At 57.2% G+C, this 56,183-nt stretch carries 56 protein-coding genes, 2 pseudogenes and 1 other annotated feature; of the genes and pseudogenes, 36 read left to right on the forward strand and 22 right to left on the reverse strand.

The window, feature by feature from the left end:
* The coding region (locus tag INF68_RS14850; RefSeq protein ID WP_227412870.1) for a hypothetical protein at positions 1-184 on the forward strand (184 nt) is incomplete at its 5' end.
* A 65-nt stretch (positions 185-249) separates the two neighbouring features.
* On the opposite strand, the pseudogene INF68_RS14855 reads toward INF68_RS14850, so the two are convergent.
* The 6 genes and pseudogenes from INF68_RS14855 to rpmH all read right to left on the reverse strand — a co-directional run.
* A pseudogene (locus tag INF68_RS14855) lies at positions 250-1,333 on the reverse strand (tyrosine-type recombinase/integrase); the annotation flags it as partial.
* 142 nt (positions 1,334-1,475) lie between these two features.
* On the reverse strand, positions 1,476-2,840 hold the full coding sequence (mnmE, locus tag INF68_RS14860; RefSeq protein WP_126786536.1) for a tRNA uridine-5-carboxymethylaminomethyl(34) synthesis GTPase MnmE: 1,365 nt from the start codon (positions 2,838-2,840) through the stop codon (positions 1,476-1,478).
* 72 nt (positions 2,841-2,912) lie between these two features.
* Positions 2,913-4,556 carry a membrane protein insertase YidC gene (gene yidC, locus INF68_RS14865; RefSeq protein ID WP_126786535.1) on the reverse strand — a complete coding sequence of 548 codons (1,644 nt, stop codon included), beginning with the start codon at positions 4,554-4,556 and terminating at the stop codon, positions 2,913-2,915.
* A gap of 2 nt (positions 4,557-4,558) precedes the next feature.
* On the reverse strand, positions 4,559-4,816 hold the full coding sequence (gene yidD / locus INF68_RS14870) for a membrane protein insertion efficiency factor YidD (protein WP_001307474.1): 258 nt from the start codon (positions 4,814-4,816) through the stop codon (positions 4,559-4,561).
* On the reverse strand, positions 4,780-5,139 hold the full coding sequence (gene rnpA, locus INF68_RS14875; RefSeq protein ID WP_032640303.1) for a ribonuclease P protein component: 360 nt from the start codon (positions 5,137-5,139) through the stop codon (positions 4,780-4,782). Before rnpA ends, yidD begins: the two co-directional genes overlap by 37 nt.
* A gap of 16 nt (positions 5,140-5,155) precedes the next feature.
* Complete coding sequence (gene rpmH, locus INF68_RS14880) at positions 5,156-5,296, reverse strand: 50S ribosomal protein L34 (RefSeq protein WP_000831330.1); 141 nt, start codon at positions 5,294-5,296, stop codon at positions 5,156-5,158.
* A gap of 599 nt (positions 5,297-5,895) precedes the next feature.
* Between rpmH and dnaA the strand changes: the two genes are divergently transcribed.
* The 6 genes and pseudogenes from dnaA to INF68_RS14910 all read left to right on the forward strand — a co-directional run bounded on the left by dnaA (position 5,896) and on the right by INF68_RS14910 (position 13,239).
* A complete protein-coding gene (gene dnaA / locus INF68_RS14885; protein ID WP_010426558.1) occupies positions 5,896-7,290 on the forward strand; it encodes a chromosomal replication initiator protein DnaA in 1,395 nt (464 codons plus the stop codon).
* A gap of 4 nt (positions 7,291-7,294) precedes the next feature.
* The gene (gene dnaN, locus INF68_RS14890) at positions 7,295-8,395 is read left to right on the forward strand and encodes a DNA polymerase III subunit beta (protein ID WP_023309804.1); all 1,101 of its coding nucleotides are present in this window, start codon (positions 7,295-7,297) and stop codon (positions 8,393-8,395) included.
* Positions 8,395-9,468 carry a DNA replication/repair protein RecF gene (recF, locus tag INF68_RS14895; protein WP_109846542.1) on the forward strand — a complete coding sequence of 358 codons (1,074 nt, stop codon included), beginning with the start codon at positions 8,395-8,397 and terminating at the stop codon, positions 9,466-9,468. Before dnaN ends, recF begins: the two co-directional genes overlap by 1 nt.
* A 28-nt stretch (positions 9,469-9,496) precedes the next feature.
* Positions 9,497-11,908, forward strand: coding sequence for a DNA topoisomerase (ATP-hydrolyzing) subunit B (gene gyrB, locus INF68_RS14900; protein ID WP_109846543.1), 2,412 nt, complete (start codon positions 9,497-9,499; stop codon positions 11,906-11,908).
* Positions 11,909-12,183: 275 nt separating this feature from the next.
* Positions 12,184-12,835, forward strand: a pseudogene (locus INF68_RS14905) (hypothetical protein).
* 2 nt (positions 12,836-12,837) lie between these two features.
* Positions 12,838-13,239: a hypothetical protein gene (locus tag INF68_RS14910; RefSeq protein WP_126786534.1), complete on the forward strand. Its 402-nt coding sequence runs from the start codon at positions 12,838-12,840 to the stop codon at positions 13,237-13,239.
* A 9-nt stretch (positions 13,240-13,248) separates the two neighbouring features.
* Here the strand turns inward: INF68_RS14910 and INF68_RS14915 are convergent, their stop codons facing one another.
* Positions 13,249-14,184 (reverse strand): LysR family transcriptional regulator, encoded by a 936-nt coding sequence (locus tag INF68_RS14915; protein ID WP_126786533.1) that lies wholly within the window; start codon positions 14,182-14,184, stop codon positions 13,249-13,251.
* Positions 14,185-14,294: 110 nt separating this feature from the next.
* Between INF68_RS14915 and INF68_RS14920 the strand changes: the two genes are divergently transcribed.
* From INF68_RS14920 to INF68_RS14955, 8 genes are all read left to right on the forward strand, one after another.
* Positions 14,295-15,320 (forward strand): NAD(P)-dependent alcohol dehydrogenase, encoded by a 1,026-nt coding sequence (locus INF68_RS14920; RefSeq protein WP_047743282.1) that lies wholly within the window; start codon positions 14,295-14,297, stop codon positions 15,318-15,320.
* A gap of 115 nt (positions 15,321-15,435) precedes the next feature.
* Positions 15,436-16,248: a sugar-phosphatase gene (gene yidA / locus INF68_RS14925; RefSeq protein WP_023309809.1), complete on the forward strand. Its 813-nt coding sequence runs from the start codon at positions 15,436-15,438 to the stop codon at positions 16,246-16,248.
* Between the two features lie 225 nt (positions 16,249-16,473).
* Positions 16,474-17,163, forward strand: a complete 690-nt coding sequence (dgoR, locus tag INF68_RS14930; protein WP_003861109.1) for a D-galactonate utilization transcriptional regulator DgoR — start codon at positions 16,474-16,476, stop codon at positions 17,161-17,163.
* Complete coding sequence (locus INF68_RS14935; protein WP_126786532.1) at positions 17,160-18,038, forward strand: 2-dehydro-3-deoxygalactonokinase; 879 nt, start codon at positions 17,160-17,162, stop codon at positions 18,036-18,038. The genes dgoR and INF68_RS14935 overlap by 4 nt, the downstream gene beginning before the upstream one ends.
* Positions 18,022-18,639 (forward strand): 2-dehydro-3-deoxy-6-phosphogalactonate aldolase, encoded by a 618-nt coding sequence (locus INF68_RS14940; protein WP_109845944.1) that lies wholly within the window; start codon positions 18,022-18,024, stop codon positions 18,637-18,639. The genes INF68_RS14935 and INF68_RS14940 overlap by 17 nt, the downstream gene beginning before the upstream one ends.
* A complete protein-coding gene (gene dgoD / locus INF68_RS14945) occupies positions 18,636-19,784 on the forward strand; it encodes a galactonate dehydratase (RefSeq protein WP_059347377.1) in 1,149 nt (382 codons plus the stop codon). The genes INF68_RS14940 and dgoD overlap by 4 nt, the downstream gene beginning before the upstream one ends.
* Positions 19,785-19,964: 180 nt before the next feature.
* Positions 19,965-21,302, forward strand: a complete 1,338-nt coding sequence (locus tag INF68_RS14950) for an MFS transporter (protein WP_109845943.1) — start codon at positions 19,965-19,967, stop codon at positions 21,300-21,302.
* Positions 21,303-21,353: 51 nt separating this feature from the next.
* Entirely contained in the window at positions 21,354-22,583 is a 1,230-nt protein-coding gene (locus INF68_RS14955) for a DUF3748 domain-containing protein (protein WP_181367029.1), read from the forward strand.
* Here INF68_RS14955 and INF68_RS14960 read toward each other — a convergent pair.
* Positions 22,580-22,912 carry a YceK/YidQ family lipoprotein gene (locus tag INF68_RS14960; protein ID WP_109845941.1) on the reverse strand — a complete coding sequence of 111 codons (333 nt, stop codon included), beginning with the start codon at positions 22,910-22,912 and terminating at the stop codon, positions 22,580-22,582. The two genes, INF68_RS14955 and INF68_RS14960, sit on opposite strands and share 4 nt — an antisense overlap.
* 248 nt (positions 22,913-23,160) lie before the next feature.
* Positions 23,161-23,232 (forward strand) — a sequence feature (ROSE (Repression Of Heat Shock gene Expression) occurs in the 5'-region of heat shock genes and acts as an RNA thermometer to modulate expression.).
* Between INF68_RS14960 and ibpA the strand changes: the two genes are divergently transcribed.
* From ibpA to INF68_RS14975, 3 genes are all read left to right on the forward strand, one after another.
* Complete coding sequence (gene ibpA, locus INF68_RS14965; protein WP_193525338.1) at positions 23,226-23,636, forward strand: small heat shock chaperone IbpA; 411 nt, start codon at positions 23,226-23,228, stop codon at positions 23,634-23,636. It overlaps the preceding feature by 7 nt.
* A 136-nt stretch (positions 23,637-23,772) precedes the next feature.
* Positions 23,773-24,201 carry a small heat shock chaperone IbpB gene (gene ibpB, locus INF68_RS14970; RefSeq protein ID WP_023309816.1) on the forward strand — a complete coding sequence of 143 codons (429 nt, stop codon included), beginning with the start codon at positions 23,773-23,775 and terminating at the stop codon, positions 24,199-24,201.
* A 165-nt stretch (positions 24,202-24,366) separates the two neighbouring features.
* Positions 24,367-26,028 (forward strand): putative transporter, encoded by a 1,662-nt coding sequence (locus INF68_RS14975; protein ID WP_032662051.1) that lies wholly within the window; start codon positions 24,367-24,369, stop codon positions 26,026-26,028.
* Here the strand turns inward: INF68_RS14975 and INF68_RS14980 are convergent.
* The gene (locus INF68_RS14980; protein ID WP_063440101.1) at positions 25,996-26,742 is read right to left on the reverse strand and encodes a GntR family transcriptional regulator; all 747 of its coding nucleotides are present in this window, start codon (positions 26,740-26,742) and stop codon (positions 25,996-25,998) included. The genes INF68_RS14975 and INF68_RS14980 overlap by 33 nt on opposite strands.
* 221 nt (positions 26,743-26,963) lie before the next feature.
* On the opposite strand from INF68_RS14980, the gene INF68_RS14985 reads away from it, so the two are divergent.
* The 4 genes from INF68_RS14985 to INF68_RS15000 all read left to right on the forward strand — a co-directional run bounded on the left by INF68_RS14985 (position 26,964) and on the right by INF68_RS15000 (position 30,682).
* Positions 26,964-28,586 (forward strand): alpha-glucoside-specific PTS transporter subunit IIBC, encoded by a 1,623-nt coding sequence (locus INF68_RS14985; RefSeq protein ID WP_126786531.1) that lies wholly within the window; start codon positions 26,964-26,966, stop codon positions 28,584-28,586.
* Positions 28,583-29,905 (forward strand): 6-phospho-alpha-glucosidase, encoded by a 1,323-nt coding sequence (locus INF68_RS14990; protein WP_045620539.1) that lies wholly within the window; start codon positions 28,583-28,585, stop codon positions 29,903-29,905. The genes INF68_RS14985 and INF68_RS14990 overlap by 4 nt, the downstream gene beginning before the upstream one ends.
* A gap of 92 nt (positions 29,906-29,997) precedes the next feature.
* Positions 29,998-30,345, forward strand: coding sequence for a YidH family protein (locus tag INF68_RS14995; protein ID WP_023309821.1), 348 nt, complete (start codon positions 29,998-30,000; stop codon positions 30,343-30,345).
* Complete coding sequence (locus INF68_RS15000) at positions 30,335-30,682, forward strand: DUF202 domain-containing protein (protein ID WP_109845937.1); 348 nt, start codon at positions 30,335-30,337, stop codon at positions 30,680-30,682. Before INF68_RS14995 ends, INF68_RS15000 begins: the two co-directional genes overlap by 11 nt.
* Before the next feature lie 34 nt (positions 30,683-30,716).
* Here INF68_RS15000 and dsdA read toward each other — a convergent pair whose 3' ends face one another.
* Positions 30,717-32,003 carry a D-serine ammonia-lyase gene (dsdA, locus tag INF68_RS15005; protein WP_126786530.1) on the reverse strand — a complete coding sequence of 429 codons (1,287 nt, stop codon included), beginning with the start codon at positions 32,001-32,003 and terminating at the stop codon, positions 30,717-30,719.
* A 17-nt stretch (positions 32,004-32,020) separates the two neighbouring features.
* A complete protein-coding gene (dsdX, locus tag INF68_RS15010) occupies positions 32,021-33,358 on the reverse strand; it encodes a D-serine transporter DsdX (RefSeq protein ID WP_126786529.1) in 1,338 nt (445 codons plus the stop codon).
* A 204-nt stretch (positions 33,359-33,562) separates the two neighbouring features.
* Here dsdX and dsdC point away from each other — a divergent pair, with 204 nt between their 5' ends.
* Both dsdC and INF68_RS15020 read left to right on the forward strand, forming a co-directional pair.
* The gene (dsdC, locus tag INF68_RS15015) at positions 33,563-34,489 is read left to right on the forward strand and encodes a DNA-binding transcriptional regulator DsdC (RefSeq protein ID WP_126786528.1); all 927 of its coding nucleotides are present in this window, start codon (positions 33,563-33,565) and stop codon (positions 34,487-34,489) included.
* 84 nt (positions 34,490-34,573) lie between these two features.
* Positions 34,574-35,662 (forward strand): cellulase family glycosylhydrolase, encoded by a 1,089-nt coding sequence (locus tag INF68_RS15020; protein WP_023309826.1) that lies wholly within the window; start codon positions 34,574-34,576, stop codon positions 35,660-35,662.
* Here the strand turns inward: INF68_RS15020 and emrD are convergent.
* The 4 genes from emrD to tisB form a co-directional block, all read right to left on the reverse strand.
* Positions 35,565-36,749: a multidrug efflux MFS transporter EmrD gene (gene emrD / locus INF68_RS15025; protein ID WP_029741426.1), complete on the reverse strand. Its 1,185-nt coding sequence runs from the start codon at positions 36,747-36,749 to the stop codon at positions 35,565-35,567. The genes INF68_RS15020 and emrD overlap by 98 nt on opposite strands.
* Positions 36,750-36,924: 175 nt before the next feature.
* Positions 36,925-37,758, reverse strand: a complete 834-nt coding sequence (locus tag INF68_RS15030) for an EamA family transporter (protein ID WP_109845933.1) — start codon at positions 37,756-37,758, stop codon at positions 36,925-36,927.
* Positions 37,759-37,820: 62 nt separating this feature from the next.
* Positions 37,821-38,267, reverse strand: a complete 447-nt coding sequence (locus INF68_RS15035) for a GNAT family N-acetyltransferase (RefSeq protein WP_126786527.1) — start codon at positions 38,265-38,267, stop codon at positions 37,821-37,823.
* A 64-nt stretch (positions 38,268-38,331) separates the two neighbouring features.
* Positions 38,332-38,421, reverse strand: coding sequence for a type I toxin-antitoxin system toxin TisB (gene tisB, locus INF68_RS23515; RefSeq protein ID WP_008500146.1), 90 nt, complete (start codon positions 38,419-38,421; stop codon positions 38,332-38,334).
* A gap of 523 nt (positions 38,422-38,944) precedes the next feature.
* Between tisB and ivbL the strand changes: the two genes are divergently transcribed.
* From ivbL to INF68_RS15095, 11 genes are all read left to right on the forward strand, one after another.
* Positions 38,945-39,043, forward strand: a complete 99-nt coding sequence (ivbL, locus tag INF68_RS15045; RefSeq protein ID WP_057979964.1) for an ilvB operon leader peptide IvbL — start codon at positions 38,945-38,947, stop codon at positions 39,041-39,043.
* Positions 39,044-39,149: 106 nt separating this feature from the next.
* Positions 39,150-40,838, forward strand: coding sequence for an acetolactate synthase large subunit (ilvB, locus tag INF68_RS15050; protein ID WP_109845931.1), 1,689 nt, complete (start codon positions 39,150-39,152; stop codon positions 40,836-40,838).
* Positions 40,839-40,841: 3 nt separating this feature from the next.
* Positions 40,842-41,129, forward strand: coding sequence for an acetolactate synthase small subunit (ilvN, locus tag INF68_RS15055; RefSeq protein WP_006808802.1), 288 nt, complete (start codon positions 40,842-40,844; stop codon positions 41,127-41,129).
* 77 nt (positions 41,130-41,206) lie between these two features.
* A complete protein-coding gene (uhpA, locus tag INF68_RS15060) occupies positions 41,207-41,800 on the forward strand; it encodes a transcriptional regulator UhpA (protein WP_119936437.1) in 594 nt (197 codons plus the stop codon).
* The gene (gene uhpB, locus INF68_RS15065; RefSeq protein ID WP_126786526.1) at positions 41,797-43,302 is read left to right on the forward strand and encodes a signal transduction histidine-protein kinase/phosphatase UhpB; all 1,506 of its coding nucleotides are present in this window, start codon (positions 41,797-41,799) and stop codon (positions 43,300-43,302) included. The genes uhpA and uhpB overlap by 4 nt, the downstream gene beginning before the upstream one ends.
* Positions 43,295-44,614: an MFS transporter gene (locus tag INF68_RS15070; protein WP_126786525.1), complete on the forward strand. Its 1,320-nt coding sequence runs from the start codon at positions 43,295-43,297 to the stop codon at positions 44,612-44,614. The genes uhpB and INF68_RS15070 overlap by 8 nt, the downstream gene beginning before the upstream one ends.
* 132 nt (positions 44,615-44,746) lie before the next feature.
* Positions 44,747-46,138 carry a hexose-6-phosphate:phosphate antiporter gene (gene uhpT / locus INF68_RS15075; RefSeq protein WP_023309834.1) on the forward strand — a complete coding sequence of 464 codons (1,392 nt, stop codon included), beginning with the start codon at positions 44,747-44,749 and terminating at the stop codon, positions 46,136-46,138.
* Between the two features lie 178 nt (positions 46,139-46,316).
* Positions 46,317-46,769 (forward strand): DUF1198 domain-containing protein, encoded by a 453-nt coding sequence (locus tag INF68_RS15080; RefSeq protein ID WP_126786524.1) that lies wholly within the window; start codon positions 46,317-46,319, stop codon positions 46,767-46,769.
* Between the two features lie 102 nt (positions 46,770-46,871).
* Positions 46,872-48,062, forward strand: coding sequence for a purine ribonucleoside efflux pump NepI (gene nepI, locus INF68_RS15085; RefSeq protein WP_109845929.1), 1,191 nt, complete (start codon positions 46,872-46,874; stop codon positions 48,060-48,062).
* A 56-nt stretch (positions 48,063-48,118) separates the two neighbouring features.
* Positions 48,119-48,391 carry a type II toxin-antitoxin system Phd/YefM family antitoxin gene (locus INF68_RS15090; protein WP_126786523.1) on the forward strand — a complete coding sequence of 91 codons (273 nt, stop codon included), beginning with the start codon at positions 48,119-48,121 and terminating at the stop codon, positions 48,389-48,391.
* Entirely contained in the window at positions 48,366-48,632 is a 267-nt protein-coding gene (locus INF68_RS15095) for a Txe/YoeB family addiction module toxin (protein WP_041911701.1), read from the forward strand. Before INF68_RS15090 ends, INF68_RS15095 begins: the two co-directional genes overlap by 26 nt.
* 1 nt (position 48,633) lies before the next feature.
* Here the strand turns inward: INF68_RS15095 and INF68_RS15100 are convergent, their stop codons facing one another.
* The 6 genes from INF68_RS15100 to INF68_RS15125 form a co-directional block, all read right to left on the reverse strand.
* Positions 48,634-49,539 (reverse strand): DMT family transporter, encoded by a 906-nt coding sequence (locus INF68_RS15100; protein ID WP_126786522.1) that lies wholly within the window; start codon positions 49,537-49,539, stop codon positions 48,634-48,636.
* Positions 49,540-49,687: 148 nt separating this feature from the next.
* The gene (locus INF68_RS15105; RefSeq protein WP_023309838.1) at positions 49,688-51,067 is read right to left on the reverse strand and encodes a carbohydrate porin; all 1,380 of its coding nucleotides are present in this window, start codon (positions 51,065-51,067) and stop codon (positions 49,688-49,690) included.
* Between the two features lie 136 nt (positions 51,068-51,203).
* Entirely contained in the window at positions 51,204-51,506 is a 303-nt protein-coding gene (locus INF68_RS15110) for a PTS lactose/cellobiose transporter subunit IIA (RefSeq protein WP_029741865.1), read from the reverse strand.
* Positions 51,507-51,511: 5 nt separating this feature from the next.
* Positions 51,512-52,888 carry a glycoside hydrolase family 1 protein gene (locus INF68_RS15115; RefSeq protein WP_126786521.1) on the reverse strand — a complete coding sequence of 459 codons (1,377 nt, stop codon included), beginning with the start codon at positions 52,886-52,888 and terminating at the stop codon, positions 51,512-51,514.
* Between the two features lie 17 nt (positions 52,889-52,905).
* The gene (locus INF68_RS15120; protein WP_126786520.1) at positions 52,906-54,231 is read right to left on the reverse strand and encodes a PTS sugar transporter subunit IIC; all 1,326 of its coding nucleotides are present in this window, start codon (positions 54,229-54,231) and stop codon (positions 52,906-52,908) included.
* 11 nt (positions 54,232-54,242) lie between these two features.
* Positions 54,243-54,557, reverse strand: a complete 315-nt coding sequence (locus INF68_RS15125) for a PTS sugar transporter subunit IIB (RefSeq protein WP_126786519.1) — start codon at positions 54,555-54,557, stop codon at positions 54,243-54,245.
* Positions 54,558-54,850: 293 nt separating this feature from the next.
* Here INF68_RS15125 and INF68_RS15130 point away from each other — a divergent pair, with 293 nt between their 5' ends.
* Positions 54,851-55,801 (forward strand): LacI family DNA-binding transcriptional regulator, encoded by a 951-nt coding sequence (locus INF68_RS15130; RefSeq protein ID WP_047646737.1) that lies wholly within the window; start codon positions 54,851-54,853, stop codon positions 55,799-55,801.
* 45 nt (positions 55,802-55,846) lie between these two features.
* Here INF68_RS15130 and INF68_RS15135 read toward each other — a convergent pair whose 3' ends face one another.
* On the reverse strand, positions 55,847-56,143 hold the full coding sequence (locus INF68_RS15135) for a YicS family protein (protein ID WP_126786518.1): 297 nt from the start codon (positions 56,141-56,143) through the stop codon (positions 55,847-55,849).
* Positions 56,144-56,183: the final 40 nt, after the last annotated feature.

The raw sequence follows: 56,183 nt of genomic DNA on the forward strand, positions 1-56,183 counted from the left end.
AGAAAAAATGGTTGCAGAAGGTAAGTTGATTTATAAGTCTGGATGGTATGAGCCTATAGATGAGGAGACATATTTATTAATTGGCAAATATATCAAAGGCATTAGAGTGAATAAAAATGGTAAAATGCAAGTAAAAATATGTAAAAGAAGCAAAAAGCTTGAACGCATGGTTAATGGCATTTAATTATAAATGGGAGTTATAATTGCAAATCTACTTGGATAAAAATAGCTCCCATCCTTATACTTTAATTAATTATTTATCTCATCAGCCTTCCCAAACTTCCCGATGACCACCTTCCTCCCCTCCTCAATCTGCGCATCAACAAAGTCAGCCCATGACTGAAGCATCTCCCAGCGCTGATTCAGGTACTCTGCACGGTTGTAGACACCGCGAACGCCACCGATCTTATGCGCCAGGCATTTCTCTACCCAGTCGGAGTTGTAGCCTTGCTCATGTAACAATGTGCTGGCAGTACGCCGGAAGCCATGAATAACAAAATCCCTGACGTTCAGATCCAGCGTACGCACCGCGCAGTTAAGCGTTGTTTTGGAGATCGGACGTCGGTAGTCGTTTCGGCTGGGGAAGACGTATGGAGAATCTCCGGCCAGAAATTTTAGCTCTTCGAACATCGCCAGCGCCTGCTTTGACAGCGGAACAATATGCGGGTTATCCATCTTCATTCTTTCGCCGGGTATACGCCATTCCAGCGCATTGAAGTTAACTTCACTCCACGTCGCTTCAATCATCTCCGATTTACGCACCATGCAGATGATCAGTAAGTGCAGGGCGAGCTTGTGGCGTCGGTTCATGTTAGAGGTGTAGATCCCCCGTAACAGGATGCCGATCTCTTCTGCGGTTAGCGCCACGTCGCGGCTTGTTGCTTGTGCGATATAACGGACCTCGATAGCGGCTGCCGGGTTGTTGAAGATGATTCCCCTGGAAATCGCATAGGCCAGCATGCGTTTAAGCACGTTTCGCGTCAGTAGCGCGACGTGATCCGAACCTCGTTGTTTGATGCGGTCGAGCACGACCTGAATATGGGCAGTTGTGAGTTCTTAGAGTTCCAGCTTCCCGATGATGGGAATGATGTTCTTCTCGATAACGCGAGGGATGTTGCTCGGATCGCGGTTACTTTTTTCAACGATATCGGTCAGCCAGCGTTTGGCGAATTTTTGACTGTCGTTGGGTCTTTCTGTTTAAGCTTTTCTTCCTGCTTTTTCTGAGCGGGATTGATGTCATGGACAACCAGTGAGAGGCACTCTGCAAGCCGAAGAATGCTTCTGCAAATGAGAAAGCGGGGTATTAGCCAAGCGTGATATTATTCTGTTTGTTAATTATGAGATGGGCACAATTCAGGACACAAAAATCGCGGATGAACCCGCACGACTATGGACGAGTATGGAAAGTAAAAACCCGCATTAACAGATAGTTAATGCGGGTTAGTGAACGTTCACGGACGAAGATGGACTAAAACTTACTTACCAATACAGAAGCTCGAGAAGATCCGTCCCAGCAGATCGTCCGGGGTAAACTCCCCGGTGATCTCGCTCAGATTCTGCTGTGCCAGGCGCAGCTCTTCCGCCAGCAGTTCGCCCGCCCACGCGCCGATCAGCTGCGCTTTACCCTGAACAAGGTGGTTTGCCGCCTCTTCCAGTGCCTGCAGGTGACGACGACGCGCCAGGAAGCCGCCTTCCATGCTGGTATCAAAGCCCATGCTCTGCTTGAGATGGTTACGCAGGTCGTCAACGCCTTCACCGGTACGCGCCGACAGGCGAATCAGTGAGTGACCATTCACATCGCTGATACCGAGCGTTTCGCCGGTCACGTCCGCTTTGTTACGCACCACGGTGATCGGCAGCTTAGCCGGCAGGCGGGCGATAAAGTCCGGCCAGATCTCCGCCGGGTCAACGGCGTCGGTCGTGGTGCCGTCCACCATAAACAGCACGCGGTCGGCCTGCTCGATCTCCTGCCAGGCGCGTTCGATACCGATGCGCTCAACCTCGTCGCTGGCATCGCGCAGACCGGCGGTATCGATGATGTGCAGCGGCATGCCGTCGATGTGGATGTGCTCGCGCAGCACGTCGCGAGTGGTACCGGCAATGTCGGTCACGATTGCCGCTTCACGGCCCGCCAGGGCGTTCAGCAGGCTTGATTTCCCGGCGTTAGGGCGTCCGGCAATCACCACCTTCATCCCTTCGCGCAGCAGGCTTCCCTGACGCGCTTCGGCGCGAACGGCGTCGAGATCGGCCATCACCTGGTTGAGCTGGGCTTCAATTTTACCGTCAGAGAGAAAATCGATCTCCTCATCCGGGAAGTCGATAGCCGCTTCCACGTAGATGCGCAGGTGAGTAAGTGCTTCCACAAGGTGATTCACACGCGCGGAGAATGCCCCCTGCAGCGAATTCAGGGCGGAGCGGGCCGCCTGCTCGGAGCTGGCGTCGATCAGGTCAGCAATGGCCTCCGCCTGCGCCAGGTCGAGCTTGTCGTTGAGGAAGGCACGTTCGGAGAACTCGCCCGGCTTCGCAATGCGCAGGCCCGGCAGGGTCAGGATCCGTTTTAACAGCAGGTCGAGGATAACCGGGCCGCCGTGACCCTGCAGCTCCAGCACGTCTTCGCCGGTGAAAGAGTTCGGGCCGGGGAACCACAGCGCAATGCCCTGGTCCAGCGGCGTGCCGTCGGTATCTTTAAACGGCAGGTAATCAGCGTAGCGCGGCTTTGGCAGTTTACCCAGCACCGCTTCGGCCACCTCGCGCGCCTTCAGGCCGGAGATGCGCAGAATGCCTACACCACCGCGTCCCGGTGGGGTTGCCTGGGCGACGATAGTGTCGTTATGGCTCATGGTTGGTCTCGTTCAATACAAATAAAAAAGGCGGTCAATCGACCGCCCTTATTTTAGCGTTAACTTACCGAATCAGGACTTTTTCTTTTCGCGGCTATGCAGGCCACGTTTTTCCAGACCACGGTAAATCAGCTGCTGCTGGATAATGGTCACCAGGTTGCTGACGATATAGTACAGCACCAGACCTGACGGGAACCACAGGAAGAACACGGTGAAGATGACCGGCATAAAGGTCATAATCTTCTGCTGCATCGGGTCGGTCACGGTGGTCGGCGACATCTTCTGGATGAAGAACATCGTCACGCCCATCAGGATCGGCAGGATGTAGTACGGGTCCTGTGCGGACAGGTCATGGATCCACAGTGCGAACGGCGCGTGGCGCAGCTCAACGGAACCCATCAGCATGTAGTACAGCGCAAGGAAGATTGGCATCTGAATCAGCAGCGGGAAGCAACCACCCAGTGGGTTCACTTTCTCTGCTTTATACAGGGCCATCATCTCCTGGCTCTGACGCTGTTTGTCATCGCCCAGACGCTCACGCATTGCCTGAATCTTCGGCTGCAGCATGCGCATCTTCGCCATGGAGGTGTACTGCGCTTTAGTCAGCGGGTACATGATGCCACGAACGATGAAGGTGATAACGATGATGGAGAAGCCCCAGTTACCCAGGAAGCTGTGGATGAACTTCAGCAGCTTAAACAGCGGCTGAGAGATGAACCACAACCAGCCGTAATCCACGGTCAGATCCAGGTGCGGCGCAACAGCGGCCATTTTGTCCTGAATTTCCGGGCCGACCCACAGGGTGCTTGCCATCTTACCGGTTTGACCCGGCTGGACCAGAACCGGCTGAGATTTGTAGCCGATGGCGGCAATACCGTTGCCCAGGTTCGCGGTGTAGAAGTTATTCGTACCGTCGTTATTCGGGATCCACGCGGTCGCGAAATACTGCTGCAGCATGGCCACCCAACCGCCTTTGGAGCTGACGTTCAGGTTTTCGTTATCGGCAATGGTGTCGAATTTGTATTTCTCGTACTTCGCATCAGGCGTGGAGTACGCCGCACCGCGGAAGGTATGCAGCGCAAAGTTGCTGCTTCCGGTATCACGGTGGGACGGCAGATTGATGGACTGCTTCAACTGACCAAAGGTCGAGATTTCCAGCGGTTTCTCACCGGCGTTCTGTACGCTGTAGCCCACGTTCACCGCATATTCACCGCGCTTCAGGGTGAAGGTTTTGGTGAAGGTGTTGCCTGCGGCGTCGGTGTAAGTCATCGGAATAACGAGTTCGTTCTGACCATCAGCCAGCACAAAGGTGTCATTCTCGACGGTATACAGTGGACGCGCACCGTTAGCCGGGTTATCCGGGCCATCACGACCGGTCAGGCCGCTTTGCGCCTGGTAGATAAACTCTGGCGTGGTTTCCAGTAACTGGAACGGTTCGGAAGACTTCAGCTCTTTCGGGTAGGTCAACAGCAGCGCCTGCTCAACATCACCACCACGGGTGTTGATTGTCAGCTCAAGCACATCGGTCTTAACCGTAATCTGTTTCCCCTGGCCACTGGCCGGTACGCCCTGGTCGGCGGCGCTACCCGCTGCGGTGGTCGTAGTCTGCGTGGTCTGCTGCTGGGGTTGAGGATTTTTATCCTGCTCCCATGCCTGCCAGATCATGAAAGACACGAACAACAAAGCGATGATAAGAAGATTGCGTTGCGAATCCATCGTTAGTGTTCTCTGGTATCAAAGGGTCCTGGGGGGACGGGGTCGTCTCCACCGGGGTGTAAAGGGTGGCATTTTAATACGCGTTTCACCGTCAACCAACTGCCTTTTATCACTCCAAACCTGCGCAATGCCTCAATTCCGTAGCTTGAGCATGTTGGTGTGAAACGGCAGTGCGGCCCGAGTAGCGGACTAATCAGGCGTTGATAGACCCGAATGAGGGCTATCAGGACCCGTGAGCCAGGCGACAGTGGCGGCGCCATAATTTTTCCAACGCTTCCGAGAGAGCACGGTTATCGAGGTCGGCAACCCCTTTTTTAGCCACCACCACGAAATCCATTGAAGGCAGTTCGTGCTGACGTAAACGGAAGCTTTCACGCGTCAGACGTTTAATCCGATTGCGTTCATGCGCACGCTTAACATTTTTCTTGGCGACTGTGAGACCGATGCGGGGATGCCCCAGCGAATTTTGGCGGCCGAGGATGGTGATTTGCGGCGTGCCAGCCCGTAGTGGCTGCTGGAAGACGAAAGTGAAATGAGCGGGAGTTAACAAACGTAACTCCCTGGGAAATGCTAGCTTAACCACTCAGGGGTTAGCTTTATTACTTGGAAACGGTCAGACGAGCGCGGCCTTTAGCACGACGACGTGCCAGAACCTGACGACCATTTTTAGTAGCCATACGAGCACGGAAGCCGTGAGAACGGTTGCGCTTCAGTACAGACGGTTGAAAAGTGCGTTTCATGGCGATTTCTACCTAAACTTGAATAAATTCACTGACTTTTGCGTATACCCGAACGAGTTTCGAACGACTAACGCCTCAGCGTGGGTGATTAAAGAGGCCGGATTGTAATAATTGTACACTCCGGAGTCAATTCTCTTTCCTTATTTCCCGCGTATTTCCGCACGTTTTCGCGTGGAAAATGAGCAACGGACGACGCAGGAAGATGAGCATCACGCGCCGGGTCGAGGATTATACGGCCTCGCCAACAAAGCGCAAGGATCGTCCCGGATCTTCGTTAGATCATTTAAGCAATAAATTGTCTGTGCTCATTAATTTTTCCAATATGCGGACTAAATCGTGGGGTACTGGCGCCAGGATCGTTTACACTTATCCGGTTCCGGATCTTCCTGTGGATAAATCGGGAAGAATCTGTGAGAAACAGAAGATCTCTGGCTCAGTTTAGGCTATGATCCGCGGTCCCGATCGGGATCCCAGGATCCTGGTCAGGATAAATTGCAGATAGCAATTCGCACGTCCCCCTTTACACAGGGTCATGTCGATGTGCGCCAACAATCATGAATATTCAATAGTTTTCTTTTATTGTTCGAGTGGAGTCCGCCGTGTCACTTTCGCTTTGGCAGCAGTGTCTTGCCCGATTGCAGGATGAGTTACCAGCCACAGAATTCAGTATGTGGATCCGCCCGTTGCAGGCGGAACTGAGCGATAACACGCTGGCTTTGTATGCGCCAAACCGTTTTGTGCTCGATTGGGTAAGGGACAAGTACCTTAATAACATCAATGGACTGCTGAACGATTTCTGCGGGTCTGATGCCCCGCAGCTGCGCTTTGAAGTGGGCACAAAGCCGGTCACCCAAACCGTTCGTGAAACCGTGAACGTAGCAGCACCTGCTCAGGCCGCGCCTGCTCCGGCCCCTCGCGTCGCACCCGCTCGTCAGGGCTGGGATAATGTCCCCGCACCGGCTGAGCCAACCTACCGCTCTAACGTTAACGTGAAACACACGTTCGATAACTTCGTTGAAGGTAAGTCGAACCAGCTGGCGCGCGCGGCGGCTCGTCAGGTTGCTGATAACCCTGGTGGGGCCTACAACCCGCTGTTCCTTTATGGCGGTACGGGTCTGGGTAAAACGCACCTGCTGCATGCGGTGGGTAACGGCATTATGGCGCGCAAGCCCAATGCCAAAGTGGTGTATATGCACTCCGAACGCTTCGTTCAGGACATGGTAAAAGCCCTGCAAAACAATGCGATCGAAGAGTTTAAACGCTACTATCGTTCTGTTGACGCGCTGCTCATCGATGACATCCAGTTCTTTGCCAATAAAGAACGATCGCAGGAAGAGTTTTTCCACACCTTTAATGCCCTGCTGGAAGGCAATCAGCAGATCATTTTGACCTCGGATCGTTACCCAAAAGAGATCAACGGCGTTGAAGATCGTCTGAAATCCCGCTTCGGCTGGGGCCTGACGGTGGCGATCGAGCCACCGGAGCTGGAAACCCGCGTTGCGATCCTGATGAAGAAAGCCGATGAAAACGACATTCGCCTGCCGGGCGAAGTGGCGTTCTTCATTGCCAAGCGTCTGCGCTCCAACGTGCGTGAGCTGGAAGGAGCGCTGAACCGCGTTATCGCCAATGCCAACTTCACCGGTCGTGCGATCACCATCGATTTTGTGCGTGAAGCGCTGCGAGATTTGCTGGCATTGCAGGAAAAACTGGTCACTATCGACAATATTCAAAAGACGGTGGCTGAGTACTACAAGATCAAAGTGGCAGATTTACTGTCTAAACGTCGTTCCCGCTCGGTGGCGCGTCCGCGTCAGATGGCGATGGCGCTGGCAAAGGAGTTAACCAACCACAGTCTGCCGGAAATCGGGGATGCGTTTGGTGGCCGTGACCATACGACCGTGCTGCACGCTTGTCGCAAGATTGAGCAGTTACGCGAAGAAAGCCACGACATAAAAGAAGATTTTTCCAATCTAATCAGAACATTATCATCGTGACGCTATGAAATTTACCGTTGAACGTGAACATTTATTAAAACCGCTGCAACAGGTGAGTGGCCCATTAGGTGGCCGCCCAACGCTGCCTATTCTCGGAAACCTGCTGCTTCAGGTCGCGGACGGTACGCTGTCGCTGACCGGTACAGATCTGGAAATGGAAATGATCGCGCGCGTTACGCTGACGCAGCCGCACGACGCAGGCGCGACCACGGTTCCGGCACGTAAATTCTTTGACATCTGCCGCGGGCTGCCGGAAGGCGCTGAAATCGCCGTGCAGCTGGAAGGCGACCGTATGCTGGTGCGCTCTGGCCGCAGCCGTTTCTCGCTCTCCACGCTGCCTGCTGCGGACTTCCCGAACCTGGACGACTGGCAGAGCGAAGTTGAATTCACCCTGCCGCAGGCGACGATGAAGCGTCTGATTGAAGCCACGCAGTTCTCCATGGCGCATCAGGACGTCCGTTACTACTTAAACGGCATGCTGTTCGAAACCGAAGGTGAAGAGCTGCGTACCGTAGCCACTGACGGCCACCGTCTGGCGGTCTGTTCTATGCCGATTGGCGACGCGCTGCCAAACCATTCGGTGATCGTGCCGCGTAAAGGGGTGATTGAGCTGATGCGTATGCTCGACGGCGGCGACACGCCGCTGCGCGTGCAGATCGGCAGCAACAATATCCGCGCACACGTGGGCGATTTTGTCTTCACGTCTAAGCTGGTTGACGGTCGTTTCCCGGATTATCGCCGCGTATTGCCGAAGAATCCGGACAAAACGCTGGAAGCGGGCTGCGATAGCCTCAAGCAGGCCTTTGCCCGTGCGGCCATTCTCTCCAACGAGAAATTCCGCGGCGTGCGCCTGTACGTGAGTGAAAACCAGATCAAAATCACCGCCAATAACCCGGAGCAGGAAGAGGCAGAAGAAATTCTGGACGTCACCTACGCCGGAACCGAGATGGAAATCGGCTTTAACGTCAGTTACGTGTTGGATGTGCTGAATGCGCTGAAGTGCGAGAACGTGCGCATTCTGCTGACCGACTCCGTTTCAAGCGTACAGATTGAAGATGCCGCATCACAGTCGGCTGCTTATGTTGTCATGCCAATGAGACTGTAATGTCGCTCACCCGTCTGTTGATCCGCGACTTTCGCAATATCGAAAGCGCGGATCTCGCTTTATCCCCTGGCTTTAACTTCCTGGTTGGCGCAAACGGCAGCGGCAAAACCAGCGTGCTTGAGGCCATCTATACGCTCGGCCACGGTCGGGCGTTTCGCAGTTTGCAGATTGGTCGCGTCATTCGCCACGAGCAGGAAGCTTTTGTTCTGCACGGGCGTTTGCAGGGCGATGAGCGTGAGACCGCCATCGGCCTGACCAAAGACAAGCAGGGCGACAGCAAGGTGCGCATCGACGGCACCGACGGCCATAAAGTGGCGGAGCTGGCGCTGCTGATGCCGATGCAGCTGATAACGCCGGAGGGGTTTACTTTACTCAACGGCGGCCCCAAATACAGAAGAGCGTTCCTCGACTGGGGATGCTTTCACAACGAAGCCGGATTCTTTAACGCCTGGAGCAACCTGAAGCGTCTGCTCAAGCAGCGTAACGCCGCGCTGCGCCAGGTTACCCGTTACGCCCAGCTGCGTCCGTGGGACATGGAGTTAATCCCTCTCGCGGAACAAATCAGCAACTGGCGTGCCGAATACAGCGCAGGTATCGCCGAAGATATGGCCGACACCTGCAAACAGTTTTTACCCGAGTTCTCTCTCACCTTCTCCTTCCAGCGCGGCTGGGAGAAAGAGACGGATTATGCCGAGGTGTTAGAGAGAAGCTTCGAGCGCGACCGCATGTTGACCTACACCGCACACGGCCCGCACAAGGCGGATTTCCGCATTCGTGCCGACGGTGCACCGGTGGAAGACACGCTTTCGCGCGGGCAGCTCAAGCTCCTGATGTGTGCGCTGCGCCTGGCACAGGGAGAGTTTCTCACCCGCGAGAGCGGAAGACGCTGCCTGTACCTGATAGATGATTTTGCCTCGGAACTTGACGACGCGCGGCGCGGGCTGCTTGCCAGCCGCTTAAAAGCCACGCAGTCGCAGGTTTTCGTCAGCGCCATTAGCGCTGAACACGTTATAGACATGTCGGACGAAAATTCGAAGATGTTTACCGTGGAAAAGGGTAAAATAACGGATTAACCCAAGTTGAAATGAGCGAGAAACGTTGATGTCGAATTCTTATGACTCCTCCAGTATCAAAGTCCTGAAAGGGCTGGATGCGGTGCGTAAGCGCCCGGGTATGTATATCGGCGACACGGATGACGGCACCGGTCTGCACCACATGGTATTCGAGGTGGTAGATAACGCTATCGACGAAGCGCTCGCGGGTCACTGTAAAGACATCGTGGTCACCATCCATGCGGATAACTCCGTCTCCGTCACCGATGACGGTCGTGGCATCCCAACCGGTATTCACCCGGAAGAGGGCGTCTCTGCGGCGGAAGTGATCATGACCGTCCTGCACGCAGGCGGTAAGTTCGACGATAACTCCTATAAAGTTTCCGGCGGCCTGCACGGCGTAGGTGTTTCGGTAGTAAACGCCCTGTCGCAGAAGCTGGAGCTGGTTATCCAGCGCGAAGGCAAAATCCACCGTCAGCTCTATACGCACGGCGTGCCGCAGGCACCGCTGGCCGTCACGGGCGACACCGACAAAACCGGTACCATGGTGCGTTTCTGGCCGAGCCTCGAAACCTTCACCAACGTCACCGAGTTTGAGTACGACATCCTGGCGAAACGCCTGCGTGAACTGTCGTTCCTGAACTCTGGCGTCTCGATTCGCCTGCGCGACAAGCGTGACAACAAAGAAGACCACTTCCACTACGAAGGCGGTATCAAGGCGTTTGTTGAGTATCTGAACAAGAACAAAACGCCAATTCACCCGAATATCTTCTACTTCTCCACCGAAAAAGACGGTATCGGCGTGGAAGTGGCGCTGCAGTGGAACGACGGTTTCCAGGAAAACATTTACTGCTTCACCAACAACATTCCACAGCGTGACGGCGGTACGCACCTTGCAGGCTTCCGTGCGGCGATGACCCGTACCCTGAACGCCTACATGGACAAAGAAGGCTACAGCAAAAAAGCAAAAGTCAGTGCCACCGGTGATGACGCCCGTGAAGGCCTGATTGCCGTTGTCTCCGTGAAGGTGCCGGATCCGAAGTTCTCCTCACAGACCAAAGACAAGCTGGTCTCTTCCGAGGTGAAATCGGCGGTTGAACAGCAGATGAACGAACTGCTGAGCGAATACCTGCTGGAAAACCCGTCCGACGCGAAAATCGTGGTGGGTAAAATTATTGATGCGGCGCGTGCCCGTGAAGCGGCGCGTAAAGCCCGTGAAATGACCCGTCGTAAAGGCGCGCTGGACTTAGCAGGCCTGCCGGGCAAACTGGCTGACTGCCAGGAACGCGACCCGGCGCTGTCCGAACTGTACCTCGTGGAAGGGGACTCCGCGGGCGGTTCTGCGAAGCAGGGCCGTAACCGTAAGAACCAGGCTATCCTGCCGCTGAAGGGTAAAATCCTTAACGTTGAGAAGGCGCGCTTCGACAAGATGCTCTCTTCTCAGGAAGTGGCGACGCTCATTACCGCGCTGGGCTGCGGCATCGGCCGTGATGAGTACAACCCGGACAAACTGCGCTACCACAGCATCATCATCATGACCGATGCGGACGTCGACGGCTCGCACATTCGTACGCTGCTGTTGACCTTCTTCTATCGTCAGATGCCTGAAATCGTCGAGCGTGGCCACGTCTACATTGCACAGCCGCCGCTGTACAAGGTGAAGAAAGGCAAGCAGGAACAGTACATTAAAGACGACGAAGCGATGGATCAGTATCAAATCGCAATCGCCCTTGATGGCGCAACCCTGCATGCGAACTCGCACGCCCCTGCACTGGCCGGCGAGCCGCTGGAGCGTCTGGTGTCCGAGTTCAACGCGACGCAGAAAATGATCACGCGTATGGAACGCCGCTATCCGAAAACGCTGCTGAAGGAGCTGGTTTATCAGCCAACCCTGACCGAAGCCGATCTGAGCGACGAGCAGACCGTGACCCGCTGGGTGAACGCCCTGGTGACCGATCTCAACGAGAAAGAGCAGCACGGCAGCATGTGGAAATGCGATATCCAGCAGAACGCCGATAAGCAGTTCGAGCCTATTATTCGCGTGCGTACCCACGGCGTTGATACCGACTACCCGCTGGAACACGAGTTTGTGACCGGTCCGGAATACCGCCGTATCTGCACGCTCGGCGAGACGCTGCGTGGCCTGATCGAAGACGATGCGTTCATCGAACGTGGCGAACGTCGTCAGCCTGTAGCCAGCTTCGAGCAGGCGCTGGACTGGCTGGTGAAAGAGTCTCGTCGTGGTCTTGCGATCCAGCGTTATAAAGGTCTGGGTGAAATGAACCCGGAGCAGCTGTGGGAAACTACCATGGATCCGGAAAGCCGCCGCATGTTGCGCGTCACCGTTAAAGACGCGATTGCTGCGGACCAGCTGTTCACGACCCTGATGGGCGATGCGGTTGAACCACGTCGTGCCTTCATCGAAGAGAACGCCCTGAAAGCGGCAAATATCGATATTTAACGGTTGTTATTGTGGGGTCTCATTTCAAATGAAATGACATCTCATAAAGAATGCAGTCGGCTAAGAACAAAAAGAGAGGGGCACGATGTCCCTCTCTTTTTTTGCTTAAATTGGTGTATCAATAGAACAAAGTCGATCTCATTGGCATAACCCTCTACCAGGAGAATATATCCCGAACATACCCTGACGAAGAGTATGGTGGTCTGTTAGAGTTGAAATCGTTACGGAAAAAGGAATACACCGAATGAGCAGCAGGAGCGATATTATCGGGGCCGATGAATGGCCTCATCTACAGTGAGGTCCTCGGTTGGATTGACCTGGGGCATGCCAGGGGCGAAGATATTTCCCTGCTTCTGGCTGATTTCAGCAGCGGCGAAGCCAGTGGCAGACCTTATTACACGATTGCATACAATCAGAGAATGAATATCGGGAAAGGACTTGCCGGAACGGGTAAGTTTGTTCGCTGGGAAATAAAACGTGGGCGCTCGATGTCAGAAATTAACAGCATTGCCCTGGCCATGATGATGGATACCGCGAGAAATTTTGAAAATTACCAGTCTCGCGCTTTTTTCAGCTGGTACACCGATAGCGGGTTCAGCGGAGAAGACCTGGTGTCGGATCTGCTCGGTTTTTACAGGGCGCTGATTCCTTCGGATTACCGGGCTCAGTTGAGGCCTGAGCCGTGAAAGCGCACTACGCCGCTGGGATCATTACGGACCGATCGGTAATTTCAAGAACCGGGGTTTTCTTCCACTGATGTTTCCCGACCCTGATGACCTAAATATCCGGCATGAACCCTATAAAGGCTCGCTTCCCCGCTTTATGAAGTGGGTAACGCCGTTTGATAACTTCAGTTCAGACATTGTTCGTATTCTTAACGATAACGGCACATATCATTCCTTCTTTACCCACTCAGGACGACGTTGAGCATGAAAAAGTTAGCCATATACTCAGGGCTGGCCATCGTGATTGTCACGGTCATATACCTCCTTTTGCCGTATGAGCCTGAGATGACATACCGTGAATCAGATAGGGTTCGCTATCATCTTTACACCCCAGAATCGATTAAGCAGGTACCACGCCTTTCACCGGATTATACCTTCAACCACTCTGCTGCAAATGGACAGCCGGAAACCGCTGGCGTGTGCTTTAGCGGGGTATCTGATACCGCTGCACTTAAACAATACCTTGTTTCGCGTGGCTATTCCTTTGCGAGAAAAGCTCCCGCCGGGGAGTTGTGGACGTCAGAACGTAGCCGGGATGTGTACTTCACTGTTATAAGCAGATTTTCGCCTGGTAAGCAGGTTTGCCTGTATGAATCAGATCGTTAACCTGTGCTTTTAGCGCGGCTTTGTTGTGGGAGCAGGCATATCCAGCGACATCACGGACGGTAAACGGTTCGCCAGCGTATCTATCGCTATTCTTACCCTCAGCGGCAGATGCGGCGTCTGCTGCCACACGGCATGAACGTTGAAATGCACATCCGGTGCCTGCTTTAAGAACGGGACGAGTTTACCCTGGTGAATATCTTTGACGACCATCCAGCAGGGCAGCCATGCAATGCCGTGTCCGGCCAGCGCAGCGTCGCAGATCGCCTGCAAATCATCCATATTGAGCGACGATCGGGGCGTAAAGGTGTGCGACGTTCCTTCGTTATCCATCAGCTGCCAGGACAACACTCTGCCTGCGCTCAAATAGTTAATGGCCGTATGCTGGGATAAATCATTAACGCTTTGTGGCTGGCCTTTCTTCAGCAGATACTCCGGCGCGGCGCACAGCACCATGCGGTGTTCTCCCAGCTTTCTGGCGACCAGCACGCTGCTGTCCTGAAGCGTGCCGTTACGCACCGCCATATCAAACCCTTCCTCGACCAGATCCACCACGCGGTCGCTGAATGACATTTCCAGCTCAAGCCCGGGGTGTTCCTGAGCCAGCGCTATCAGCAGCGGGGCGACACACTGGCGACCAAACAGCACCGGCATGGAAATGCGCAGGCGACCGCTGACCTGCTGTTTCCCCGTCTCAAGCAGCGATTCCGCACTCCGAATCTCCTCCAGCGCGCGCAGGCAGCGTTCATAAAAAAGGGAGCCGTTATCGGTCAGACTCTGGCTGCGGGTGGTGCGCTGAAAAAGACGTACCCCCAGCCGTTGTTCAAGGCGAGCGATACTTTTTCCGACCGCCGAGCGTGACAAATGCAGACGAATGGCGGCCTGCGCAAAACTTCCCGCCTCAACGGCGGCCACAAAAACAGGAATATCCTTCAGCGTATCGGTCATCGATTGTATCTGTTCTGGCGTCAATAAAGAGAAAACTTATCGCCACTGGCGACCTTTAGTCAACGGTAGACTGTCAGGACTAAAGCTCATCTGATGGCAGGAGAAATTAAATGACAGAGACAATGCAACGCTGGTCCATGGATGCCCTCGGGCGCGAGAACCTCAAGCTGACTCAGGCGCCCGTCCCACAGCCGGGCCCGGGTGAAGTGCGCGTGCGGGTGAATGCCGTTGCGCTTAACTATCGCGATAAAATGGTTGTTGAAGGCACAATGCCGATTCCGCTTTCCTTCCCGTTTACCCCGGCATCTGACATGGCGGGCGTGGTGGACAGCATTGGTGAAGGCGTTACGCGCTTCCAGCCCGGCGCGCGCGTCATCTCAACCTTCTTCCCTGAGTGGATCGACGGTAAGCCGCAGGCGGACGCGCGCAATCTGCCCTATAAAACGTCCGGCGGATACTTTCAGGGCATGCTGTCCGAGTATGTGATTGTGAATGAAGGCGCGCTGGCGGCCTCCCCGGAGACTCTGGATGACGCCGAGGCCAGCACGCTGCCCTGCGCAGGGCTCACCGCCTGGTTTGCGCTGGTGGAACGTGGTCAGCTGCGCGCCGGTCAATCGGTGCTGGTGCAGGGCACGGGCGGCGTGGCGATATTCGCCCTGCAAATCGCAAAAGCGCACGGGGCGGAGGTTTTTGTCACCTCGGGGAGTGATGAAAAACTGGCGCTGGCCAAAAAGCTGGGAGCCAGCCAGGGCATCAACCGTCTGAAAGGCGACTGGGCGGAAAATACGCTGGCGCTCACGCAGGATCGCGGTATCGACCATATTATTGAAACCGTAGGCGGAGAGAACCTGAAGCATTCCCTGCGCGCCGTTGCCGTTCACGGACGTATCTCCGTCATTGGCGTGCTGGCCGGGACGGAGATTACCCTCTCTGCTGGCGAACTGCTGCTGAAATCACCCGTCATTCAGGGGATTGGCGTGGGGCACCGCCGGGCGCTGGAAGATTTTGTCCGCGCAGTTGACGTCACGGGGCTGAAGCCGGTGATTGAGCATCGCTACCGTTTTAACGAGCTTGAACAGGCGTTTGAACATCTGGATCGCGGCGCGTTCGGTAAAATAGTTCTCACCCGCGAGTAAGCCTTCGTTCCCCGGAATCAGCGTAAAAGGGGCATTCCTGTTGCGCAATATAGCTCTATTTTTGTGTGCTTAATCGCGTTAGCATGAGGCAGCACTCATTTATTCCGGGGAACTCATGGCTATCAAACTCATCGCAATCGATATGGACGGCACGCTGCTGCTGCCAGATCACACTATCTCTCCAGCCGTTAAAAACGCGATTGCCGCGGCGCGCGCAAAGGGCGTGAATGTGGTCCTGACCACGGGGCGTCCGTATGCGGGCGTACACAGCTATCTGAAAGAACTGCACATGAATCAGCCGGGCGACTACTGCATCACCTATAACGGCGCGCTGGTGCAGAAAGCCGCTGACGGCAGTACGGTTGCGCAAACCGCGCTGAGCTACGATGACTATCTGTTCCTGGAAAAACTGTCCCGTGAAGTGGGTTCCCACTTCCACGCGCTCGATCGCAATACGCTCTATACCGCCAACCGCGATATCAGCTACTACACGGTACATGAATCCTACGTTGCGACCATTCCGCTGGTGTTCTGTGAAGCGGAGAAAATGGACCCGGCGACGCAGTTCCTGAAAGTGATGATGATCGACGAGCCGGAGATCCTGGATAAAGCGATTGCGCGCATTCCGGCGGAGGTAAAAGAGAAGTACACCGTGCTGAAAAGTGCGCCGTACTTCCTCGAAATCCTCGATAAACGCGTCAATAAAGGCACCGGTGTCAAATCACTGGCCGATGCGCTGGGTATTAAACAGGAAGAGATCATGGCGCTGGGCGACCAGGAAAATGACATCGCGATGATCGAATTCGCCGGTATGGGCGTGGCGATGGATAACGCCATTCCATCCGTGAAAGAAGTGGCCAACTTCGTGACCAAATCCAACCTGGAGGACGGCGTTGCTTACGCGATCGAGAAGTTTGTGCTGCAGTAACGCTTATTTTTAATCATCAGCCTCGGTTATCAACCGGGCTTTTTTTTGCGCTGAATTTATTGAATTGTTCTTTTTGTGATCTTGATTGTAGTACAACATTAAATGATTGTACTACATTACAGCCATGGCAAAGACGAACTCCCTCACGTTTGTACTGCAAAAGTGAGGTGAAATTCAGCGGTCGCGGTAAAGTAGTGATGGACATACAGAGCACAAGGACTCTCCATGACACTCAATAAAACCGATCGCATCGTCATCACGCTGGGCACCCAGATTGTGGGTGGCAAATACGTTCCCGGTTCGCCGCTGCCGGCAGAGGCCGAACTGTGTGAGGAGTTTGAAACCTCGCGCAACATCATCCGGGAAGTATTCCGCTCGCTGATGGCGAAGCGGCTGATTGAAATGAAGCGCTATCGCGGCGCGTTTGTTGCCCCGCGTAACCAGTGGAACTACCTCGATACCGACGTGCTGCAGTGGGTGCTGGAAAATGACTACGACCCGCGGCTTATCGGCGCGATGAGCGAAGTCCGAAACCTGGTTGAACCGGCCATCGCCCGCTGGGCGGCGGAACGCGCAACTTCCGGCGATTTGGCCCAGATCGAGTCGGCTTTAAACGACATGATCGCCAATAACCAGAACCGGGAGGCGTTTAACGAGGCAGATATTCGCTACCACGAAGCGGTGCTGCAGTCGGTGCATAACCCGGTATTACAGCAGCTTAGCGTAGCGATCAGCTCGCTACAGCGAGCAGTATTTGAACGTACCTGGATGGGAGATGAGGCCAACATGCCGAAAACGCTCCAGGAACATAAAGCGCTGTTCGATGCGATACGGCATCAGGACGGCGATGCGGCAGAGCAGGCGGCACTTACCATGATTGCCAGCTCGACACGAAGGCTGAAGGAAATCACATGACATCTCGCTACATCGCAATTGACTGGGGATCGACCAATCTGCGCGCCTGGCTGTATCAGGGCGAGCAGTGCCTGGAAAGCAGGCAATCAGAAGCAGGCGTGACGCGCCTGAACGGTAAATCCCCCGAGGCGGTGTTAGCAGAGGTCACACAACGCTGGCGCGACAGCGCCACGCCGGTAGTGATGGCGGGTATGGTAGGCAGCAACGTAGGGTGGAAAATCGCCCCTTATGTGCCGGTTCCCGCCCATTTCTCCGCCATTGGCGAGCAGTTAACGTCCGTTGGCGACAATATCTGGATTATTCCCGGCTTGTGCGTTTCTCGCGACGACAACCACAACGTGATGCGCGGCGAAGAGACGCAGCTGCTTGGCGCGCGCGCGCTTTCCCCTTCTTCTGTCTACGTCATGCCCGGAACGCACTGCAAGTGGGTCCAGGCTGACGCTGAGCAAATCCACGACTTTCGCACCGTGATGACCGGCGAGCTGCACCATTTGCTGCTCAACCATTCGCTGGTCGGGGCCGGTTTACCTGAGCAGGAAGCCTCGGCAGAGGCGTTTGCTGCCGGGCTTGAACGTGGGATCGCTTCTCCTGATGTTTTGCCGCACCTTTTTGAGGTTCGCGCCTCGCACGTGCTGGGAAATCTCCCGCGCGAGCAGGTCAGCGAGTTTCTTTCCGGCCTGCTGATTGGCGCTGAGGTTGCCAGCATGCGTGATTTCATCGCGCACGAGCAGGCCATCACCATTGTCGCAGGCGCATCGCTGACGTCGCGCTACGATCAGGCGTTTCGTACCGTTGGGCGTAACGTTTCAACGCTATCCGGCGACACGGCATTTCAGGCAGGAATAAGGAGCATCGCTCATGCAGTGGCAAACTGATCTTCCCCTTATCGCGATTTTGCGCGGCATTACGCCCGATGAGGCGTTAGCCCACGTCGGCGCGGTTATTGACGCCGGGTTCGACGCGGTGGAAATCCCGCTTAACTCTCCCGAGTGGGAAAAAAGCATTCCGGCCGTGGTGAAGGCCTTTGGTGATAAGGCGCTGATTGGCGCAGGCACCGTGTTACAGCCCGAGCAGGTAGATCGGCTGGCGAAGATGGGCTGCAGGCTTATCGTCACGCCCAATATTCAGCCTGAGGTGATCCGCCGCGCGGTGGGGCACGGCATGACCGTCTGCCCGGGGTGCGCCACCGCCACGGAAGCCTTTACCGCTCTCGACGCAGGCGCACAGTCGCTCAAAATTTTCCCGTCATCGGCTTTTGGTCCGGACTACATCAAAGCGCTGAAAGCGGTATTGCCCGCCAGCGTGCCGGTCTTTGCCGTGGGCGGCGTAACGCCAGAAAACCTGGGCCAGTGGATGAGCGCTGGCTGTGTGGGCGCGGGGCTGGGCAGCGATCTTTATCGTGCCGGACAGTCCGTGGAGCGTACCGCACAGCAGGCGGCAGCATTTGTGAAAGCGTATCGAGAGGCAGTGAAATGAAAATAACCAAACTCACCACGTACCGTTTACCCCCGCGCTGGATGTTCCTGAAAATCGAAACCGATGAAGGGGTTGTGGGCTGGGGCGAACCGGTGATTGAAGGGCGGGCGCGTACCGTAGAAGCGGCGGTGCACGAGCTGGGGGAATACCTGATTGGTCAGGATCCGGCGCGCATTAACGACCTTTGGCAGGTGATGTACCGCGCGGGCTTCTACCGCGGGGGGCCGATCCTGATGAGCGCCATCGCCGGCATCGACCAGGCGCTGTGGGATATCAAAGGCAAAGTGCTGAACGCGCCGGTCTGGCAATTGATGGGCGGCCTGGTGCGCGACAAAATTAAAGCCTACAGCTGGGTCGGCGGTGACCGTCCTGCGGAAGTGATTGATGGCATCACGCAGCTGCGCAACATCGGCTTCGACACTTTCAAGCTCAACGGCTGCGAAGAGATGGGCATTATCGACAACTCGCGTGCGGTAGACCGGGCGGTGAATACCGTGGCGCAAATCCGTGAAGCCTTCGGCAACGAGATTGAGTTTGGCCTGGATTTCCACGGCCGAGTCAGCGCGCCGATGGCCAAAGTTCTGATCAAAGAGCTGGAGCCGTATCGTCCGCTGTTTATTGAAGAACCGGTGCTGGCCGAGCAGGCCGAGTACTACCCGAAACTGGCTGAACAGACCCATATTCCCATCGCGGCGGGCGAACGTATGTTCTCGCGCTTCGAGTTCAAACGCGTGCTTGAAGCGGGCGGCATTGCCATCCTGCAGCCGGACCTCTCTCACGCGGGCGGCATAACTGAATGCTACAAAATTGCCGGGATGGCAGAGGCTTACGATGTGGCATTGGCACCGCACTGCCCGCTAGGCCCGATCGCGCTGGCTGCCTGTCTGCACGTTGATTTTATCTCCCGCAATGCGGTGTTCCAGGAACAGAGCATGGGGATTCACTATAACAAGGGCGCGGAACTGCTCGATTTTGTGAAAAATAAAGAAGACTTCTGCATGGAAGGCGGTTTCTTTAAACCGTTAACGAAGCCGGGCCTTGGCGTAGAAATTGACGAAGCCAAAGTCATTGAGCTGAGTAAAAATGCGCCAGACTGGCGTAACCCGCTGTGGCGTCATGAGGATGGCAGCGTAGCCGAATGGTAAATGCGCGTCATACTTCGCGCTGGTGATGCGTTGGCTGCGTTTTCTTACCCCGGTCATATACTTTTGTATGCTCCCGGGGATGCGAAAACTTGCCGCCTTCCCCCAGCACGAATTATTTAGCGCATTCTGTTTACGTTTTTAATTAAAAAAACCAAATACACCCTCTGTAAATTACAGGGCATGGTGAGCGGCTTCGCTATGCCCAAAATCTGGAGACAGATTGCGATGGATATTCCAGTTACCGCTACAAAAACCGGGCGTCGCCGCTACCTGACGCTGATTATGATCTTTATTACCGTGGTCATTTGCTATGTAGACCGCGCCAACCTTGCCGTGGCATCGGCCCATATCCAGGAAGAGTTTGGCATCACCAAAGCGGAAATGGGCTACGTCTTTTCGGCGTTTGCCTGGCTGTATACTTTATGTCAGATCCCGGGCGGCTGGTTCCTTGACCGCGTGGGTTCACGTCTGACCTATTTCATTGCCATTTTCGGCTGGTCAGTGGCGACCCTGTTCCAGGGCTTCGCGACCGGGCTGATGTCGCTGATTGGCCTGCGCGCCATCACCGGGGTGTTCGAAGCGCCCGCGTTTCCGACCAACAACCGTATGGTGACCAGCTGGTTCCCGGAACACGAGCGCGCTTCCGCCGTTGGCTTTTACACCTCCGGGCAGTTTGTCGGCCTGGCGTTCCTGACGCCGCTGCTGATCTGGATCCAGGAGCTGCTGAGCTGGCACTGGGTATTCATCGTCACGGGTGGGATTGGCATTATCTGGTCGCTGATCTGGTTCAAGGTTTACCAGCCGCCGCGTCTGACCAAAAGCATCACCAAAGCCGAGCTGGACTACATCCGCGACGGCGGTGGCCTGGTGGACGGCGATGCGCCGGTGAAAAAAGAGGCGCGCCAGCCGCTGACCAAAGCGGACTGGAAGCTGGTCTTCCATCGTAAGCTGGTGGGCGTTTATCTGGGCCAGTTCGCGGTAACCTCCACGCTGTGGTTCTTCCTTACCTGGTTCCCGAACTACCTGACCCAGGAGAAAGGCATCACGGCGCTGAAGGCGGGCTTTATGACCACCGTGCCGTTCCTCGCGGCGTTCTTCGGCGTGCTGCTCTCCGGCTGGCTGGCCGATAAGCTGGTGAAAAAGGGCTACTCGCTGGGCGTGGCGCGTAAAACGCCGATCATCTGCGGGTTGCTGATCTCCACCTGCATCATGGGCGCCAACTACACCAACGATCCGGTGTGGATTATGACCCTGATGGCGGTGGCGTTCTTCGGTAACGGTTTCGCCTCTATCACCTGGTCGCTGGTGTCGTCCCTTGCGCCGATGCGGCTGATTGGCCTGACCGGCGGCGTGTTCAACTTTGTCGGCGGGCTGGGCGGGATCACCGTACCGCTGGTCATCGGCTACCTGGCGCAGGACTACGGCTTCGGCCCGGCGCTGGTCTATATTTCTGCCGTGGCGCTGATCGGAGCACTCTCCTACATCCTGCTGGTGGGTGATGTGAAACGAGTAGGCTAATCCCTGCGGATGTTTTACCCTGATGCACTCACCGTGCATCAGGGTATCCTCATGAAACAAATCACTTTCGCTTCCCGCAACCACCAGCTGACCAACATCAATACCTGGACGCCGGACAGCCAGTGGCTGGTCTACGACGTGCGCCCGTCCGGTGCGTCGTTTACCGGTGAAACCATCGAGCGGGTCAATGTCGCTACGGGTGAGGTAGAGGTGGTATATCGCGCCACTGACGGCGCGCATGTCGGCGTGGTGACCGTTCATCCTGCAGAAGAGAAATATGTCTTTATCCACGGCCCGAAAAACCCGGATGCGGACTGGCACTACGATTTTCATCATCGTCAGGGAGTGGTTGCACAAAACGGTCAGGTGAGCAACCTGGACGCGATGGATATCACCGCGCCTTACACCGCAGGCGCGCTGCGCGGCGGCAGCCACGTCCATGTCTTCAGCCCGAACGGGCGGCTCGTCAGCTTTACCTATAACGACCATGTTCTGCACGAACGCGATCCTAAACTCGATTTACGCAACGTCGGCGTGGCTGCGCCTTACGGCCCGGTGAACCCGCAGGGGAACCATCCCCGTGAATATTCGGGAACCTTCTGGAGCGTGCTGGTTAGCCGCACCACGCCCAACCCACGGCCGGGCAGCGATGAAATCAACCGCGCATACGAAGAGGGCTGGGTGGGCAACGACAGGCTGGCGTTTATCGGCGATACCCTCTCCGCGCAGGGCGAAAAAGTACCGGAACTGTTTATCGTAAATCTGCCGGAAGACGAGCAGGGCTGGAAGCGTGCGGGCGATGCGCCGCTACAGGGCACGACGGAGACCCTGCCAGCGCCGCCTGCGGGTGTGAAGCAGCGCCGTTTGACCTTTACGCATCAGAGGGCGTACCCGGGCCTGGTGAACATGCCGCGTCACTGGGTTCGCTGCAACCCGCAGGGGACACAGATTGCGTTTCTGATGCGGGATGATAACGGCATTGTGCAGCTGTGGCTGATCTCTTCTGAGGGAGGTGAGCCGCGCCAGTTGACGCGTACCGGGAGCGATATTCAGTCAGCATTTAACTGGCATCCTTCCGGCGATCGTCTGGGGTTTGTGCTCGAAAATCGGATCGCCTGCTGCGACGCACAGACCGGAGAGGTGACGTTTTTGACGTCCGATCACGGCAACCCGCCGTCTGCTGATGCGGTCGTTTTTTCCCCTGACGGGCGCGTTATTGCGTGGATGGAGGAGACAGCCGGTTTCCGTCAGCTTTGGGTAACGGAAACCGCGCAGTACTAGCGTGGAGGCATTTCAGCGGGCGGGATGACGGCGTTTGTCGCCAGATTTTCCTGCTCGCTTTTCTCTACCCGCGAGCGCACGGAGTTGTCCTTACGAAACATATCCCACGGCAGCAGAAGCGTATCCGCCACGGCCGTAAACGGCATATCCAGGATAACCAGGGATTTGGTGCCCCAGTTTGTATCGTCATCGGAGATCATCGCCGCGCTGGCGCGCGTCCCCGGATATGTTCCTTCTTTACCGCCGGTGTGAGACATCACGCTCGAACACCCGCAAAGTAAAACTACCCAGCTGAACGTCGTCAGCTTTATCAGAACATTTTTCATCATCACTCAGTCATCGTTAATGGCACTGCATAGACATGCAACTCAGGGTTATAGCGAGCCTTATCCAAAATGGATAGCCCTATAACCCCGCACTGTGGCAGCCATCGCAATTTAACCCTTTGTGCTGTTGTCCCAGTCTAAGCGAGATGCAGGAAAGTGCAAAAAAAAGTGCAGCTGTCGTTCTTGAAAAGCCCGATTGCAGACCCATTTTAAGAATGTGGCCCGATAACGAACTCGCCTGATGGGTGTTCGGGGGCGCAAAGGCCTGTCCATGGTGGAAGGCTACAATTTCTCGCTGATTTCAGGAGTTTTATTTATGCGTAACTTCGATCTTTCTCCGCTATACCGTTCTGCAATTGGTTTTGACCGCCTGTTTAACCATTTAGAAAATAACCAAAGCCAGAGCAACGGCTACCCTCCATACAATGTTGAGCTGGTTGACGAAAACCACTACCGCATCGCCATTGCCGTCGCCGGTTTTGCAGAAAACGAACTGGAGATCACCGCGCAGGACAACCTGCTGGTGGTGAAAGGTTCCCATATGGCCGAGCAGAAAGAACGTACCTACCTTTATCAGGGCATCGCCGAGCGTAACTTTGAACGCAAATTCCAGTTAGCCGAGAACATTCACGTTAAAGGCGCGAACCTGGTTAACGGTCTGCTGTTTATCGAACTGGAACGTGTGATTCCGGAAGAGAAAAAACCGCGCCGTATCGAAATTAACTAATTACGCGGGTCGCGTGAGCGGCCCACCCGAACTTGCTTGCCGTAACGGGAGCATATGCGAATCCATCAGGATTTGCAGGAATAACTGTGCACAAAATTACACTGTGCCGAACTCGCTTCTCAGAAGGAGATTTAGTATGCGTAACTATGATTTATCCCCCCTGCTGCGTCAGTGGATTGGTTTTGACAAACTGGCTAACGCCCTGCAAAGCACCACCGAGCAACAGACGTTTCCGCCGTACAACATCGAAAAGAGCGACGATAACCACTATCGCATTACCCTTGCGCTGGCCGGTTTCCGCCAGGACGATCTGGACATCCAGCTTGAAGGCACTCGCCTGACCGTGAAGGGGTCGCCGGAAAAACAAGAGACCGAGACCAAATGGCTGCATCAGGGGTTGGTTAATCAGCCGTTTAGCCTGAGCTTTACCCTGGCAGACCATATGGAAGTGTCCGGCGCAACGTTTACCAACGGTCTGCTGCATATCGACCTGATCCGCAACGTGCCGGAAGCCATCGCGCCGCAGCGTATCGCCATTAGCGAGCGGCCGGCGTTGAACAGTTAGCACTGTGCGGGCTGATGCCCTCACCCCGGCCCTCTTCCTGTGGGAGAGGGTGAAAAGATAAAGCCCTGCCCCGGCAGGGCTTTTTTGTGCGCCATCGCCCATACAACCGCCCCCGGCTCTGAGAGAATCCTTAGCATAACTAAGGTTATGATAAGGAAGTGGGTCATGAGTGATATCGCGTTAACCGTCAGCGTGTTGGCCCTGGTCGCTGTTGTTGGCCTGTGGATAGGTAATATCAAAATCCGTGGCGTCGGGTTTGGGATAGGCGGGGTACTGTTTGGCGGCATTTTTGTCGGGCACTTCGCCGACAAGCTCGGGCTGGTCCTCAGCGCCGAAATGCTCCACTTTACTCAGGAGTTCGGCCTGATCCTCTTCGTTTATACCATCGGTATTCAGGTGGGACCGGGCTTTTTCGCCTCACTTCGGGTTTCCGGTTTACGGCTCAACCTGTTTGCCCTCGGCATTGTGGTAATGGGCGGGCTGGTCACCGCAATTCTGCACAAAATCTTCGATATCCCGCTCCCCGTGGTGCTGGGCATTTTCTCCGGGGCGGTCACCAACACGCCTGCGCTCGGCGCCGGGCAGCAAATCCTTCGCGATTTGGGTATCGAACCCGGCATTGTCGACCAGATGGGGATGAGCTACGCCATGGCCTATCCGTTTGGCATTTGCGGCATTCTGCTTTCCATGTGGCTGGTCCGCGTCCTGTTTCGCATTAACGTCGACAAAGAGGCGAAGGACCACGAAACCACGCTCACCAACGGCCATATGCCGATCAAAACCATCAACATTCGGGTCGATAACCCCAACCTGAACAATATGGCGATTCAGGACGTGCCGATCCTCAACAGCGCCAACATCATCTGCTCCCGCCTCAAGCGTGACGATATGCTGATGGTGCCTGCCCCCGGCACCGTCATTCAGCAGGGCGATCTGCTGCACCTGGTCGGCCAGCCCGGAGATTTAAACAACGCGCGGCTGGTGATTGGCCAGGAAGTGGATACTTCGCTCTCAACCCGCGGCACCGATATGCGCGTGGAACGCGTTGTGGTGACTAACGAACACGTTCTTGGCAAGAAAATACGCGATCTGCAGGTAAAAGAGCGCTATGACGTGGTGATCTCTCGCCTTAACCGTGCGGGTGTTGAACTGGTCGCCAGCCCGGAGGCCAGCCTGCAGTTCGGGGATATCCTCAACCTGGTCGGGCGCCCGTCGTCCATCGACGCCGTGGCGGATATGGTGGGTAACGCCCAGCAAAAGCTGCAGCAGGTGCAGATGCTGCCGGTGTTTATCGGTATCGGGCTCGGCGTGCTGCTCGGTTCTATTCCTGTGTACGTGCCGGGCTTCCCTGTGGCGCTCAAGCTGGGCCTGGCGGGTGGACCGCTGATTATGGCGCTGATCCTCGGGCGTATCGGCTGTATCGGGAAGCTTTACTGGTTTATGCCACCGAGCGCCAACCTGGCGCTGCGCGAGCTGGGTATCGTGCTGTTCCTGGCGGTGGTCGGGCTGAAGTCCGGCGGGGATTTTGTCGATACCCTGGTCAAGGGCGAAGGGATGAGCTGGGTAGGCTACGGCATCTTTATCACGGCGATCCCGCTGCTGACGGTGGGAATACTGGCGCGGATGTTCGCCAAAATGAACTACCTGACGCTGTGCGGGATGCTGGCGGGCTCCATGACCGATCCACCCGCGCTGGCCTTTGCCAACAACCTGCACGCCACCAGCGGTGCGGCTGCGCTCTCCTATGCCACCGTCTATCCGCTGGTGATGTTCCTGCGCATCATCACCCCGCAGCTACTGGCGGTGCTGTTCTGGGGGATGAGCTAGTAAATCTTCCGGGTGGATGCGCCGCAGATGGTAGTCCACCTGGTAATCACTGGTATTTCGGAACATCACGGAATAATTGAGGAACTCGCCGCTGTCGCTGTAGGAGAGAGACGTAATGCGCAGCAGCGGCGTCTGTTCCGGCAGGTTCATATAACCGGCCAGCGTTTTATCTGCCAGCACCGGCGTCAGGCTCTCGTAGTTGCCGCTGATGGTGATCCCGCACTCCTTCTCGATGTAATCAAACTTAGACCCCTCAAGATGCGCCAGCGACAGATTGCGGAACAGCTTCACCGGCATAAAGCTGTCCTCCAGCATCAGCGGCTTCCCGTCCACGTAGCGCACCCGCCGGGAAAAGTAGATCCGCTCATCCACCTGAATCCGCAGCTGGCTGGCGATAGCGGGCGGGGCGGGCATCACTTCAAACTGCAAGACCTTACTCTGCACCTCTTTTCCCTGCTGCCGCAGCACCTCCACCAGCCCGGTCAGGTTGGTGGTTTCGTGGTGAACGTCTTTGCGCGAGACAAAGGTTCCGCTGCCGTGCCGCCGCTCAACCAGCCCCCAGCTCACCAGCAGATCGAGCGCCTTGCGGATGGTCATTCGCGCCACGCCGAACTCCTGCGCCAGCGCCTTTTCGCCGGGCAGCGGGCTGCCGATGTTGTAGTCCGACGAATTCAGCCGCAGCCGCAATCTGTCGGCGATAGATTTGTAGATCACCAGTAGACCTCTCTGCCCTTATCAGGGCGTGGATTGTGTCCTGACATGTCCATATTTATGCCGGAAAGTAGACCTGATTGGTCAAAATAAAACCATGAATGCGATCACGAATCGCAGCGGCACGCCATGTTCGCGCATCAGTAAGTTCTTATGCTCACCTCAGGCCAGCAAAAAACCATAAAGGCCTCTACCCCTACAGGTTGTTTCATGAGGATTTAAAAATGCTCAGTCAAATACAACGTTTTGGCGGTGCCATGTTTACCCCGGTGTTGCTGTTTCCGTTCGCCGGGATCGTGGTGGGAATCGCCATCATGCTTCGCAACCCGCTGTTTGTTGGCGAAGCCTTAACGGCCCCCGATCATCTTTTCGCGCAGATTGTTCACATCATTGAAGAGGGCGGCTGGGCGGTGTTTCGCAATATGCCGCTGATTTTTGCCGTTGGCTTACCGATTGGCCTGGCGAAGCAGGCGCAGGGCCGCGCCTGTCTGGCGGTGCTGATTAGCTTCCTGACCTGGAACTACTTCATTAACGCGATGGGGATGACCTGGGGCCACTTCTTCGGCGTCGACTTTTCCGCCGAACCGACGGCGGGAAGCGGGCTGGCGATGATTGCCGGCATCAAAACGCTCGATACCAGCATCATCGGCGCCATTGTGATCTCAGGCATCGTCACCGCCATCCACAACCGCTACTTCGACAAGCCGCTGCCGGTCTTTCTGGGGATTTTCCAGGGCAGCTCGTTTGTCGTTATCCTCGCGTTCTTCGTCATGATCCCCTGCGCCTGGCTGACGCTGCTAGGCTGGCCAAAAGTGCAGATGGGCATTGAGTCCCTGCAGGCGTTCCTGCGCTCTGCCGGGGCGCTGGGCGTGTGGGTGTATACCTTCCTGGAACGCATTCTGATCCCAACCGGATTGCACCACTTCGTCTACGGTCCGTTCATCTTCGGCCCGGCGGCGGTTGAGGGTGGGATTCAGGTCTACTGGGCGCAGCATCTGCAGGAATTCAGCCAGAGCACCCTGCCGCTGAAAATCCTCTTCCCGGAAGGCGGGTTCGCGCTGCACGGCAACTCAAAAGTGTTCGGTTCGGTCGGGATTGCGCTGGCGATCTGGTACACCGCGTCGCCGGAAAACCGCGTCAAGGTGGCGGGGCTGCTGGTGCCGGCCACGCTCACCGCCGTGCTGGTGGGCATCACTGAACCGCTCGAGTTCACCTTCCTGTTTATCTCGCCGCTGCTGTTTGCCGTGCACGCGGTACTGGCGGCGACTATGGCAACGGTGATGTACGCCTTCGGCGTGGTCGGGAACATGGGCGGCGGCCTGCTGGACCAGTTCCTGCCGCAAAACTGGATCCCAATGTTCCACAACCACGCCTCGACGGTATTCACCCAGATTGGCATCGGCGTCTGCTTCACTGGCATCTACTTCGCGGTCTTCAAAACGCTGATCGAACGTCTGAACCTGAAAACGCCGGGCCGGGAAGAGAGCGAAATCAAACTCTACAGCAAGGCCGACTATAAGGCAGCGCGGGGGCAAACCACCGCCCCGGCCGCGGCCAGCCAGCAGGTAGGGCAGGCCGCCGGATTCCTGCAGGCGCTCGGCGGGGCGGCCAATATCGAAAGCATCAACAACTGCGCCACCCGCTTGCGCATTGCGCTGGTGGATATGGCGAAAACCCAAAGCGATGACGTCTTCAAAGCCCTCGGCGCCCACGGCGTGGTGCGACGCGGCAACGGCATTCAGGTGATTGTCGGCCTGCACGTTCCTCAGGTACGCGACCAGCTGGAATCACTGATGAAAACCCCTTTAACGAATGAACAAACCACCCTGACAGAGGCTATATCATGAAAAAATTCTCAGTTGTTATTGCAGGCGGCGGCAGCACCTTTACGCCTGGTATCGTCCTGATGCTGTTAGCCAACCGTGACCGCTTCCCGCTGCGCGCCCTGAAGTTTTATGACAACGACGGCGCGCGTCAGGAGACCATCGCCGAAGCATGCAAAATCATCCTCAGGGAGCAGGCACCCGAGATTGAATTCAGCTATACCACCGATCCGAAAGCGGCGTTTAGCGATGTGGATTTCGTGATGGCGCATATCCGCGTGGGCAAATACCCGATGCGTGAAAAAGATGAAAAAATCCCGCTGCGCCACGGTGTGCTGGGCCAGGAAACCTGCGGACCGGGCGGGATTTCCTACGGCATGCGCTCTATCGGCGGCGTGCTGGAGCTGGTGGATTATATGCAGCAGTACTCCCCGAACGCTTGGATGCTGAACTACTCCAACCCGGCGGCGATTGTTGCGGAAGCCACGCGTCGCCTGCGCCCGAACGCCAAAATCCTCAACATCTGCGATATGCCGATCGGCATTGAAGGGCGCATGGCGCAGATTGTCGGCCTGAAAAACCGCAAAGAGATGCGCGTGCGCTACTACGGCCTGAACCACTTCGGCTGGTGGACGTCGATTGAAGATCTCAACGGCAACGATCTGATGCCGAAACTGCGCGAATACGTGGCTAAAAACGGCTATGTGCCGCCTTCGGAAGATGCGCATACAGAAGCGAGCTGGAACGATACCTTTGCCAAAGCCAGAGACGTGCAGGCGCTGGATCCGGACACCATGCCGAACACCTACCTGAAGTATTATCTGTTCCCGGACTACGTGGTCGCGCACTCGAACCCGGAGCGTACCCGCGCCAATGAAGTGATGGATCACCGTGAGAAGCATGTGTTCAGCGCCTGCCGGGCGATTATCGAAGCTGGTCACTCCGCCGCCGGTGAGCTGGAAATCGACGAACATGCGTCGTACATCGTCGATCTGGCGACGGCGATTGCCTTCAACACCCAGGAAAGGATGCTGCTGATTGTGCCTAACAACGGGGCTATCCATAACTTTGATGCCGACGCGATGGTGGAGATCCCGTGCCTGGTAGGCCATAACGGGCCGGAGCCGCTCACGGTGGGCGATATTCCACACTTCCAGAAAGGGCTGATGAGCCAGCAGGTGGCGGTGGAAAAACTGGTGGTGGATGCCTGGGAGCAGCGCTCGTACCAGAAACTCTGGCAGGCGATCACCCTGTCGAAAACCGTTCCGAGCGCGTCCGTCGCGAAAGCGATTCTGGATGACCTGATCGCGGCCAATAAGGACTACTGGCCAGAGCTGCACTAATCGTCCTGACCGGCATCGCCCGATGCCGGTCTCCTTGTCCTTGTCGATTTACGCTATGCTGAAGCCTGCCCGTAGTACGACAAGGAACCCTCATGAAAATTTCCCGCCTCGGCGAAGCGCCGGACTACCGCTTCTCTCTGGCTAATGAACGCACTTTTTTAGCGTGGATCCGCACCGCGCTGGGCTTTCTTGCCGCAGGGGTGGGTCTCGATCAGCTCGCGCCCGATTTCGCCACGCCGCTGATTCGCGAAGTGCTGGCGCTGCTGCTGTGCCTGTTTGCGGGCGTGCTGGCGATTTACGGCTACCTGCGCTGGCTGCGCAATGAGAAGGCGATGCGTCTGAAGCAGGATCTGCCCTATACGCGCGGGCTGCTGATTATCAGCACGATTCTGCTGACGGTGGCGGGCGTGGTGATGGTACTGGTGTTCTATGGCGGATAGCCGCAAAGCGCGGCGCGAAGCGGACCCCGGCCTGCAGCCGGAGCGGACGTCGCTCGCCTGGCTGCGCACGCTGCTGGGGTATGGCGCTTTGATTGCCCTGGCGATCAAGCACAACTGGCACCGCACCGGGGTGCCCTTCTGGATTTCTATTGTCGTGCTGGTGCTGGTGGCCATTATTTTATGGCGCTATACCCGCAGCCGTAACCTGATGGACGTGGCGCAGAACGATTTTGTACAGCCGAAAGCGGTTCGGGATAAGTTCCTGATCGCGCTCGCTGTTCTCTCGCTGTCGCTGCTGTTTGCGGTAACCCATATTCAGCAAATTTTGAGCCTGTAAGCCCGGTGGCGGCTACGCTTTACCGGGCCTACGATTAACGGCCTTTTGCTAAATACTTCGCCATCTCGTCTTCCGGCACCATTCCGCCGCCGGTTGCCCACACCAGGTGGGTAACGTTGGTATGCGAATGAACGCGCACCGGCCCGGCCATGCCCGCCAGCGCCGACGGCTCCAGGCGAATGCCTTCCTCCTGCGCCAGCCAGCCGAGCATGTCGTACATGCTCTGATCGGAGAGCGTATAGAACCCGTCGAGCAGGCGCTCCATCGCGCGGCCCACGAAGCCGGAGGCGCGCCCTACCGCCAGACCGTCCGCCGCCGTCACGTTATCAATGCCCAGATCCTGCACCGCGATCTCATCGTGCAGGCCGGTGTAGACGCCGAGCAGCATGCACGGGGAGTGCGTTGGCTCCGCGAAGAAACAGTGGACGTTATCGCCAAAGGCCAGCTTCAGGCCAAACGCCACGCCGCCGGGGCCGCCGCCGACGCCGCACGGCAGGTAGACGTACAGGGGATGATCGGCATCCACCACGCGGCCCTGTTCGGCAAACTGCGCCTTCAGCCGCTCGCCTGCAACGGCGTAGCCCAGGAAAAGGGTGCGGGAGTTTTCATCGTCAATGAAGAAACAGTTCGGATCGCTTTCCGCCGCTTTTCGTCCCTGCTCCACCGCCACGCCGTAATCCTGCTCATATTCCACGACGATGACGCCGTGGCTGCGCAGTTTGGCTTTCTTCCACTCGCGGGCGTCGGCGGACATATGCACCGTCACCTTAAAGCCGATGCGGGCGCTCATAATGCCGATGGACATCCCAAGGTTGCCGGTTGAGCCTACCGCAATGCTGTACTGGCTGAAGAAGTCCTTAAAGCGCGGCTCCAGCAGAATGCTGTAGTCGTCGTCGATGCTCAGCAACCCGGCTTCCAGCGCCAGTTTTTCCGCATGGGTCAGCACCTCATAGATGCCGCCGCGCGCTTTAATCGAGCCGGAAATCGGCAGATGGCTGTCTTTTTTCAGCAGCAGCGTGCCGGGAATAGACTTCGCAGATTCTTTCTCCAGCCGCTTTTTCATCGCCGGGATTGCAACCAGTTCGGATTCGATAATCCCGCCCGTTGCCGCCGTTTCCGGGAAGGCTTTCGCCAGGTACGGCGCGAAGCGTTTTAGGCGCGCGTGGGCGTCGTCCACGTCGGCTTTGGTCAGCCCGACGTACGGCAACCCTTCTGCAAGCGTCGTGGTGCGCGGGTTAAGCCAGGTGGTTTCTTTCAGAGCAATCAGATCCTCAACCAGAGGAAACTGTGCGGTTAAAGTAGTGATAGTTGCGTTTTCCATAATACGTCTCTTCGCGCTCAGATAATGAAGGAAAGCAGGAATGTGCCGCCAAGTGCAAGCACCGAGGCGATAAACGTCGCCGTCGTATAGTATTTGAAGGTCTCGTTCAGGGTAGCGCCGCAGTATTGCTTCACCAGCCAGAAGAGAGAATCGGTCACGATCGTGCAGCCAATGGCACCGGAACCGATGGCAATGGTAATGATCTCCGGGCTCACGTTCGGGTAGAGCGGCAGCATCGGCGCGACTATCGCCGTGGCGCCCATCATCGCCACCGTCGCGGAGCCGACGGCGGCATGCAGCACCAGCGCCACCAGCCAGGCGAGCAGGATAGGGTGCATGTGCAGGTTCGAGAGAATATGCGCCAGCGAGTCCGCCAGTCCGCTGGTTTTCAGGATGGCGTTAAACGCGCCGCCCGCGCCGATAATCAGCAAAATGTTGGCGATAGAGCCGAAGCCGTGCTCGGTATGCGTCAGCATCGTGCCCATGCCCATATGCTGGCGGATCCCCAGCAGGTAGTAGGCGACAAACACGGCGATAAACATGGCGGTGATCGGGTTGCCGATAAACTCCAGCAGCGTATACAGCGTGCCTTCTTTTGCCATATTCAGCTCGGCAATGGTTTTCACCAGCATCAGGGCAATCGGCAGCAGCACCGTGAACAGCGTGGTGCCCAGCGACGGCAGGGTGTGCTCTTCCCGCACCTTCAGGTCTGAAAATTCCGCCGGAACCGGTTTAAACGGCAGACGGTTGCCGAGCAGTTTCAGGAACAGCGGGCCGCCGACCAGCGAGGCCATCAGGCCCACCATCAAACCGTAAACAATGACCGTTCCGACGTCCGCGCCTAATTTATTGGTCACAAACAGCGCGGCCGGATGCGGCGGCACCACGCAGTGCACCGCCATCAGCGCGGTGCAGAGCGGAATGGCCAGCTTGAGCAGCGACGTGTTGGTCTTTTTGGCGATGGAAAACGCCAGCGGGATCAGCAGTACCACGCCCACTTCCACAAACAGCGTAATGCCGCAGATAAGGCCTACCAGCACCATAATCACGTCCGCCGACAGCCAGCGGCAGCGCTGCAGTGCGATCCCGATGCGCTCTGCCGCGCCCGAGACTTCCATCAACTTGCCGAGAATGGTGCCCAGACCAATCACCGCCGCCAGGAAGCCCAGCGTACCGCCAATTCCGCTCTCGATGGCGTTCACCATATCCAGCGGGCTCATCCCCATCATCGCGCCGACGAAAAAGCTCGCCAGCAGCAGCGCGAGGAACGGGTGAAACTTCAGTTTTACGATGGTTAAAACAATCAACACAATGCTGACCAGCAGCGTTGCCACAACCCAGACCTGAGATCCCATATCTCACCTCACCCTTATGTCATCTGTGGGTATTGGACGAAAAAACGGCGTGGGCTGACAAACGATATAAATTGGCGTTCAGGTGAGCCAGATTGGATCAACTGAGTGACTGCGCTCTAAAAAGCGCACTTAATTCGTATTAGGTTCACATAAATTCACCCTTGAACGGTATGCTGAGCGCAGAAAACCCTCGCGAGAATTGTGATGACCGATGCAAATGAAGCCAGAAACCGGCTGTTAAACGGCTGGCAGCTGTCGAAAATGTACACCTTTGAAGTGGCCGCCCGGCATGAGTCCTTCGCCCTGGCGGCGGAGGAGCTGTCGCTCAGCCCCAGCGCGGTGAGCCACCGCATCAACCTGCTGGAAGAGGAGCTGGGTATTCAGCTGTTCGTCCGCTCGCACCGTAAAGTCGAGCTGACGCAGGAGGGAAAGCGCGTTTACTGGACGCTGAAATCGTCCCTCGATACCCTGAATCAGGAGATCCTGGATATCAAAAACCAGGCGCTCTCCGGCACGCTGACGGTTTACTCCCGCCCGTCGATCGCCCAGTGCTGGCTGGTGCCCATGCTGGGGGACTTTACCCGCCGCTATCCGTCGATTTCACTCACCATCCTGACCGGCAATGATTACGTCAATATGCAGCGAACGGGCGTCGATCTGGCGCTCTATTTCGACGATACGCCGCCAAACCATCTCTCTCATCACTTCCTGATGGACGAGGAGATTTTGCCCGTCTGCTCACCGCAGTATGCCCGCGAGCATGAACTGCTGAAAAACCCCGATAACCTCAGCCACTGCACGCTGCTGCACGACCGTCAGGCCTGGAGCAACGATTCCGGGACGGATGAGTGGCTGAGCTGGGCGCAACACTTTGCGGTGAATATGCCGTCATCGTCGGGCATTGGTTTCGATCGTTCCGATTTAGCGATTATTGCGGCCATCAACCACGTCGGCGTCGCGATGGGCAGAAAGCGGCTGGTGCAGAAGAGGCTCGAACGGGGCGAGCTGATCGCCCCGTTTGGTGAAAAGACCCTGAAATGCCATCAGCACTACTATATCTCGACGCTTTCTGGCCGGCAGTGGCCGAAAATAGACGCCTTTATCGGCTGGCTGAAAGAACTGGCAGGTTGAAGAATTATTACGCTTTCGCTCTACACCAAATGTGAAAAAGCGTGCTAAATACAGGTAATGCTTTCGATTTATCCAGGGTAAACCGTGTTAAAGCCTTTTATTGCCTGTGCATTACTGATCTCTTCCGGCTGGGCGATTGCCGCTGAGCCGCCGCTGACGGCTGCCCGTTATGCGCAGCAGCTGGGCGTCGGGATGGATGTGGACTGGGCGCGCACCGAGCGCGGCATACGCGAATTCGACCCGCTGGTGGTACGCGATTTTCGTGCAAAAGGCATTACCCACGTGCGCATTCGCGTCGCCGATGAGCCGACGGAAGCGCGGCTAATTCACCTGCGCAAGCTGGTAGAAGCCTGCGAGCAGTATGGCGTGATCCCGATTATCGCTTATCAGGCTGATGAATATAAAAACGACCCGAAAGCCGATAACGAGAAAGAGACGATCAACTGGTGGATTGCCGTGGCGCACTATTTCGGTCAGAGCTACCCGCTGTTGGGTTTTGATCTCATCTATGAGCCGGCCGACAAGCTTAACCACAACCTCGCGTCGCTAAACCGCGTGTATGAAAAAACCATTAAAGCGATCCACGACATGGACCCGCAGCGCATGATCTTTGTTGCGCCACGCCTGCGCGCCGCCCCGGAGGATTTATCCAGCCTGAAGCTGCCCGCGCACAGTCAAAACTACCTGCTGGCGGAGTGGCATATTTTCCCGTGGGGGCCGCTGAAAAATAGCGGTAAATACCCGTGGACGTCCGGCACGGCGGCGGAGAAAGCGGCTATCCATAATCGCATCAATACCGCGCTGCGCTGGCAGCAAAAAACCGGGCACGTTAGCTGGGTCGGGGGCTGGGGCGTGGGAGAGTCAAACCACCTCACGCCAACCGCTTCGCAAATGGCGTTCTCCACCTTTATGGCCTGCGAGCTGCAAAAGGCGAAAATCCCGTATGCGCTGAACGCGGATTTCCAGTTTTACGACGGGGAAGAGGGGGCCTGGCGGCCCGCGCCGGAGCCGTTGTTGCAGGCGATGATTGCGCCCGTCTGTGAAAAGCCCGGCGAGAAGCCAGGCCATCATGCGGTTAAACCGGCTGCTCGTGATGCGGAACACGCGACGCCAGCGGCAGCCAGCACAGTAAAATCAGCAGCCCCATCAGCGTCATCAGCAGGCCCAAACTAGCCTGCCCGGTCTGCGGCATCATCGCAGAGAGCCAGGCCAGCGCGCCGGAGCCGATATTCTGCAAACCGCCCACCAGCGCGCCAGCCGTGCCTGCGAGGAACGGGAACGGCTCCATCGCGCCGCTGGTCGCCAGCGGGAACAGCATCCCCGCGCCGAAGAAGAACAGCGCTGCCGGGATGAGCAGCGTCCAGACCGTCATCACGCCAAACAGCCCCGGTATCCACATCATCAGACCCGCCAGCAGGCAGCTGATCACCGACTGCCACATCAGGGTGGAGAAGCGTTTGTTCGGGCGTCCGGCAAACCACGCGCCGAAGAACGCCGCCGGGATCGGCAGAATAAACAGAATACTCACGACCATGCTGCTCAGGCCCAGCCCCGCGCCCAGCAGCACGCCGGAGCAGGCTTCGAACACCGCAATGCCCGCCAGGCCGCCGATCAGCATCAGCAGGTAGCAGGTAAACGACCCGTTGCCAAACAGCGTTTTATAGCTGGTGATGAGCTTCGTGCGCGGTGCGTCCTGCGGGCGCGTTTCCGGCATCCAGCGCGCCATGCTGAAGGTGACAATCACGCACAGAACCAGCAGGAAGGCGTAGCAGGCGCGCCAGGACCACATCGTGTCCAGCAGGCCGCCAATCAGCGGGGCGAGAAGCGGGCTGACCAGAATTCCCATATTCAACAAGCTGTTGGCATGACGGAGCTGGGTGCCCTGATACATATCGCGCGGTAAGGTTCGCGCCATCACCCCACCGACGCCGGTCCCGACGCCCTGCAGGGCGCTGGCGGCAATCAATACGGTCAGGCTGTGCGTGGTAATGGCAATCACCGTCGCCACCATGAAAATGCTCATGCCCACCAGGATCACCGGGCGACGCCCGACGCGGTCAGACAGCGGGCCGTAGAAGAGCTGCGAAACGCCATAGGTCAGCAGGTAGGCTGCCATCACGCTCTGCACCGCGCCCTCGCGGACGTTCAATTCCTTTGCCATGTCGGCAATCGCCGGAATGTAGATGGTTTGCGCCATCTGACCGACGGCCACCAGTAACACCAGCATCAACAATAAGTTAACGTTCCTTTGTTTTTTCATGTCGCTGAATACTTTTGCCAAAAGAGAAAAATGAAGAATAAGTGACTGCGCATTCCCATAAATGCGCGAGGAATCTACCACAGAGAGATGACAATTTAAGCATTGTCGTGGTGAATGAAAAAACCGGTAAAGGCAGGATTTGTAAACAAGATCGGCAACTAATGTTGCCAGTGATTTACGCCATGCGCAGCAGAATAGCGCCGCCGGCAATACCCAGCGCCGCCGCGATACGCAGGCCCGCAACCTTCTCTTTTAAAAGGACAAACGCGATCAGCGCCCCGAAAAGAATCGAGGTTTCACGCAGCGCCGCGACCACCGCCAGCGGTGCCTGCGTCATGGCCCAAAGCGCCAGACCGTAAGATCCCATGGTGCCCACCCCGCCGAGCAGCCCCTTTTTCCAGTGCAGGCGCAGGTAGCTGGACGCCTCGCGCCGACGCGCCACCATCGCCCAACTCAACAGGCAGAAGCCGTTCATAAAGAAGGTCCACAGCGTGTAGCCCAGCGCGGTGTCCGACAGCCGCACGCCGGTGCCGTCCACCAGCGTATACCCGGCAATAAAGCAGGCGTTCAGCAGCGCCAGCCCGATCCCTTTGCGTGACCGTATGCGGCCATGCATCGCCATCGCCAGAATCGACAGGCAAATTACTCCGATACCGGACCAGGCGAGCCACGAGAGACGATCGCCGAGCGCCAGCACGCCGATCAGCGCCACCAGCAGCGGGGCGGTGCCGCGCATCAGCGGATAGGTCTGGCTCATATCGGAGACCTGATAGGTCTTCGCTACCAGCACGGTGTACACAACCTGTAAGGCGCAGGAGACGATCAAAAACGGCCAGCTTGCTGCAGATGGCTGTGGGGAAAACGGCAGTAAGACCAGAGCGATAACCGTGGCGGATCCGCTGACGCTTATTGCGGAATAGAGCTTGTCCGTTCCGGCCTTAACGATGGCGTTCCAGCTGGCATGCAGCAGCGCGGCGAAGAGCAAAATGCAGAATACGGTGATGGTCATGGCGTATCGGGTGGTGAATTGTCACTCAACTGTAACATTCACGCCCTGAAGCTGCCAGCCGGCTACACGGCACAAAAAAGGCGGTGCGTCACCCGCGGTTCGTCCGAAACCAGCGTAAAACCCGCCTGGCGATAGAAGCCGTACGCGCTCTCCGGCGCGTGGGTATTCAGGAAATCAAACCAGATGCTGGCATCGGCCATCACCACGGTCAAAAGCTGCTTGCCAATTCCCAGCCCGCGGCACTTCTCGCTGACATAGAGATGGCGAATACGTCCGGCGCGCGGCCGCTGGCTGAACGGATCGCGATTCAGACCGCACACGCCGACCAGCTTGCCGTTGAGAAACGCGCCTAACAGCTTTTCGCCCGGCGCGTTAAAGAGGTTCTCACCCCGCTGCCAGCTCTCTTCGAGCCTGCGCAGCATATTGAAATTCAGTGCAATACTTTCCGCCTTCAGGGCGATATACCCCGGCTCGTCTGGCGTGACAGGCTCAATTAACAGACGCGACATAGCATTCCCTCGTTATTAAAGAGGGGCGGTTGCCCGCCCCTCTCAGGTGCGACTTGAACCTGAATTACCGAACGAATTTCAGGACAGCATCAAGCAGTTGCAGTACAGCAACAATGAGTTTGAGGATAAGTATCACCATATCCACTACGCTCATACGCGTCTCCTTTTGGTTAAAAGGAGCACGATGCTGGCGTACCTTTCCGCCGCCTGTTGCCAGCACCTGGATTGACGTAACACAGTGTGCTCACTTCAGAGGGTTAAGGCACTGACGGCACCACCCGTTTCAGCCAGGACTTCGTTGCGCCGTTAGAACTGCGGCCCCCTCGCTCACTGCGAACACCCTCAGTATAGATAAATACTGTACGTATGAACAGTATTTTGTGGACAAAATCTGGATGGCGATCCATACTCAAAAACGTCAAAATCCGTGCCTCAATTGCGCGTTCGTCTTCGATCGCGTATACTTTTTTGCGTTGACGTAACACAGTGTGTTCTGCGGCGACCAACCGCAAAACCCTGATAAAAACCTCGCTCCGGCGGGGTTTTTTGTTTTCATCTCTCAACAAACGAAACGTGATCCCTGACGCATTTTTGCGCAGATGAATATTTTTCCATTGTCACGCCCGAAAACCTGTGTTTGTATAAATTCCATCAATGATTCCAAACACAGGTCCCCAATGACTTCATCCATCTTCACTTCGACCCTACTAAAAACTGCGCAACCAGCCGCAGTGGTCGTCGTGCGTGTGGTGGTGGTCGTCGGCAATGCGCCGTAGGGACTGGATCAACACACGAATCCAAAACCCCGCCGGCGCAAACCGGGCGGGGTTTTTCGTTTAGGACCCTCCCCGGAACGTCGGCCCAGAAGAAAAGGACTGGAGCATGGCAAGTTCGGGCACAACATCCACCAAGACGCGTTTTACCGGCGCGCAGCTGATCGTTCATCTGCTGGAGCGACAGGGCATTACCACGGTTGCGGGCATCCCCGGCGGCACGGTGCTGCCGCTGTACGATGCGTTAAGCCAAAGCACGCAGATCCGCCACGTGCTGGCGCGCCACGAGCAGGGGGCAGGCTTTATCGCTCAGGGCATGGCGCGTACGCAGGGCAAACCGGCGGTCTGTATGGCCTGCAGCGGGCCGGGCGCAACCAACCTGGTGACCGCCATCGCCGACGCGCGCCTCGACTCCATTCCGCTGATCTGCATCACCGGCCAGGTACCGTCCTCGATGATCGGCACCGATGCGTTCCAGGAAGTGGATACCTACGGCATCTCTATCCCCATCACCAAACATAACTATTTAGTTCGCGATATCAGCGAGCTTCCTCAGGTTATCAGCGATGCGTTCCGCATTGCGCAGTCCGGCCGCCCGGGCCCGGTGTGGATAGACATTCCTAAGGATGTCCAGACCGCAGAGATCGAGATCGACGTTCTGCCGGAGCCGGGCGAGCGAGCCCCCGCGCCGGAATTCAGCGCTGAGAGCGTGCGCGACGCTGCCGCCATGATTAACGCCGCCAAACGCCCGGTGCTCTATCTGGGTGGCGGGGCGATTAACGCCGCAGATGAAATCCGCGAGTTTGCAGAAAAAGCCAACCTGCCGACTACCATGACCCTGATGGCGCTCGGCATGCTGCCAAAAGCGCACCCGCTGTCCCTGGGCATGCTGGGGATGCACGGCGCGCGCAGCACCAACTACATCCTGCAGGAGGCGGATTTGCTGATTGTTATGGGCGCGCGTTTTGATGACCGGGCGATTGGCAAAACCGAGCAGTTCTGCCCGAATGCGAAAATCATTCACGTGGATATCGATCGCGCCGAGCTCGGCAAAATCAAACAGCCGCACGTGGCGATTCAGGGCGACGTGGCCGAGGTGCTGGCGCAGCTGATCCCGCAAACCGACGCGACCAATCGCGCCGACTGGCGCCAGCTGGTGGCCGATCTGCAGCGCGAGTTCCCGGGTGCCATCCCAACCGAAGGCGATCCGCTGAGCCACTATGGTCTTATCAACGCCGTTGCCGCCTGCGTGGACGACAGCGCGATTATCACCACCGACGTCGGCCAGCATCAGATGTGGACCGCCCAGGCCTACCCGCTGAACCGTCCGCGCCAGTGGCTGACCTCCGGCGGTCTGGGCACCATGGGCTTCGGCCTGCCTGCGGCGGTCGGTGCAGCGCTCGCCAACCCGGACCGCAAGGTCATCTGCTTCTCCGGTGACGGCAGCCTGATGATGAACATTCAGGAAATGGCGACCGCGGCCGAAAACCAGTTAGACGTGAAAATCATTCTGATGAACAACGAGGCGCTGGGGCTGGTGCACCAGCAGCAGAGCCTGTTCTACAAGCAGGGCGTGTTTGCGGCGACCTATCCGGGGATGATTAACTTTATGCAGATTGCCGCTGGCTTTGGCCTGCACACCTGCGATCTGAACGCGGAAGAGGATGCCCACGCGGCGCTGCAGGCGGCGATTTCTCGTCCGGGCCCGGCGCTGATCCACGTCCGTATCGACCCTGAACAAAAAGTGTATCCGATGGTGCCGCCGGGTGCGGCAAATACTGAGATGGTGGGAGAATAAGCCATGCAGAAACAACATGAAAACGTCATTCTGGAACTCACCGTCCGCAACCACCCTGGCGTAATGACCCACGTCTGCGGGCTCTTTGCCCGCCGGGCGTTTAACGTGGAAGGCATTCTCTGTTTGCCGATTCAGGGCAGTGAGCACAGCCGCATCTGGCTGCTGGTCAACGACGACCAGCGTCTGGAGCAGATGATGGCGCAGATCGACAAGCTGGAAGATGTCACCAAAGTGGCGCGCAATCAGTCCGATCCCACCATGTTTAACAAAATTGCGGTATTCTTCGAATAAATCGCTCATTGCTTGAACACCCGCGCGCTTATCGCTAAGGTAAGCGCGTTTTTTTATCCGCCCGCCAGGAACGCGCCATGACCACCATCGCTCTTATAGACGATCACCTTATCGTCCGCTCCGGATTTGCCCAGCTTCTGAACCTCGAACCGGATTTTCAGGTTGTGGCCGAGTTTGGCTCTGGTCGCGAGGCGCTGGCGGGCCTGCCGGGGCGCGGGGTGCAGGTCTGTATCTGCGACATTTCGATGCCGGATCTCTCCGGGCTGGAGCTGCTAAGCCAGCTGCCGAAAGGAATGTCGACGATTATGCTGTCGGTACACGACAGCCCGGCGCTGGTCGAGCAGGCGCTCAACGCGGGGGCGCGCGGCTTTCTCTCCAAGCGCTGTAGCCCCGACGAACTGATCGCTGCCGTGCGCACCGTCTCCACCGGCGGCTGCTATTTAACGCCGGATATCGCCATTAAGCTGGCGGCCGGACGCCAGGATCCGCTCACCCGGCGCGAGCGCCAGGTTGCGGAAAAACTCGCGCAGGGCATGTCGGTAAAAGAGATTGCCGCCGAGCTGGATCTGTCCCCGAAAACCGTGCACGTTCACCGCGCCAACCTGATGGAAAAACTCAACGTCAGCAACGACGTCGAGCTTGCGCGCCGCATGTTTGACAGCTGGCAATGAGTTCCGCTTTTTCACGGCTGATCGCCGTCGTTGCCAGCTTTTTTATCTTCTCCGCCGCGTGGTTCTGCCTGTGGAGCATCAGCCTGCATCTGGTGGAACGTCCTGAGCTGGCGGTGCTGCTCTTTCCCTTTGGCCTGCGACTGGGGCTAATGCTCCAGTGCCCGCGCGGCTACTGGCCCGTTTTGCTGGGCGCAGAGTGGCTGATGCTGGTCTGGCTGGCGCAGGAGGTGGCCCTCGCGCACCTGCCCTTATTGATGACCGGAAGCCTGCTCACGCTTCTCCCGGTTGCCCTCATCTCCCGCTACCGCCACCAGCGCGACTGGCGCACGCTGCTGCGTCAGGGGGCGGCGCTGATGGCCGCCGCGCTGCTGCAGTCGCTTCCGTGGGTCGGCGAGAAGGAGATGCTCAACGCCCTGCTGCTGACCCTGACCGGCGGCCTGACGCTGGCGCCAACCTGCCTCGTGATCTGGCACTATCTCACCAGCACCGTCTGGCAGCCGCTCGGCCCGGCGCTGGTTTCCCAGCCGGTGAACTGGCGCGCCCGGCACCTCATCTGGTATCTGCTGCTGTTTGTGGTGAGCCTGTGGCTCCAGCTTGGCCTGCCCGCCGAGCTTTCTCGCTTCACGCCGTTCTGCCTGGCGCTGCCGATTATCGCCCTGGCCTGGCACTACGGCTGGCAGGGGGCGCTGATCGCCACGCTGATGAACGCCATCGCGCTGATCGCCAGCCAGACCTGGCACGATCACCCTGTTGATTTACTGCTTTCCCTGCTGGCTCAAAGCCTGACCGGGCTGCTGCTGGGAGCGGGCATTCAGCGCCTGCGCGAGCTGAACCAGTCCCTGCAAACCGAGCTGGCGCGCAACCGCCGTCTGGCGGAGCGTCTGCTGGAAACCGAAGAGAGCGTGCGGCAGGAGGTCGCCCGCGAGCTGCACGACGATATCGGCCAGACCATCACCGCTATCCGCACTCAGGCGGGCATTGTCCAGCGCCTGGCGGCTGAAAACGCGGGCGTGAAGCAGGGCGGGGCGCATATCGAACAGCTTTCGCTGGGCGTCTATGACTCCGTTCGTCGCCTGTTAGGACGACTGCGCCCGCGCCAGCTTGACGACCTGTCGCTGGAACAGGCGGTGCGTTCCCTGATGCGCGAGATGGAGCTGGAAAGCCGCGGAATAGTGAGCCATCTCGACTGGCGCATTAACGAATCTACGCTCAGCGAAGGCCAGCGCGTGACGCTGTTCCGCGTCTGTCAGGAAGGGCTGAACAACATCGTCAAGCACGCCAGCGCCAGCGCGGTCACGATCCAGGGCTGGCAGCAGGACGACAGCCTGAAGCTGATAATTGAAGACGATGGCTGCGGCCTGCCGCCGGGCTCCGGCCAGCAGGGTTTTGGCCTGGCGGGCATGCGGGAGCGCGTCAAGGCGCTGGGCGGCACGCTGAACCTCTCCTGCACCCACGGGACGCGCGTCAGCGTCAGCCTGCCGCTACGGAGTTACTATGTTTAAAACCCCTGCCAGCGCCGCGCCGATTGGCGATAAAGCGGAAATCGACGCCCGCTACCGCTACTGGCGTCGCCATATCCTGATGGCCATCTGGCTCGGCTACGCGCTGTTCTACTTCACCCGCAAAAGTTTTAACGCCGCCGCGCCGGAAATCCTCGCCAGCGGCGTGATGACGCGCACCGATATCGGCCTGCTGGCGACGCTGTTTTACATCACCTACGGCCTGTCGAAGTTCTTCTCCGGCATCGTCAGCGACCGCTCCAACGCGCGCTATTTTATGGGCGTTGGGCTGATCGCCACCGGCGTGGTCAACATTCTGTTTGGCTTCTCCACCTCGCTGTGGGCCTTCGCCCTGCTGTGGGCGCTGAACGCCTTTTTCCAGGGCTGGGGCGCGCCGGTCTGCGCCCGCCTGCTCACCGCCTGGTATTCGCGCAACGAGCGCGGCGGCTGGTGGGCAATATGGAACACCGCGCATAACGTCGGCGGGGCGCTGATCCCGATGGTGGTAGGTGCGGCGGCGCTGCACTACGGCTGGCGCGCGGGGATGATGATTGCCGGTGGCCTGGCGATAATTGCCGGGCTGTTCCTCTGCTGGCGCCTGCGCGACAGGCCGCAAACCGTCGGCCTGCCTGCGGTTGGCGACTGGCGGCACGACGAGATGGAGATTGCCCAGCAGCAGGAGGGCGCGGGGCTGACCCGCAGGGAGATCCTCACCAAATACGTGCTGAAAAACCCGTACATCTGGCTGCTGTCGCTCTGCTACGTGCTGGTCTACGTGGTGCGCGCGGCGATCAACGACTGGGGCAACCTGTACATGTCCGAGACGCTCGGCGTGGATCTGGTGACCGCCAACTCGGCGGTGACGATGTTCGAGCTGGGCGGGTTTATCGGCGCGCTGGTGGCCGGCTGGGGCTCGGACAAGCTGTTCAACGGCAACCGTGGCCCGATGAACCTGATTTTCGCCGCCGGGATTTTGCTCTCCGTCGGCTCGCTGTGGCTGATGCCGTTCGCCAGCTACGTGATGCAGGCGGCGTGCTTCTTCACCACCGGCTTCTTCGTGTTTGGCCCGCAGATGCTGATCGGCATGGCGGCGGCGGAGTGTTCCCACAAAGAGGCGGCAGGCGCGGCGACGGGCTTTGTCGGGCTGTTTGCCTACCTCGGCGCATCGCTCTCCGGCTGGCCGCTGGCACGGGTGATCGACGTCTGGCACTGGAGCGGTTTCTTCGCGGTGATCGCCATCGCGGCGGGGATCTCCGCGCTGCTGCTGCTTCCCTTCCTGCACGCGCAGGCGCCGCGCGAGGTGAGCGAAGCGTGATGCGCCTCACCTTTTCGCCCCGAATGGCGCAAATCTAGGAAATTTTCCCGGTTTTACCTGGACGCTGTCTCAGGCATCTCTCCCGGCTGATTTTTACAATGCTGCAAAAATCAGCTCAGGAGTAACTCAGTCATGCTGGCCTTCTTAAATCAGGTGCGCAAGCCGACCCTGGATCTGCCGCTCGACGTGCGGCGCAAGATGTGGTTCAAACCGTTCATGCAGTCCTATCTGGTGGTCTTCATCGGCTACCTGACCATGTACCTGATCCGCAAAAACTTTAACATCGCGCAGAACGACATGATCTCCACCTACGGGCTGAGCATGACGCAGCTGGGGATGATTGGCCTGGGCTTCTCCATCACCTACGGCGTGGGTAAAACCGTCGTTTCCTACTACGCGGACGGCAAAAACACCAAGCAGTTCCTGCCGTTTATGCTGATCCTCTCCGCCATCTGTATGCTCGGCTTCAGCGCTAGCATGGGCGCAGGGTCTGTCAGCCTGTTCCTTATGATCGCCTTCTACGCCCTGAGCGGTTTCTTCCAGAGTACCGGCGGGTCGTGCAGCTACTCCACCATCACCAAATGGACGCCGCGCCGCAAGCGGGGTTCGTACCTCGGCATGTGGAACATCTCCCACAACCTCGGCGGGGCGGGTGCGGCTGGCGTGGCGCTGTTTGGCGCAAACTACCTGTTCGACGGCCACGTGATCGGCATGTTTATCTTCCCGTCGATTATCGCCCTGATCGTCGGCTTTATCGGCCTGCGCTACGGCAGCGACTCCCCGGAATCTTACGGCCTCGGCAAAGCCGAAGAGCTGTTCGGCGAGGAGATCAGCGAAGAGGACAAAGAGACCGAAGAAAACGAGATGTCCAAATGGCAGATCTTTGTTGAGTACGTGCTGAAAAACAAAGTGATCTGGCTGCTGTGCTTCTCAAACATCTTCCTGTACGTGGTGCGTATCGGCATCGATCAGTGGTCGACCGTGTATGCCTTCCAGGAGCTGAAGCTATCTAAAGAAGTGGCGATTCAGGGCTTCACTCTGTTCGAAGTGGGCGCCCTGGTCGGCACGCTGCTGTGGGGCTGGCTTTCGGATCTTGCCAACGGCCGTCGCGCGCTGGTGGCCTGCGTCGCGCTGGCGCTGATTATCGCCACACTTGGCGTCTACCAGCATGCCAGCAACCAGTACGTTTATCTGGCGTCCCTGTTCGCGCTCGGCTTCCTGGTGTTTGGTCCTCAGCTGCTGATCGGTGTAGCGGCAGTGGGCTTCGTCCCGAAAAAAGCGATCGGCGCCGCCGATGGGATTAAAGGCACCTTCGCCTACCTGATCGGCGACAGCTTCGCCAAGCTGGGCCTGGGGATGATCGCCGACGGCACGCCGATTTTCGGCCTCACTGGCTGGGCGGGCACCTTCGCGGCGCTGGATGCGGCGGCCATCGGCTGTATCGTCCTGATGGCGATGGTCGCGGTGCTGGAAGAACGTAAGATTCGCCGTGAAAATCGTGCGCAGAAATTAAAAACAGCCTGAGTGTGCAGGTAACTTCTTTGCCCGGTGTGTGATGCCGGGCTTTTTTATATTGACCCCGACGGCGTTAACTCCTCCTCTCCCAATTCTTCAACATCTTTTCCGCTCACTATTATGGTGCCACCCGCTGTCGAGGCGCTGCGTTTCCCGCTATGATGAGCGGCTAGTCAAAGGAGAACGCATGGTCTGGATAATGCTGGCAACGCTTGCCGTGGTGTTTGTGGTGGGATTTCGCGTCCTGACCTCAGATTCCCGCCGCGCCATCAAACGTTTAAGCGAGCGTCTGGGGATCACCCCGATGCCGGTCGAGTCGATGATCGACCAGTTTGGTAAATCCTCCGGCAATGAGTTTATCCGCTACCTTGAGCGCCCTGATGAGGCGCATCTGCAAAACGCGGCGCAGGTGCTGCTGATCTGGCAGGTCTGTATTGTCGACGGTAGCGAAGAGAACCTGCACACCTGGCACCGCATGCTGCGTAAAGCCCGCCTGGCCGCGCCGATCACCGATGCGCAAATTCGTCTGGCGCTCGGTTTTATGCGCGAGATGGAGCCCGATCCGCAGGAGCTAAACGCCTTCCAGCTGCGCTACAACCAGCTCTTCCTGCCGGAAGAGGGCGTGTTTTACCTGCACTGATCCCCTCTAAAAATCACAAAAGTTGTCTAAACGTTAAATTCGTCACACTTTTGATGATAAACTGCGCGACTTTTCCGCACGTTTTTATCTTCAGGTGACGCCATGACAGAACATATCCAGCCCACGACCAGACCGCAGACCAAAGAGGTTTCACGCCCCAACTGGTCGGCCGTTTTCGCCGTGGCATTCTGCGTCGCCTGCCTGATTACCGTTGAGTTTCTGCCGGTGAGCTTGCTGACGCCGATGGCGCAGGATCTGGGCATTTCCGAAGGCGTGGCGGGGCAGTCCGTTACCGTCACCGCGTTTGTGGCGATGTTCGCCAGCCTGTTTATCACCCAGGTGATTGGCACTATCGACCGTCGCAGGGTGGTCATCCTGTTCAGCGTGCTGCTGACGCTCTCCTGCCTGCTGGTCTCCTTTGCTGAAAGCTTCACCCTGCTGCTGCTCGGTCGCGCCTGTCTGGGGCTGGGGCTCGGCGGCTTCTGGGCGATGTCGGCCTCGCTCACCATGCGCCTGGTGCCCGCGCGTACGGTGCCAAAAGCGCTTTCCGTTATCTTCGGTGCGGTCTCTATCGCGCTGGTGATTGCCGCGCCGCTCGGCAGCTTCCTCGGCGGGATTATCGGCTGGCGTAACGTCTTCAACGCGGCGGCGGTGATGGGCCTGCTCTGCATCATTTGGGTGTGGAAAGCGCTACCGTCGCTGCCGGGCGAAGCGGCGCACCACAAACAGAACATGTTCGCGCTGCTGAAGCGCCCCGGCGTGCTGGCGGGGATGACCGCCATCTTTATGTCCTTTGCCGGGCAGTTTGCCTTCTTTACCTACATCCGCCCGGTGTTTATGACCATGGCGGGCTTTGACGTGGACGGCCTGACGCTGGTGCTGCTGAGCTTCGGTATCGCCAGCTTTGTCGGCACCTCGCTGTCGTCTCAGTTCCTGAAACGCTCCCTGAAGGTGGCGCTGGCGGGTGCGCCGCTGGTGCTGGCAGCGAGCGCGGCGGTACTGGTGCTGTGGGGCAGCGATAAGTGGGTGGCGTCTGCCATCGCGATTATCTGGGGCTTTGCCTTTGCCCTGGTGCCGGTGGGCTGGTCGACGTGGATCACACGCACGCTGGCCGATCAGGCGGAAAAAGCCGGTTCGATTCAGGTGGCGGTGATCCAGCTGGCGAACACCTGCGGCGCGGCCATTGGCGGCGTGGCGCTCGACCATCTGGGGCTGACGTCGCCGCTGGTGATTTCCGGTACGCTGATGCTGCTGACGGCACTGCTGGTGGCAGGGAAGGTTAAGGCACGTTGATTGATAAATAGTCACTTCATCGATATACTTGTACCGTAACTTGTACAGGAGGAAATATGCAGGTTGTGACGTTTACCGAAGCACGAAGTCGACTCAAAGATGTGTTGGACGACGTGAATGACAATGTGGAGACCATCATCATCAGCCGTCGCAACGGGGGTGATGCGGTAGTGATGTCTCTGCAGCACTACAACTCAATGATGGAAACCATCCATCTGATGAGTTCGCCTGCTAACGCCAGCCGACTGATGGAGTCAATCGCACAGGCAAATACCGGAAAAACCACGCAGAGGGATCTGATAGATGACCAGGCTACTGATTTGGACTGATAATGGCTGGGATGATTACCTGTGGTGGCAGGAGCAGGATAAGAAAACGCTTCGCAGAATCAATAAACTGATTGAAGATGCGAAGCGTCAACCCTTCGATGGCCTGGGTAAGCCGGAACCGCTAAAAGGTAATCTTTCCGGATACTGGTCTCGCCGAATCAACGATACCGATCGTCTGGTTTACGGGGTGTCGGATAGCGCTCTTACTATTTTGATGTGCCGCTATCACTATTATTCGTAAATCACGCCGATGCCTTAACCCGTCTCCGCGAATCCATCGAAATCAGCACCACCGACGACACAATCAATAGCGTCCCCAGCCAGTCCGGCAGGGTGAACGCCACGCCCAGCAACACCACCGACAGCAGCGCGCTGCTCAGCGGCTCGGCGCAGCTCAGAATGCTCGCCTTCGGCCCGCCGATCGTCTGTGCGCCTTTCAGATACAGGCTGAACGTCAGCGCCGTACCAATCACCACCAGATAGAAAAACGCCAGCAGCAGGCTGCCGTCAATGACGAACGTGGTCCCGCGCCCGGCGTAGAACGGCGTCAACATCAATCCGGCAATCAACATACTCCAGCCGACAATTGGCAATGTGCCGTAGCGGGCGATCAGCGTTGACGGATAGGTGGTGTAAAACGCCGCGGCAAACGCCGAGGCGATACCGAAGAACAACGCGGCAGGCGAGATGGAGAGCGAGGTTGGGTCGCCGTGGGTGACCAGCAGAAAGGTACCGACAAGCGACGTTAAAATGGCCGACAGCACAAACGCGCCGGGACGCTTTTTCCGCGCCAGGGCAAACCACGCCACGATGATGGTCGGGGACAGAAACTGCAGCACGGTGGCGGTCGCAGCGTTGGATTTTTCAATCGTCAGCAGAAAGGTGAGCTGCACGGTGAGCGCGCCGACGAGCGAGAAAATCAGCAGGCTGAGGGCGTCTTTGCGGTGTTTGATGACCGAGAAAATCTTGTCGCCGTGAACGAAGGAGAGCGTCAGGAGGATCACGCCGGTAAACAGCAGGCGAACCATGGTCAGGTAAGGCGAAGAAATGTGGCTTTTCTCCATGATGTACTGCGCGCAAACGCCGGAACTGCCCCATAAAACGGCGGCGATCAGGACGTTCAGCATCCCTTTACGTGTGGAACCCATGTTCTCCCCTGCGATGTTGTCGTTAATTCGGTCAACAGCATAGCATGGTTGTGTGCGGCCTGATGCCCTCACCCCGGCACTCTCCCACGGGGAGAGGGAGCAAACACTAAAAACGGCAACTCTCGTTGCCGTTTTGCTTCTACCTTGCTTAGAACCACGCTTCCCACATCGCGCCGACGTTGAAGTCGTCGAGCGTTTCGTCTTTGGTGTTGTTCACGCGCGCGGTGCGTTCGTTATCCACCTTGCCGCCGGTCACGTAGAAGCGCAGCATCGGGCGGAACTCCGGCCCCATGGCGATAGACATATTCTGCGACAGGGTCAGCTTCCAGCCCTTGTTGTCACCGCCGTTGTCGTAGTCAACGTGCTGCCAGCCCGCTTCCAGCCAGGTGGAGTGAACGTCGTTCCACCAGTGCATCGGACGCACGATGGCGTTGTAGTTCTTGCGGTTGTCGGTCTTATCGCGGCTGTTGTCGTAGTCGTGGAAGGCGAGGATGTACTCTACCTGCGTCGCCTGGGTGAATTTGTACAGCCCTTCGAAGCTGGCGTAGACCGTGGTCAGATCCTCGGTTTTGTTGAACACGCTGTTGTCCGCGTTATCGGAGTAGCGGGCGATCACCTTATTCACGCCGCTGTCGTTGGTGTGGCTCAGCACCACGCCCCCCTGCCACGCGTTCAGACGCTCGTCGCTCTCCACCGCCTTGGAGTCAAAGCCGTAGTTGGCGTACAGCTCCATGTCGATCGGGCCGAGCTTCATGCCGTGGATTTTTGAGGTCGCGGCGTAGTTGCCTTTGTCGCCCGTGCCGGAACCGCCGGTACAGGTGATGCGCGACGGGTTGGCTTCGTCTTCCATCACTTCCGGGCTACAGGATTCCACCGCCGCGACGGCGGCCACGTCGAACTGTACACCGCCGATGTCGAAGTTCTTCACCCCGGCGCCCTGGCCGTCGTGGTTCATCCAGAAGTAATCGTTGATGCCCTGCTGTGGACGCTGGTGGAAGTCACGACCGGCCCAGAAATAGGCGTTCGGGTTGGAGGCCATAATGTTGGTCACCCCCGCGTAGGCTTTTTTCAGGTTAACTTCGTCGCCCCAGTGGTCGATCATCACGTTGATGTCCCAGATGGCGCCGTTTTCACCCTTAAAGGCCTTGGAGAGCTGGAATTCCCCGCCGTTGCCTTCGTTGCCCAGACGACCAATGGCGGACGCGCCGTTGTAGGAGCCGTCCACCGCCACGTATTTTTGGTCGGCGGCCTGGAAGTGCGCGCCGTAGCGGGCATAGCCGGTAAATTTAATCCCGAACGGGATCGCCATATCCGGAGATTGCGCCGCGCTTTGCGGCTCGGTCACCACGTCCGCTTTTTTCGCGACCGCCGCATCCATTTTAGCCTGACGTTCGGCGAGGGCTTTATCCACCGCTTTTGCCACAATGGCGTCGATTTGCTCCTGGGTGAATTCCTGCGCGAGCACGGAAATTGGGCAAAGCGCGGCGATAACCGCCATGGTTAATGGAAGTTTTTTAATCGTATTCATGGTTATCTCAATATAGTTTAGTTTTATTCAGACAATAACCATCCCGCTCCGATCTGACAGAGTATGTCGCTATCATCAGAACAAGTGGATCTCTATTTAGGGTACAGAGGTATTACAGTAATTATTTCGCCATAGACTATCTCTGATATAAATGAATAATTTCTTCGGACAGTTCACGCGCTAATAAGGAATTCATTAAGTGATCCTGCGCGTGCACCATAATTAACGTCATCGGCTGGCGGCCTTCGCCCGCATCCTGCTCGATCAGTTTGGTCTGCATCTTGTGCGCCTGGCGCGCGTAGCCGTCGGCTTCGCGCAGCAGGCTTTTGGCTTCGTCAATGTTGCCCTGACGTGCCGCGTGCAGCGCTTCAAAGCACAGGCTGCGGGACTGTCCGGCATTGACGATAATTTCCATTACGGCTTCTTCTAATGCGATCATCATCATTACTCTTTATCAAAACTATTATTTAACGCGGTGGCGGCAAACCACTCTCCGCTTTTCTTAATGGTGCGTTTCTGCGTCTTTAAATCGAGCTGGATAAATCCGTAGCGATTTTTATACGCGTTGCACCACGACCAGTTATCAATAAACGTCCACATATGATAGCCAAGACAATTGCACCCTTCGCTAATACCCTTATGCAGCCAGGCTAAATGTTCGGAAATAAACTCGATGCGGTATTGATCGTTAATCTGGCCATTTTCAATAAAGCGCTGCTCGTTTTCGACGCCCATGCCGTTTTCAGAAATAAAGCAGCGAGGGTTGCCGTAATTGTCGCGGAGGTTGACCAGAATATCGTAAATACCCGGCTCGTAGATTTCCCAGCCGCGATACGGGTTCATCTTGCGGCCCGGCATCTCGTAGCTATCAAAGAACCACTCCGGCATAAACGGCGCCTGCGGGTTCACCGCGCTGTCGCGACACTTCACGCGACGCGGCTGATAGTAGTTAATGCCGAGCAGGTCGATTTTCCCTTCTGCAATCAGGAAACCGTCTTCCGGTTTACAGGCGGGTAATTGATCGCAGGATTTCAGCAGCGCCACCAGATCCGCCGGGTATTCGCCGCGCAGGACCGGGTCGAGGAAGCTGCGGTTAAACATCAGGTCCGCGATGTGCGCCGCCTTCACGTCCGCCGGGTTCTGCGAGCGCGGATACGACGGCGTCAGATTCAGCACGATGCCGATTTCCCCCGCGTAGTGTCCGGCGCGGTAGGCCTGCACCGCCTTCGCATGGGCCAGCACGGTGTGATACGCCACGGTGGCCGCCCGACGAAAATCCACCACGTTGGGGTAGTGGAAGTCGTACAAATAACCGCCTTCCACCGGCACGATCGGCTCGTTGAAGGTAAACCAGTGCAGCACGCGATCGCCGAACAGCTCGAAGCAGATCTGCGCATAGCGGGCGTAGGCCTCCACCACGTCGCGGTTTTCCCAGCCGCCGATTTCCTGCATCGCCATCGGCATGTCGAAGTGGAACAGGGTGATAAACGGCGTGATGCCCTGTTCATTCAGCTCATCAATGACCTGATTGTAAAAATCGACCGCTTCCGGGTTCACTTCACCGATACCGTCGGGGATCAGGCGCGCCCAGCTAATCGAGGAGCGAAAGCTGTTGTGGTTCAGCTGCTTTAACAGCTGAATGTCCGTTTTCCAGTGCTGATAAAACGTGGAGGTCTGCTGCGGCCCCACGCCGTTGTGAAAACGGTTCGGCTCGCGGGCAAACCAGTAATCCCATGTGGTTTCGCCCTCTCTTGCCCCTTCGGTCTGGAGAGCGGAGCTTGCGCTGCCCCACCAGAAGTTATCGGGAAATGCGTATTTCATGACTCTTCCTCTTTGACTTAATTGCTAGCGGTCTCGGCGGCGCCGACGGTTGCCTGGGCCTTCTGCTCTTCGTTTTTGATGAGCGTACGCTCATAGGCGCGCAGGAACGGCAGGTACATCAGCGCGGACATCACCATACAGACCAGGCACATCACCACCGGGCTCAGCGCCCAGTTCGCTGCCCACGAAGCGCCAATCGGTGCAGGGGTGGTCCACGGGGTTAACGACACAACCTGCGCCAGCCAGCCGAGTTTGGTTGCCGCGTACGCCAGGCAGGCGTTAACCAGCGGAACGAACACGAACGGGATAAACAGCATCGGGTTCATGATGATCGGCGCGCCGAACAGAATCGGTTCGTTGATGTTAAAGAAGCTCGGCACCACGCCCATTTTGCCGATGGTGCGAAGGTGGGTAACGCGGCTGCGCAGCAGCAGGAACGCCAGCGGCAGGGTGGAGCCTACGCCGCCAATCAGCAGGTAGTGATCCCAGAAGCCCTGAAGATAAACGTGCGGCAGCGCCGCGCCGGCCGCCAGCGCCGCCTGGTTTGCGGAGAGGTTCGCCATCCAGAACGGGTTCATGATGCCGGTGACGATCAGCGAGCCGTGAATACCGGCGAACCAGAAGATCTGGCACAGCAGTACGGAGAGCAGAATCGCGGGCAGGGAGTCAGACGCGGACACCAGAGGCTCCAGCAGATGCATGATCGCCTGCGGGATGATCATTCCGGTCTGCGCTTCGATGAACAGGTTCAGCGGGTGCAGCGTACCGATCACCACCATCACCGGGATCAGGATCTCAAACGAGCGCGCCACACCGGTTGGGACTTCCTTCGGCAGGCGAATGGTGACGTTGTTCTGCTTCAGCCACGCGTAGACGCGGGTGGCGTAAATGGCGGTGATCAGCGCGGTGAAGATGCCCTGGCCGGAGAGATACTGGGTCGAGATCTTGCCTTCGGCATACGGCGCGGCGACCAGCAGGAAGGCCATAAAGGCCAGCAGGCCGGACATCACCGGGTCGAGGTTGAACTGACGCCCCAGGCTCGCGCCAATCCCCACCGAAATGAAGAAGGTCATCACGCCCATGCTGAGGTTAAACGGCAGCATCAGCTGTTCGCGGTAGGTCTGGGAGAAATCCAGCCAGCCGCGGGCAAAGCTGTTAGTGGTATCCGCCGAGAACGGCGGGAAGATGAACACCAGCATAAACGAGCCGATGATCATAAACGGCAGCGCGGCGGTAAAGCCGTCGCGGATGGCAATCACATACTTTTGCTGACCCAGCTTCGCGGCCAGCGGGGTAATTGACTGCTCAATCACCGCGACCATGGATTGATATAACGAACTCATGTGAACACCTTTTAGTGTGCCGCTTCGATGAGCGACAGAGCATAGTCCAGTACTTTATCGCCACGCTGCATGCCGTAGTCCATCATATCGATGGGCTGCACCGGAATGCCTTTCGTAGCCGCCTTGTCTGAGAGTGTCTGTAACATGTATTTCACTTGCGGTCCGAGAAGGACAACCTGGTATTGCGGAAACTGCGTATCAAATTCGGAAACACCGTACGCATCAATCTTCACCGGCAAACCACGTTCTTTCGCGACATCGATCATTTTGCTGACCAGCAGGCTGGTGGACATCCCGGCAGAGCAGCACAGCATAATTCTGAACATCGACAACCATCCTCTAAATGTAAAAAGTTATTGCGAGGATGATTGGACATGATACGGAAACCGGTTTCCATTCATAAAAGACAGAAGTGTGATACCCATCAAGATCCCTTACTTATGAGGCTAATTAACCGGATGTGCATCACATAATTTGGCTGTTTTGAGATCATTTTGAGTGGAAACGGAAAATCGGTTTCCATGGAAAACGGAAACGGATATACTCCGTTCTGGCTATAATGTGAGCCGAAGCGGTCATGGAATTTGCAGGCGCGAGGTAAGCCTGCCAGGGGAAAGAGATGTCGACAATCAATGATGTATCACGTCTTGCCGGGGTGTCTAAAGCCACGGTATCGCGAGTGTTGAGCGGGTCGCGTGGCGTTAAGGAAGCCAGCCGTCAGGCCGTATTAAAAGCGGTGGATGAGCTCAACTACCGGCCTAACGTGATTGCCCAGTCGCTGCTGAGCCAGTCGACGGGCTGTATCGGGGTGATTTGCGCGCAGGAAAACATTAACCAGACCACCGGTTATCTCTACGCGCTGGAAAAACAGCTCAGCCAGCATCAAAAACATCTCCTGCTGCGCTTCGCACACAGCAAAGCGGAAGTGATGCACGCCCTTGAAGAACTCTCCTGCGGGCTTTGCGATGACATCCTGGTGATTGGCGCCCGTTTCCCGCTGGACGTGGATATGGACAACGTCATTCTGGTGGACTGCATGGAGTCTGATAATTCCAACAGCATCCAGTTCGATCACGCCTTTGCCGCCGAAACCGCCTGTAACTACCTCACCAGCCAGGGGCGTCGCCAGATTGCGCTGATCCACCCCCACGGCAGCGGTTTTGCCGACCAGGTCCTGCTCGGCTACAAGCACGCGCTGGAGAAAAATTTCCTGCCCTTTAATCGCAGCCTGGTTTTTATGGACGCGACTTCTTCGTCCGTTGCGCTGCAGGAGCTGCTGAACAACGCCAGCACCCTGAATTTCAACGCGCTGTTGGTGGCCGACGAGCAGGAAGCCCAGCGGGTGATCCCGCAGCTGCAGGCGTTTAACAAATCGGTGCCGGACGACATCATGGTCTTCAGCCTGGCCGGATCGCTGCACCTGCCGGGTATTCCGGTGATCCCGGCGATTGAATATTCCATGGACGCGATGGCGGCGCGCATTGTGAGCTGGCTGACGGAGAAAACGCAGATGCTCGGGTCCTATGTTCTGCGCGGGGATTTGATTATTCCGGACATGCGGAAGCGTTAAAAATGTTTTCCGGGCCGGGTAAGCGCAGCGCCACCCGGCGGGAACTCAATAATCTTCCATACAATCCACTTGACCAATCGCCCCCCAGTAGGCATCCAGGTTGTCGCGCTTAACGGCGGTGATGGCATTTTTGATCAGCAGCTGATTGGCCTCGGACGACAAAATCATCTCCTGCCAGGCTTTATCGCTCTTTTTTTTCTGTGGCGTACAGGTTTTCTTAATATCTTTAAGGACCTGCTGCTTTATTTGCGCCTCTTTCGCGGGGTCATCCTTTTCCTGAGCATGGACAAACGCGGCGAAGAGCAGACAAACCAGCAGGCAGACCAGGTGCGCAGCTTTCATCAACAACCCCCTTTTAGAAGTCACATGCTTCCCATGAAAT

Source organism: Enterobacter cloacae complex sp. P16RS2 (assembly GCF_014982155.1).
GTDB classification, from domain to species: Bacteria; Pseudomonadota; Gammaproteobacteria; order Enterobacterales; family Enterobacteriaceae; genus Enterobacter; species Enterobacter cloacae_M.

What these genes read in the sequence shown, in the direction of transcription:
- mnmE (WP_126786536.1), bottom strand. Translation starts at nt 2,840, where the DNA reads ATGAGCCATAACGACACTATCGTCGCCCAGGCAACCCCACCGGGACGC.
- yidC (WP_126786535.1), bottom strand. Translation starts at nt 4,556, where the DNA reads ATGGATTCGCAACGCAATCTTCTTATCATCGCTTTGTTGTTCGTGTCT.
- yidD (WP_001307474.1), bottom strand. Translation starts at nt 4,816, where the DNA reads ATGGCGCCGCCACTGTCGCCTGGCTCACGGGTCCTGATAGCCCTCATT.
- rpmH (WP_000831330.1), bottom strand. Translation starts at nt 5,296, where the DNA reads ATGAAACGCACTTTTCAACCGTCTGTACTGAAGCGCAACCGTTCTCAC.
- dnaN (WP_023309804.1), top strand. Translation starts at nt 7,295, where the DNA reads ATGAAATTTACCGTTGAACGTGAACATTTATTAAAACCGCTGCAACAG.
- recF (WP_109846542.1), top strand. Translation starts at nt 8,395, where the DNA reads ATGTCGCTCACCCGTCTGTTGATCCGCGACTTTCGCAATATCGAAAGC.
- gyrB (WP_109846543.1), top strand. Translation starts at nt 9,497, where the DNA reads ATGTCGAATTCTTATGACTCCTCCAGTATCAAAGTCCTGAAAGGGCTG.
- INF68_RS14910 (WP_126786534.1), top strand. Translation starts at nt 12,838, where the DNA reads ATGAAAAAGTTAGCCATATACTCAGGGCTGGCCATCGTGATTGTCACG.
- INF68_RS14915 (WP_126786533.1), bottom strand. Translation starts at nt 14,184, where the DNA reads ATGACCGATACGCTGAAGGATATTCCTGTTTTTGTGGCCGCCGTTGAG.
- INF68_RS14920 (WP_047743282.1), top strand. Translation starts at nt 14,295, where the DNA reads ATGACAGAGACAATGCAACGCTGGTCCATGGATGCCCTCGGGCGCGAG.
- yidA (WP_023309809.1), top strand. Translation starts at nt 15,436, where the DNA reads ATGGCTATCAAACTCATCGCAATCGATATGGACGGCACGCTGCTGCTG.
- dgoR (WP_003861109.1), top strand. Translation starts at nt 16,474, where the DNA reads ATGACACTCAATAAAACCGATCGCATCGTCATCACGCTGGGCACCCAG.
- INF68_RS14935 (WP_126786532.1), top strand. Translation starts at nt 17,160, where the DNA reads ATGACATCTCGCTACATCGCAATTGACTGGGGATCGACCAATCTGCGC.
- INF68_RS14940 (WP_109845944.1), top strand. Translation starts at nt 18,022, where the DNA reads ATGCAGTGGCAAACTGATCTTCCCCTTATCGCGATTTTGCGCGGCATT.
- dgoD (WP_059347377.1), top strand. Translation starts at nt 18,636, where the DNA reads ATGAAAATAACCAAACTCACCACGTACCGTTTACCCCCGCGCTGGATG.
- INF68_RS14950 (WP_109845943.1), top strand. Translation starts at nt 19,965, where the DNA reads ATGGTGAGCGGCTTCGCTATGCCCAAAATCTGGAGACAGATTGCGATG.
- INF68_RS14955 (WP_181367029.1), top strand. Translation starts at nt 21,354, where the DNA reads ATGAAACAAATCACTTTCGCTTCCCGCAACCACCAGCTGACCAACATC.
- INF68_RS14960 (WP_109845941.1), bottom strand. Translation starts at nt 22,912, where the DNA reads ATGATGAAAAATGTTCTGATAAAGCTGACGACGTTCAGCTGGGTAGTT.
- ibpA (WP_193525338.1), top strand. Translation starts at nt 23,226, where the DNA reads ATGCGTAACTTCGATCTTTCTCCGCTATACCGTTCTGCAATTGGTTTT.
- ibpB (WP_023309816.1), top strand. Translation starts at nt 23,773, where the DNA reads ATGCGTAACTATGATTTATCCCCCCTGCTGCGTCAGTGGATTGGTTTT.
- INF68_RS14975 (WP_032662051.1), top strand. Translation starts at nt 24,367, where the DNA reads ATGAGTGATATCGCGTTAACCGTCAGCGTGTTGGCCCTGGTCGCTGTT.
- INF68_RS14985 (WP_126786531.1), top strand. Translation starts at nt 26,964, where the DNA reads ATGCTCAGTCAAATACAACGTTTTGGCGGTGCCATGTTTACCCCGGTG.
- INF68_RS14990 (WP_045620539.1), top strand. Translation starts at nt 28,583, where the DNA reads ATGAAAAAATTCTCAGTTGTTATTGCAGGCGGCGGCAGCACCTTTACG.
- INF68_RS14995 (WP_023309821.1), top strand. Translation starts at nt 29,998, where the DNA reads ATGAAAATTTCCCGCCTCGGCGAAGCGCCGGACTACCGCTTCTCTCTG.
- INF68_RS15000 (WP_109845937.1), top strand. Translation starts at nt 30,335, where the DNA reads ATGGCGGATAGCCGCAAAGCGCGGCGCGAAGCGGACCCCGGCCTGCAG.
- dsdA (WP_126786530.1), bottom strand. Translation starts at nt 32,003, where the DNA reads ATGGAAAACGCAACTATCACTACTTTAACCGCACAGTTTCCTCTGGTT.
- dsdX (WP_126786529.1), bottom strand. Translation starts at nt 33,358, where the DNA reads ATGGGATCTCAGGTCTGGGTTGTGGCAACGCTGCTGGTCAGCATTGTG.
- dsdC (WP_126786528.1), top strand. Translation starts at nt 33,563, where the DNA reads ATGACCGATGCAAATGAAGCCAGAAACCGGCTGTTAAACGGCTGGCAG.
- emrD (WP_029741426.1), bottom strand. Translation starts at nt 36,749, where the DNA reads ATGAAAAAACAAAGGAACGTTAACTTATTGTTGATGCTGGTGTTACTG.
- INF68_RS15030 (WP_109845933.1), bottom strand. Translation starts at nt 37,758, where the DNA reads ATGACCATCACCGTATTCTGCATTTTGCTCTTCGCCGCGCTGCTGCAT.
- INF68_RS15035 (WP_126786527.1), bottom strand. Translation starts at nt 38,267, where the DNA reads ATGTCGCGTCTGTTAATTGAGCCTGTCACGCCAGACGAGCCGGGGTAT.
- tisB (WP_008500146.1), bottom strand. Translation starts at nt 38,421, where the DNA reads ATGAGCGTAGTGGATATGGTGATACTTATCCTCAAACTCATTGTTGCT.
- ivbL (WP_057979964.1), top strand. Translation starts at nt 38,945, where the DNA reads ATGACTTCATCCATCTTCACTTCGACCCTACTAAAAACTGCGCAACCA.
- ilvB (WP_109845931.1), top strand. Translation starts at nt 39,150, where the DNA reads ATGGCAAGTTCGGGCACAACATCCACCAAGACGCGTTTTACCGGCGCG.
- ilvN (WP_006808802.1), top strand. Translation starts at nt 40,842, where the DNA reads ATGCAGAAACAACATGAAAACGTCATTCTGGAACTCACCGTCCGCAAC.
- uhpA (WP_119936437.1), top strand. Translation starts at nt 41,207, where the DNA reads ATGACCACCATCGCTCTTATAGACGATCACCTTATCGTCCGCTCCGGA.
- uhpB (WP_126786526.1), top strand. Translation starts at nt 41,797, where the DNA reads ATGAGTTCCGCTTTTTCACGGCTGATCGCCGTCGTTGCCAGCTTTTTT.
- INF68_RS15070 (WP_126786525.1), top strand. Translation starts at nt 43,295, where the DNA reads ATGTTTAAAACCCCTGCCAGCGCCGCGCCGATTGGCGATAAAGCGGAA.
- uhpT (WP_023309834.1), top strand. Translation starts at nt 44,747, where the DNA reads ATGCTGGCCTTCTTAAATCAGGTGCGCAAGCCGACCCTGGATCTGCCG.
- INF68_RS15080 (WP_126786524.1), top strand. Translation starts at nt 46,317, where the DNA reads ATGGTCTGGATAATGCTGGCAACGCTTGCCGTGGTGTTTGTGGTGGGA.
- nepI (WP_109845929.1), top strand. Translation starts at nt 46,872, where the DNA reads ATGACAGAACATATCCAGCCCACGACCAGACCGCAGACCAAAGAGGTT.
- INF68_RS15090 (WP_126786523.1), top strand. Translation starts at nt 48,119, where the DNA reads ATGCAGGTTGTGACGTTTACCGAAGCACGAAGTCGACTCAAAGATGTG.
- INF68_RS15095 (WP_041911701.1), top strand. Translation starts at nt 48,366, where the DNA reads ATGACCAGGCTACTGATTTGGACTGATAATGGCTGGGATGATTACCTG.
- INF68_RS15100 (WP_126786522.1), bottom strand. Translation starts at nt 49,539, where the DNA reads ATGGGTTCCACACGTAAAGGGATGCTGAACGTCCTGATCGCCGCCGTT.
- INF68_RS15105 (WP_023309838.1), bottom strand. Translation starts at nt 51,067, where the DNA reads ATGAATACGATTAAAAAACTTCCATTAACCATGGCGGTTATCGCCGCG.
- INF68_RS15110 (WP_029741865.1), bottom strand. Translation starts at nt 51,506, where the DNA reads ATGATCGCATTAGAAGAAGCCGTAATGGAAATTATCGTCAATGCCGGA.
- INF68_RS15115 (WP_126786521.1), bottom strand. Translation starts at nt 52,888, where the DNA reads ATGAAATACGCATTTCCCGATAACTTCTGGTGGGGCAGCGCAAGCTCC.
- INF68_RS15120 (WP_126786520.1), bottom strand. Translation starts at nt 54,231, where the DNA reads ATGAGTTCGTTATATCAATCCATGGTCGCGGTGATTGAGCAGTCAATT.
- INF68_RS15125 (WP_126786519.1), bottom strand. Translation starts at nt 54,557, where the DNA reads ATGTTCAGAATTATGCTGTGCTGCTCTGCCGGGATGTCCACCAGCCTG.
- INF68_RS15130 (WP_047646737.1), top strand. Translation starts at nt 54,851, where the DNA reads ATGTCGACAATCAATGATGTATCACGTCTTGCCGGGGTGTCTAAAGCC.
- INF68_RS15135 (WP_126786518.1), bottom strand. Translation starts at nt 56,143, where the DNA reads ATGAAAGCTGCGCACCTGGTCTGCCTGCTGGTTTGTCTGCTCTTCGCC.